At 35.4% G+C, this 57,671-nt stretch carries 57 protein-coding genes (2 of these 57 only partly in view); 33 read left to right on the top strand and 24 right to left on the bottom strand.

The window, feature by feature from the left end; all coding sequences use genetic code 11:
* The 18 genes from FT986_RS07765 to FT986_RS07680 form a co-directional block, all read right to left on the bottom strand.
* Nucleotides 1-600: the 5' portion of a universal stress protein gene (locus tag FT986_RS07765; protein ID WP_147864595.1), read on the bottom strand. Its footprint begins 231 nt before the window's first position; only the first 600 of its 831 coding nucleotides appear in the window; it begins with the start codon at nt 598-600; its stop codon lies off the left edge, out of view.
* 18 nt (nt 601-618) lie between these two features.
* Nucleotides 619-1,614, bottom strand: a complete 996-nt coding sequence (locus FT986_RS07760; RefSeq protein ID WP_147864594.1) for a 2-hydroxyacid dehydrogenase — start codon at nt 1,612-1,614, stop codon at nt 619-621.
* A gap of 3 nt (nt 1,615-1,617) precedes the next feature.
* Complete coding sequence (locus tag FT986_RS07755; RefSeq protein ID WP_085767724.1) at nt 1,618-2,589, bottom strand: ATP-dependent 6-phosphofructokinase; 972 nt, start codon at nt 2,587-2,589, stop codon at nt 1,618-1,620.
* 2 nt (nt 2,590-2,591) lie between these two features.
* The gene (locus tag FT986_RS07750; protein WP_085767725.1) at nt 2,592-3,932 is read right to left on the bottom strand and encodes a dicarboxylate/amino acid:cation symporter; all 1,341 of its coding nucleotides are present in this window, start codon (nt 3,930-3,932) and stop codon (nt 2,592-2,594) included.
* An 8-nt stretch (nt 3,933-3,940) separates the two neighbouring features.
* Nucleotides 3,941-5,002 carry a class I fructose-bisphosphate aldolase gene (locus tag FT986_RS07745; RefSeq protein ID WP_147864593.1) on the bottom strand — a complete coding sequence of 354 codons (1,062 nt, stop codon included), beginning with the start codon at nt 5,000-5,002 and terminating at the stop codon, nt 3,941-3,943.
* An 11-nt stretch (nt 5,003-5,013) separates the two neighbouring features.
* A complete protein-coding gene (locus tag FT986_RS07740; protein WP_008616413.1) occupies nt 5,014-6,027 on the bottom strand; it encodes a type II glyceraldehyde-3-phosphate dehydrogenase in 1,014 nt (337 codons plus the stop codon).
* A gap of 19 nt (nt 6,028-6,046) precedes the next feature.
* Nucleotides 6,047-7,393: an APC family permease gene (locus FT986_RS07735; RefSeq protein ID WP_008616415.1), complete on the bottom strand. Its 1,347-nt coding sequence runs from the start codon at nt 7,391-7,393 to the stop codon at nt 6,047-6,049.
* A 7-nt stretch (nt 7,394-7,400) separates the two neighbouring features.
* A complete protein-coding gene (locus FT986_RS07730; RefSeq protein WP_147864592.1) occupies nt 7,401-8,756 on the bottom strand; it encodes an NAD(P)/FAD-dependent oxidoreductase in 1,356 nt (451 codons plus the stop codon).
* Nucleotides 8,753-9,214 carry a universal stress protein gene (locus tag FT986_RS07725; RefSeq protein WP_147864591.1) on the bottom strand — a complete coding sequence of 154 codons (462 nt, stop codon included), beginning with the start codon at nt 9,212-9,214 and terminating at the stop codon, nt 8,753-8,755. Before FT986_RS07725 ends, FT986_RS07730 begins: the two co-directional genes overlap by 4 nt.
* Nucleotides 9,215-9,226: 12 nt before the next feature.
* The gene (locus tag FT986_RS07720; protein WP_255505933.1) at nt 9,227-9,850 is read right to left on the bottom strand and encodes a lycopene cyclase domain-containing protein; all 624 of its coding nucleotides are present in this window, start codon (nt 9,848-9,850) and stop codon (nt 9,227-9,229) included.
* Nucleotides 9,851-9,955: 105 nt separating this feature from the next.
* Nucleotides 9,956-10,234, bottom strand: coding sequence for a DUF5676 family membrane protein (locus FT986_RS07715; RefSeq protein WP_008616426.1), 279 nt, complete (start codon nt 10,232-10,234; stop codon nt 9,956-9,958).
* A gap of 17 nt (nt 10,235-10,251) precedes the next feature.
* Nucleotides 10,252-10,470, bottom strand: coding sequence for an SHOCT domain-containing protein (locus FT986_RS07710; RefSeq protein WP_008616427.1), 219 nt, complete (start codon nt 10,468-10,470; stop codon nt 10,252-10,254).
* Nucleotides 10,471-10,492: 22 nt separating this feature from the next.
* The gene (locus tag FT986_RS07705; RefSeq protein WP_008991346.1) at nt 10,493-10,708 is read right to left on the bottom strand and encodes a heavy-metal-associated domain-containing protein; all 216 of its coding nucleotides are present in this window, start codon (nt 10,706-10,708) and stop codon (nt 10,493-10,495) included.
* 10 nt (nt 10,709-10,718) lie between these two features.
* Nucleotides 10,719-10,988, bottom strand: coding sequence for a hypothetical protein (locus FT986_RS07700; protein ID WP_008616429.1), 270 nt, complete (start codon nt 10,986-10,988; stop codon nt 10,719-10,721).
* Nucleotides 10,989-11,012: 24 nt separating this feature from the next.
* Nucleotides 11,013-11,492, bottom strand: coding sequence for a hypothetical protein (locus FT986_RS07695; RefSeq protein ID WP_008616430.1), 480 nt, complete (start codon nt 11,490-11,492; stop codon nt 11,013-11,015).
* Nucleotides 11,493-11,657: 165 nt separating this feature from the next.
* Nucleotides 11,658-12,257 carry a WG repeat-containing protein gene (locus FT986_RS07690; protein ID WP_147864589.1) on the bottom strand — a complete coding sequence of 200 codons (600 nt, stop codon included), beginning with the start codon at nt 12,255-12,257 and terminating at the stop codon, nt 11,658-11,660.
* Nucleotides 12,258-12,326: 69 nt separating this feature from the next.
* On the bottom strand, nt 12,327-12,908 hold the full coding sequence (locus FT986_RS07685; protein ID WP_040880381.1) for an AraC family transcriptional regulator: 582 nt from the start codon (nt 12,906-12,908) through the stop codon (nt 12,327-12,329).
* 165 nt (nt 12,909-13,073) lie between these two features.
* Nucleotides 13,074-13,394 (bottom strand): hypothetical protein, encoded by a 321-nt coding sequence (locus FT986_RS07680; RefSeq protein ID WP_147864599.1) that lies wholly within the window; start codon nt 13,392-13,394, stop codon nt 13,074-13,076.
* A gap of 392 nt (nt 13,395-13,786) precedes the next feature.
* Between FT986_RS07680 and FT986_RS07675 the strand changes: the two genes are divergently transcribed.
* The 22 genes from FT986_RS07675 to FT986_RS07565 all read left to right on the top strand — a co-directional run bounded on the left by FT986_RS07675 (nt 13,787) and on the right by FT986_RS07565 (nt 35,909).
* Entirely contained in the window at nt 13,787-14,203 is a 417-nt protein-coding gene (locus FT986_RS07675) for a hypothetical protein (protein ID WP_147864588.1), read from the top strand.
* 134 nt (nt 14,204-14,337) lie between these two features.
* Entirely contained in the window at nt 14,338-18,078 is a 3,741-nt protein-coding gene (locus FT986_RS07670; RefSeq protein ID WP_147864587.1) for an efflux RND transporter permease subunit, read from the top strand.
* Entirely contained in the window at nt 18,075-19,292 is a 1,218-nt protein-coding gene (locus tag FT986_RS07665) for a TolC family protein (RefSeq protein ID WP_121666305.1), read from the top strand. Before FT986_RS07670 ends, FT986_RS07665 begins: the two co-directional genes overlap by 4 nt.
* Nucleotides 19,289-21,658 (top strand): multicopper oxidase domain-containing protein, encoded by a 2,370-nt coding sequence (locus tag FT986_RS07660; protein WP_070237423.1) that lies wholly within the window; start codon nt 19,289-19,291, stop codon nt 21,656-21,658. The genes FT986_RS07665 and FT986_RS07660 overlap by 4 nt, the downstream gene beginning before the upstream one ends.
* Nucleotides 21,659-21,679: 21 nt before the next feature.
* Complete coding sequence (locus FT986_RS07655; protein ID WP_008991354.1) at nt 21,680-22,066, top strand: DUF302 domain-containing protein; 387 nt, start codon at nt 21,680-21,682, stop codon at nt 22,064-22,066.
* A 57-nt stretch (nt 22,067-22,123) separates the two neighbouring features.
* Nucleotides 22,124-22,726 (top strand): DUF3347 domain-containing protein, encoded by a 603-nt coding sequence (locus tag FT986_RS07650; protein ID WP_072316388.1) that lies wholly within the window; start codon nt 22,124-22,126, stop codon nt 22,724-22,726.
* Nucleotides 22,727-23,179, top strand: a complete 453-nt coding sequence (locus FT986_RS07645; RefSeq protein ID WP_121666303.1) for a heme-binding domain-containing protein — start codon at nt 22,727-22,729, stop codon at nt 23,177-23,179.
* Nucleotides 23,180-23,202: 23 nt separating this feature from the next.
* Nucleotides 23,203-23,763 (top strand): DUF3347 domain-containing protein, encoded by a 561-nt coding sequence (locus FT986_RS07640; RefSeq protein ID WP_121666302.1) that lies wholly within the window; start codon nt 23,203-23,205, stop codon nt 23,761-23,763.
* 769 nt (nt 23,764-24,532) lie between these two features.
* A complete protein-coding gene (locus tag FT986_RS07630) occupies nt 24,533-25,243 on the top strand; it encodes a PepSY domain-containing protein (protein ID WP_008616453.1) in 711 nt (236 codons plus the stop codon).
* A 22-nt stretch (nt 25,244-25,265) separates the two neighbouring features.
* The gene (locus FT986_RS07625; protein WP_008992801.1) at nt 25,266-25,748 is read left to right on the top strand and encodes a DUF305 domain-containing protein; all 483 of its coding nucleotides are present in this window, start codon (nt 25,266-25,268) and stop codon (nt 25,746-25,748) included.
* Between the two features lie 11 nt (nt 25,749-25,759).
* On the top strand, nt 25,760-27,562 hold the full coding sequence (locus FT986_RS07620) for an efflux RND transporter periplasmic adaptor subunit (protein ID WP_008616461.1): 1,803 nt from the start codon (nt 25,760-25,762) through the stop codon (nt 27,560-27,562).
* A 263-nt stretch (nt 27,563-27,825) separates the two neighbouring features.
* Complete coding sequence (locus tag FT986_RS07615) at nt 27,826-28,392, top strand: AraC family transcriptional regulator (protein WP_147864586.1); 567 nt, start codon at nt 27,826-27,828, stop codon at nt 28,390-28,392.
* Between the two features lie 122 nt (nt 28,393-28,514).
* A complete protein-coding gene (locus tag FT986_RS07610; RefSeq protein WP_147864585.1) occupies nt 28,515-28,886 on the top strand; it encodes a metalloregulator ArsR/SmtB family transcription factor in 372 nt (123 codons plus the stop codon).
* 12 nt (nt 28,887-28,898) lie between these two features.
* Entirely contained in the window at nt 28,899-29,525 is a 627-nt protein-coding gene (merTP, locus tag FT986_RS07605) for a mercuric transport protein MerTP (RefSeq protein ID WP_147864584.1), read from the top strand.
* On the top strand, nt 29,522-30,868 hold the full coding sequence (locus FT986_RS07600; RefSeq protein WP_147864583.1) for an NAD(P)/FAD-dependent oxidoreductase: 1,347 nt from the start codon (nt 29,522-29,524) through the stop codon (nt 30,866-30,868). Before merTP (FT986_RS07605) ends, FT986_RS07600 begins: the two co-directional genes overlap by 4 nt.
* 9 nt (nt 30,869-30,877) lie before the next feature.
* Nucleotides 30,878-31,102 carry a GDCCVxC domain-containing (seleno)protein gene (locus tag FT986_RS16150; RefSeq protein ID WP_147864582.1) on the top strand — a complete coding sequence of 75 codons (225 nt, stop codon included), beginning with the start codon at nt 30,878-30,880 and terminating at the stop codon, nt 31,100-31,102.
* Between the two features lie 25 nt (nt 31,103-31,127).
* Nucleotides 31,128-31,508, top strand: a complete 381-nt coding sequence (locus tag FT986_RS07590) for a metal-sensing transcriptional repressor (RefSeq protein WP_255505932.1) — start codon at nt 31,128-31,130, stop codon at nt 31,506-31,508.
* Between the two features lie 68 nt (nt 31,509-31,576).
* Entirely contained in the window at nt 31,577-31,846 is a 270-nt protein-coding gene (locus tag FT986_RS07585; RefSeq protein WP_147864580.1) for a thioredoxin family protein, read from the top strand.
* Between the two features lie 2 nt (nt 31,847-31,848).
* Nucleotides 31,849-32,463, top strand: coding sequence for a mercuric transport protein MerTP (gene merTP / locus FT986_RS07580; RefSeq protein WP_147864579.1), 615 nt, complete (start codon nt 31,849-31,851; stop codon nt 32,461-32,463).
* A 154-nt stretch (nt 32,464-32,617) separates the two neighbouring features.
* Entirely contained in the window at nt 32,618-34,876 is a 2,259-nt protein-coding gene (locus FT986_RS07575) for a cation-translocating P-type ATPase (RefSeq protein WP_147864578.1), read from the top strand.
* Between the two features lie 20 nt (nt 34,877-34,896).
* A complete protein-coding gene (locus FT986_RS07570; RefSeq protein ID WP_147864577.1) occupies nt 34,897-35,109 on the top strand; it encodes a heavy-metal-associated domain-containing protein in 213 nt (70 codons plus the stop codon).
* A 14-nt stretch (nt 35,110-35,123) separates the two neighbouring features.
* Nucleotides 35,124-35,909 (top strand): zinc-dependent peptidase, encoded by a 786-nt coding sequence (locus FT986_RS07565; protein WP_147864576.1) that lies wholly within the window; start codon nt 35,124-35,126, stop codon nt 35,907-35,909.
* Between the two features lie 35 nt (nt 35,910-35,944).
* Here the strand turns inward: FT986_RS07565 and FT986_RS07560 are convergent, their stop codons facing one another.
* Complete coding sequence (locus FT986_RS07560) at nt 35,945-37,159, bottom strand: site-specific integrase (protein ID WP_147864575.1); 1,215 nt, start codon at nt 37,157-37,159, stop codon at nt 35,945-35,947.
* A gap of 709 nt (nt 37,160-37,868) precedes the next feature.
* Here FT986_RS07560 and FT986_RS07555 point away from each other — a divergent pair.
* The 6 genes from FT986_RS07555 to FT986_RS07530 all read left to right on the top strand — a co-directional run bounded on the left by FT986_RS07555 (nt 37,869) and on the right by FT986_RS07530 (nt 44,661).
* Entirely contained in the window at nt 37,869-38,600 is a 732-nt protein-coding gene (locus FT986_RS07555; protein ID WP_147864574.1) for an SDR family oxidoreductase, read from the top strand.
* 392 nt (nt 38,601-38,992) lie between these two features.
* Nucleotides 38,993-40,393: a rhodanese-like domain-containing protein gene (locus FT986_RS07550; protein ID WP_147864573.1), complete on the top strand. Its 1,401-nt coding sequence runs from the start codon at nt 38,993-38,995 to the stop codon at nt 40,391-40,393.
* Nucleotides 40,394-40,398: 5 nt separating this feature from the next.
* Nucleotides 40,399-40,845, top strand: coding sequence for a beta-lactamase hydrolase domain-containing protein (locus FT986_RS07545; RefSeq protein WP_147864572.1), 447 nt, complete (start codon nt 40,399-40,401; stop codon nt 40,843-40,845).
* Nucleotides 40,846-41,333: 488 nt separating this feature from the next.
* Nucleotides 41,334-42,674: a T9SS type A sorting domain-containing protein gene (locus FT986_RS07540; RefSeq protein WP_147864571.1), complete on the top strand. Its 1,341-nt coding sequence runs from the start codon at nt 41,334-41,336 to the stop codon at nt 42,672-42,674.
* 673 nt (nt 42,675-43,347) lie between these two features.
* Nucleotides 43,348-43,851: a DUF1648 domain-containing protein gene (locus FT986_RS07535; protein ID WP_187248586.1), complete on the top strand. Its 504-nt coding sequence runs from the start codon at nt 43,348-43,350 to the stop codon at nt 43,849-43,851.
* Between the two features lie 186 nt (nt 43,852-44,037).
* Complete coding sequence (locus FT986_RS07530) at nt 44,038-44,661, top strand: porin family protein (RefSeq protein ID WP_147864569.1); 624 nt, start codon at nt 44,038-44,040, stop codon at nt 44,659-44,661.
* Between the two features lie 112 nt (nt 44,662-44,773).
* Here the strand turns inward: FT986_RS07530 and FT986_RS07525 are convergent, their stop codons facing one another.
* The 3 genes from FT986_RS07525 to FT986_RS07515 form a co-directional block, all read right to left on the bottom strand.
* A complete protein-coding gene (locus tag FT986_RS07525) occupies nt 44,774-45,703 on the bottom strand; it encodes a leucine-rich repeat domain-containing protein (RefSeq protein ID WP_147864568.1) in 930 nt (309 codons plus the stop codon).
* Nucleotides 45,704-45,785: 82 nt separating this feature from the next.
* Nucleotides 45,786-48,776 (bottom strand): alkaline phosphatase PhoX, encoded by a 2,991-nt coding sequence (locus FT986_RS07520; protein WP_147864567.1) that lies wholly within the window; start codon nt 48,774-48,776, stop codon nt 45,786-45,788.
* 192 nt (nt 48,777-48,968) lie between these two features.
* On the bottom strand, nt 48,969-50,777 hold the full coding sequence (locus FT986_RS07515; RefSeq protein ID WP_255505931.1) for a cytochrome-c peroxidase: 1,809 nt from the start codon (nt 50,775-50,777) through the stop codon (nt 48,969-48,971).
* Between the two features lie 238 nt (nt 50,778-51,015).
* Between FT986_RS07515 and FT986_RS07510 the strand changes: the two genes are divergently transcribed.
* The 3 genes from FT986_RS07510 (at nt 51,016) to FT986_RS07500 (ending at nt 54,738) form a co-directional block, all read left to right on the top strand.
* Nucleotides 51,016-52,485 carry a T9SS type A sorting domain-containing protein gene (locus tag FT986_RS07510; RefSeq protein WP_147864565.1) on the top strand — a complete coding sequence of 490 codons (1,470 nt, stop codon included), beginning with the start codon at nt 51,016-51,018 and terminating at the stop codon, nt 52,483-52,485.
* Between the two features lie 79 nt (nt 52,486-52,564).
* The gene (locus FT986_RS07505; RefSeq protein WP_147864564.1) at nt 52,565-53,779 is read left to right on the top strand and encodes an NAD(P)/FAD-dependent oxidoreductase; all 1,215 of its coding nucleotides are present in this window, start codon (nt 52,565-52,567) and stop codon (nt 53,777-53,779) included.
* Complete coding sequence (locus FT986_RS07500; RefSeq protein ID WP_147864563.1) at nt 53,779-54,738, top strand: bile acid:sodium symporter family protein; 960 nt, start codon at nt 53,779-53,781, stop codon at nt 54,736-54,738. The genes FT986_RS07505 and FT986_RS07500 overlap by 1 nt, the downstream gene beginning before the upstream one ends.
* Before the next feature lie 14 nt (nt 54,739-54,752).
* On the opposite strand, the gene FT986_RS07495 is transcribed toward FT986_RS07500, so the two are convergent.
* Nucleotides 54,753-55,274: a DUF421 domain-containing protein gene (locus tag FT986_RS07495; protein ID WP_147864562.1), complete on the bottom strand. Its 522-nt coding sequence runs from the start codon at nt 55,272-55,274 to the stop codon at nt 54,753-54,755.
* 9 nt (nt 55,275-55,283) lie between these two features.
* On the bottom strand, nt 55,284-55,757 hold the full coding sequence (locus FT986_RS07490; RefSeq protein WP_147864561.1) for a TspO/MBR family protein: 474 nt from the start codon (nt 55,755-55,757) through the stop codon (nt 55,284-55,286).
* Nucleotides 55,758-55,856: 99 nt separating this feature from the next.
* On the opposite strand from FT986_RS07490, the gene FT986_RS07485 reads away from it, so the two are divergent.
* Both FT986_RS07485 and FT986_RS07480 read left to right on the top strand, forming a co-directional pair.
* Nucleotides 55,857-56,936 carry a diphosphomevalonate/mevalonate 3,5-bisphosphate decarboxylase family protein gene (locus tag FT986_RS07485; protein ID WP_147864560.1) on the top strand — a complete coding sequence of 360 codons (1,080 nt, stop codon included), beginning with the start codon at nt 55,857-55,859 and terminating at the stop codon, nt 56,934-56,936.
* A gap of 37 nt (nt 56,937-56,973) precedes the next feature.
* A protein-coding gene (locus tag FT986_RS07480; protein ID WP_147864559.1) for a mevalonate kinase crosses the window boundary here: on the top strand, nt 56,974-57,671 show its 5' portion. It continues 241 nt past the right edge of the window; the window shows 698 of its 939 coding nt (coding positions 1-698); the start codon lies at nt 56,974-56,976; its stop codon lies beyond the right edge, outside the window.

Genomic DNA, 57,671 nt, shown 5'->3' with positions numbered 1-57,671 from the left:
ATCCAACCCTTGTTCTATACTGTTAAAATCGGTCTGAGTATTGACCCTCAATAAATGGATATGTGCGCCGCATTTTTCAGCAATCGAAATAACTTGCTTAAATGCATCGCTTACATCTTGAAGAAAATCTGAAACAAAAACGATATCCTTAAAAGGAAAGGATACTTCTTCATCCTTGACTACAACAACTGGTACATCAGCTTTCCTAACAATTTTTTCTACGTTGCTTCCCATTAACTCACGTATACCGCCTCGGGTGCCACTACTTCCCGTAACTATAAAATCGTGATGAAAATGACCCGAATGTTTAAGGATATTTGCCTGACCACCATCAAATTTAAGAAAAGTCCTGCATTCAAGGCCTTGTCGTTCTGCTTTTTTCTCCAGTTCTCTCAGGTAGGCTTTTGCGATGCCTATTTGCTTTACTGTTTCTGGGTGCTGTTTTTCTTTTTGTTTATCCAACTTTACCCATTCTACCGGGGTTTTCATCAAATGGAAAAAATGGATTTCGGAATTGTAAAGCTTTGCCATTTCAATTCCGAGTTCTTCTGCTTTATTGCAATTTTTTGAAAAGTCTGTTGGTACGAGTATGTTTTTCATAATATTTGTTTTTAACTATTAATTAATGCTAATTTCATTTCCAGAAGGTTTTTGTTTTTCAAAACAATCCAGATTATATATGGTTGTTTCTGCAATATTGGTCAATGCGGTTTTGGTTAAAAAAGCTTGATGGCTTGTAATTAGTACATTGTTGAAAGTCATTAAGCGTGCAATCACATCGTCTTGCAAAATGTCATCGGAATGGTCTTCAAAGAACAATCCTTCTTCTTCCTCATAAACATCCAGTCCTAAATACCCTATTTTTTTAGTTTTCAATCCTTCGATAACTGCCTTGGTGTCCACCAACCCACCACGACTTGTATTGATGAGCATTACTCCAGATTTCATTAGTGCTATATGCTCTTTATTTATTAAATGTTTTGTTGAAGCTTTTAATGGCACGTGCAGGCTTATTATATCTGCGTGCTTACAGAGCGTCGCACAATCTGAATAGATTACGCCATATTTATCAATTAGGTCTTTGCTTTCTTCTATATCCTGGGCAAGAATATTGCAGCCGAATCCGTGAAGTATTTTTACGAGTACAGACCCTATTTTTCCTGTTCCAATCACGCCAACGGTTTTCCCATTTAGGTCAAAACCAGTGAGACCGTTTAATGAAAAGTTTTGTTCGCGCACTCTATTGTGGGCTTTAATCAGTCTTCGGTTTAATGCAAGTATCAAAGTCATTGTATGTTCTGCAATGGCATAAGGTGAATAGGCTGGGACACGGGCCACTTTTATATTCAATTCAGCTGCTTTTTCTAAATCGACGTGATTGAAACCTGCCGAACGTAATGCGATAAATTTTATGCCTAGTTTGTGTAAAATATCCAAAACTTCCGAAGAGGCATCGTCACTTGAGAAAAGTGCTATGGCCTTTGAACCTTCTGCCAATAAGGCGGTTTCCTTTGTTAGCCTAAATTCCAGAAAATTCAATTGATGTTTTCCTTTATTAGCGTTTTCAATGGAAGGCTTATCGAATTTATGTGTGCTGTATATTGTTGTTTTCATAATTTATGTTCCAAATAGTTCTAAAAGTTCGTGCAATTCTTTATTGACCTGATGTTGCTTGACCACCTCATTAAAAGGGGTTAAGTGCAATTGATTGTTTAAAATCCCGATCATTACATTCTTTTTACTTTGTAAAAGCGATTTTACGGCTTCCACCCCAAGCCTTATGCCCAACATTCTATCCAAAGCAGAAGGATTTCCACCTCGCTGTATGTGGCCAAGCTTTGTTATGCGTAAATCGACATTGGGATTGACTTCCTTTATTTTTGAAGAAACAAGTTCGGCACCAATTTCGTCACCTTCAGAAACTACGATTAGAAAAGCATCCTCGCTATCGTAATTTTTCACCTTACCCAAAAGGTTAATAAAGTCCGTACCGCTCTCCGGAATTAATATGGCGTCCGCACCAACCATCAATCCAGAATGAATACCGATGTAACCCGAATCCCTTCCCATTACTTCAACAATGAACACACGGTTATGGGATTCGGCAGTATCCCTTATTTTATCAATATTTTCAATGGCTGTGTTAACTGCAGAATCAAAACCAAGGGTGTAATCCGTACCCGAAATATCGTTATCAATAGTTCCGGGAATCCCTATGAATGGGATATCGCATATCTCTGAAAAAGCAAGTAATCCTTTAAATGTACCATCACCACCAATGGCAATTAAAGCGTCTATTTTGTTTACATTTAGAGTTTGCAAGGCTTTTTTTCGACCTTCCAGTTCGAGAAAACGTTTGCTTCGGGCTGTCTTAAGGATAGTGCCACCCTTTTGGGTCAGTTTTTGTAATTCGTGTGATTTTAATTGAACCAAGTCACCGTCTATCAATCCTTCATATCCTTTTCGAAAGCCGCTTACGTTTATACCATTTACTTCAGCCGTTTTTGTAATGGCGTACAAGGCTGCATTCATCCCTGGACTATCACCTCCAGAGGTAAATACACCTATATGTTTTATAGTACTATCCATAGTTATAAAGCTTCTTTTTTAAGAATTTCAATGTTTTTTATACCATACAACCTATTAAAAACCATACAAGCTGTAAGGTCACCCGTTACGTTTACAGCAGTCCTGAACATTCCCAACAATCTTTCTACACCAATAATAATGATGATGCCTTCGGCTGGGATACCAACACTTCCCAAAACAGAAGCGAGTATCACCACACCACCTCCGGGAATGGCAGGTGTGCCGATTGAAGCAGCAACGATAGTTACAATGACCACAATAATATTGAGTAAACTCATTTCCAGTCCATAGGCTTGGGCTATAAAAAGGGTTGTTATCGTTTGATAAAGTGCAGTACCATCCATATTGACGGTTGCGCCAATGGGAATGATAAAATTGCTAATGGTCTTGTCCACCTTTAATTTTTCTTCGGCTGTTTGAAGGGAAAGTGGCATCACGGCCGCAGAGCTTGTGGTTGAAAAGGCCAATAATTGAACGTCCCTTATTTTTTTTAAGAAATGCATAGGGTTTGCTTTTCCAAGAAGCACAATTAGCCCTAAATAGAAAATTACTAAGAATAACAGACCGAGCAAGACGACACCCACATAGTAGGTGAGGCCAGATAGAGAACTCAAACCAACACTAGAGGTAAGCTGTGCCATAAGTCCGAAAACAGCAATAGGGACTAATAACATAGACCATTTTACCACCGTCATACAGACTTCCTGAATGGCACTTAGAAGCAGCTTTACTGGGCGCAGTAAATCATTTTCAAGAGATAGCACAGCTACACCAATAATGATTGTGAAAATCACAATACTTAACATTTCACCACTTACCATAGATGCCAATGGATTTTCAGGAAGCAGGTTTGAGATGGCATCAGGAATCGTTTCAACTCCGAAGGAAAGCTCGGGTTCATCAGTTGAAACTGCCGTAATTTCATTATGCTCTTTTAGTGCTTGTTGATGAAGAAAACGACCCGGTCTAAAAATTTGGGATAGTATCGTACCAATGCTAACCGAAACTATTGTTGTGCCCAAAAAATATAGTAAAACACCACCACCTAATTTTTTTAAACTGTCCTTATCATTACTTGCGATTCCTGTGATGATGGAAGCCACAATCAACGGAATCATAATCATTTGAACCAGTTTCAGAAATAGTACACCGGGCAATGCCAGCCAATTCCCCGCGATATCTGCTGTTTCTTTAGAAATCCATCCATTTTGTGGACTCAATAACAGACCAAATCCAACACCTAACAACAAAGCAATGATTACTTTAAGCCATAGACGGCTTTCTACCAGTTTAAGGAGGTAGTGGTTAAGTGATTTTAATGATTTTATCTCTGTGTCAAACATTCTGTTGATTATGCTATACTAATTTTATCGTCCAAATAAACTTCCTGAACAGATTGTAATACTTTCACGCCTTCGCTAAAGGGCTTTTGAAATGCTTTTCTTCCCATTATCAGCCCAGAGCCACCAGCCCTTTTATTGATGACGGCAGTTGTTACAGCTTCGGACAAATCTGATTTGCCTTTGGAACCACCACCTGAATTAATCAGCCCTATTTTACCCATATAGCAATTGGCTACTTGCAACCTGCAAAGGTCAATAGGGTGGTCTGTGGTAAGGGTTTTATACATTTCATCATCATATTTTCCAAATCCTATCTCTTTGAAACCAAAATTATTGGTTGGTAATTTTTGTTTGATGATATCTGCCTGTATCGTTACTCCAATATGATTGGCTTGTCCGGTTACATCGGCCGATGCGTGATAATCTTCTTTATCGGTTTTAAAAGCTTCATTTCGTGTATAGCACCATAAAATGGTAGCCATACCAAGATTATGAGCTTCTTCAAAAGCCTCTGCTATTTCTTTGAGTTGTCTGTTACTTTCCGCTGAACCAAAATAAATCGTAGCTCCTACGGCAATTGCTCCCATATCCCAAGCGGTTTTTACCTTACCAAAGAGTGTTTGGTCATATTTGTTCGGGTAGGTAAGCAGTTCATTGTGGTTAATCTTAACGATAAAAGGGATTTTATGGGCATATTTTCGGGCATTCAAACCCAAAACCCCAAACGTGGAAGCCACCCCATTACAACCGGCCTCAAGGGCGAGTTTTATAATGTTCTCTGGGTCGAAATAATCTGGGTTTTTATAGAATGAAAAGGCCGCGCTATGCTCAATACCTTGGTCCACAGGAAGGATACTTAAATAGCCTGTACCTCCCAGATTTCCGTTGTTGTACAATTGTGAAAGACTTCGAAGCACCTGCGGATTTCTGTTGCTACTGCCAAATACTTTTTCTAAACTATTTTTGCTTGGCACTTGCAATTCATCCTTTGTTATTTTTTCACAAACGTGTTCTAAATAAAAGTCTGCTTTTTCTCCTAAAAGTTCTACTATATTCTTGTCTGTTTTCATTTTGATAGTATTTAATGGATTCCTAAACTTTCATTTGTTTTGGCTATGGATTTTGTACCATCTGTTTCAATTCCAGTTAAAGCCCTAATAGCATCAATTGTTTCCGGGATTACAATAGCTTGGTTATCGACCACGTAGGCATAAAAGAGTTCGTCTCCCTGTACCTTCAGCATATCTTCCCATAGTGCTACTTCGTACATATCGCCCCAAGGCCTTCCCATATCCAAGAACATTTCCTTAATGGTATTGTTAGAAACCAGACCTTGGTCATATTGAATCAATTTAATACGGCTGGACGTTTTGAAAGCATTTAGCACTTCTTGCTTTGTCGCCTGTTTTTTCAATTTCACATTCCAATAGTGCAGATGGCTTAAGGTTTGCGGTACTTTTACTGCTGCGGTGATGACATCCAGTTCTGGGTCAACACTTTTAGCATCCGGACCTTGATGGCTTGGGATATCTTTTTCGGGAACCATCGTATTCATAATACCACCCAAATGACTTTCCCAAGGGTCTGTAGCTCTTCTTAAAAGTGTACCTCTGGCATAATCCAATAAATCGGCTCTTTTTAAAGCGGTCAAGGTTCTTAAAATAGACGTAGTATTACAGGAAACTACTCTTGTCGCATTCAAGTTTAGAGCTGATTTGTAATTATTTTCTGCACTAAAGGAATGCCCTGTGGTTTCGTGTTTTTCGCCACCGTGTAGAATAAATTTGATGTTTTGCTCCTTGTAGATAACGACATTCTGAGCGGCAATTTTTTTGGGTGTACAGTCCACAACAAGATCTGATTTCTTTAAAAGTTCCTGCATATCGCCTTTTACCGAAATCCCTTCAGATTTCATTTTATCAGCAGCATCTTTAGTTGCTGCATAAATGTCGTATTCCTTTCTTACGGCATTTTGAATTCGCCAGTCGCTAATGATATCACATACTCCCGAAAGCTTCATATCGTTTTGTAAGTTGATGGCATCTGCCACCCTTTTTCCAATGACTCCGTATCCTATAACTGCTATATTTTTCATATAAATTGATTTTTATTAATTATGTTTTATTGTTCGTAGTTTCCATTCCCATTGGCATATTACCTTCATCGTCTGTGTGTGAAATCATAAAAAGGCGTTCTGCAACAAGTATTAGAACAATCCCAATCGCTGCTACGATAAGCACCAAAGGATCGTTCAGATATTTTATATAAAGAAAAGCTGCCAATACCGCAATGTCCAATACGATGGCTATTAATGGGATGATAGGCTGAAAAACCACTTTGTTTTTAAGGTGACGGAACAGCCCCCAATGGATAGCGATATCCATAATAAGGTAAAAAATAGCCCCAATGGATGCTATCCTTGTCAAATCGAAAAGCACGGTCAGTAAAATGGCGAGGGAAGACGTGAATATTAGTGCTGGATTTTTTAAGCTACCAAGTTTGGTTAAAGAAGGCACCTGTTTCATATTGCTGAGCATTGCCAACAAGCGTGAAGAGGAAAAGATACTGGCAATGACCCCAGAAACCGTGGCAATAATGGCAATGCCAATGGTAATCCAGGAACCCCATTCCCCAAAAACAGGTTTTGCGGCGGCTGCAAGGGCATAATCTTTAGCTTCGATTATTTCAGGAATGCTTAAACCTCCCGCAACAGCTAATGCCAAGGCTACATATATCAGTGTGCAGATAAGTATGGAAAACACGATAGACCTACCAAGATTTTTATGCGGGTTTTTAATATCGGCCCCTTGGTTCGTGATAGTGGTAAAGCCTTTATAAGCAAGGATAGATAACGCCAAAGCGGCCACAAATCCGAAGCCTTGTGGTAATGTCTCAGTATTTTTGGGAATATAGTTTCCCGTAATATCGGCAAAACCTGAAATTGCAAGGCCGGCAATAGCTAAAATTGCTATTCCCACTACCTTTATAATAGCGGTAAATGTCGCGGTGGCACCAATAACCTTATTGCCCAGGATGTTCACTATATAAGCAACAACAATTAGCCCAACACCCAGGGTAGAGGCATAACCTGCATAGGACTCGGGAAATAGTCTCAACGTATATGCTCCAAAAGTGCCCGCCACCAGACTTTCGGAAACTACCATTGATACGTACATCAGCAAAGAATAAAACCCTGTTGTTGTTCCAGGTCCATAGGATTTGTTAAGGAATTTAACCACACCTCCAGACGATGGAAAAGCATTTGAAAACTTGACATAGGAATATGAGCTAAAACCCACCACAACAGCACCTGCAATAAATGCAATGGGAAATAGATCACCCACCAACTCTGCTATTTGCCCCATAAGGACAAATATGCCAGCACCAATCATTACGCCTGTACCAAGAGATATGGAACCTAATAAGGAAAGCTTATTATTTTTATCTGTGGTGTTTTTCATTTCAAAATTATTTTTCCCTGTTTTTAATCGAAGATTTCGGTTTAAAGTTTCTAATAATCAGGCGGTTGCTCTTTTCATAAGTGAAATAACTTACCGCCCAATTAAAACCAACCATCAATCTATTTCTAAATCCACTTATGGACATCAAGTGAACAACGGACCACAGCAACCAGGCGAAATAGCCTGCAAATTTAAATTTGCCCAAATCGGCAACTGCCTTGCGTTTTCCTACAGTGGCCAAGGAGCCTTTGTCTTTATATTCGAAAGGTTGTGTGGGTTTATTATTTATGAGGTTTAATATAGAATTACCCAGATATTTTCCTTGTTGAATTGCTGCCTGCGCCACCTGTGGATGCCCTTTGGGTCTTTCTTCAGAAATAAGCGCAGCTATATCGCCTATGGCAAAAATGTTTTCGTAGCCTTCTACTTTTAAATTAGCATCGGTTTTAATCCGGTTGCCCCTGACTATGTGTTTTTCATCAATACCATTTGGGAATTGTCCTTTTACGCCAGCCGTCCAGATAAGATTTTTAGCCAAAATGGTCTTACCACTTTTGGTAGTGACTTCGTTGCCGTCATAATTGCTTACAGCTTCATTTAATAATACCTTTACATTCAAATCCTCTAAATATTTGAGGGTTTTCGATGATGCCTTGTCTGACATTGTGCCTAACAACTCATCAATGGCTTCTATTAGATAAATATTCATAATGGAAGAAGGGTACTCTGGGTAATCTTTGGGAAGGATGTATTTGCAAAACTCTGCCAAAGCTCCTGCCATTTCTACGCCTGCTGGACCACCACCTACTATTACAAAATTTGTCAGCGCGTCGCGTTCTTTATCATCACAAGTAATAGCTGCCTGTTCCAAATTTTGCAACATCATATGACGGATGTTGAGGGAATCGCGAATATCCTTCATCCCCAAACTATTTTCGGCCACAGAATCCATCCCAAAGAAATTGGTGGTCGTGCCAGTAGCCAACACTAAATAGTCATAAGAAACACTTCCCTTATTGGTCAATATAGTATTTGAATCAGGTTGAATTTCCTCAACTTCAGCCAAACGAAAGAAAACATTTTTATAGCCATTGATTTGTTTTCTGAATGGAAATACAATACTGTCAGGCTCCAGGGCACTCGTTGCCACTTGATATAATAAAGGCTGAAACTGATGGAAGTTATTTTTATCGAGTAAAACCACTTGAACTTCTTTGTGTTTCAGTTTCTCAACCAATGCCAAACCTGCAAATCCTCCACCAACGATAACCACACGAGGTAATTTAGTATCGGGAAGACATATCTCATCTGTTATCTTACAGGTGGATTCCAACGGAATGCTATGTGTTTGCTTTTCTTTCATTTTTTATTTCTATCTCTTGCAATGAGTACTGAACATTTGGCATTTGTGGTCAAATATTGGGATACAGAGCCCAATACTAAGCGTGAAAGTGCACCGTGACCCTGAGAGCCTACTACGATTAAATCTGCACCCCAATCTTCTGCTTTTTCATAAATAGTACTTTTGGGCAGGCCACTAACAACACTTGTGGTTATGGAAAGTGCCTTGTTTTCGGCCTTGATTTTATCGAAAGCTTCTGAAACGATTTTGTTTCCCAATTTTTGAGCGTTACTTCTAATTTCTTCTATGTAATTTCCTATCCTGCCGCCCATAGTATGCAATCCCAGGCCGGTTGTTTTCGGAACTTCATAAACATTTATAATATGAATTTCACTATTTGAGGATAAAGTCATTTTCTTAAGTTCGTGAATGGCTACTTTACTGAAATCTGAACCATCTATGGCCAATAATATTTTCATAATTTGAATGTTTTAGTTGGTTGACATTTCTTTCGATTTTATAAGTTTTCTCCAATACAAGTGTTCATATAATCCAGACCAATACATACCAAAGGTGAAAGCGAACAGTAACTCTTCAATTGGGATTCCCAAAACAAGAATATGGGTCAGGTTGTCCAGATTCCAGTACAGCTCCACATATTGCGGATAAAACGGAAGGATGCTTCCGAAATAAATGAAGTACAGTATGGTAAACAAGATTCCTCCAACCCATATCTTTCCTTTTAAATCTGGGCGACAGTACAATGTTGCCAAACCACCAAAAAACATTGCAATGATGCCACAATAGATGTGGTTAAGCGTGGTGAAAAGACTAAATATGACAAATACAATGGCTGGAACAAAAAGTAAATAAATATGTAGCTTATGTCTTTGGTGGCTCCGTTCGGTATGAGGCATATCTATATAGCCTTTTTTGAATATCAGATTATACAATACCGTCCCTATTCCGCCAATAGCAAAAGAGAAGATAAGGCTCTCAATATCAAAACCTGTTCTTTCCGCTAAATGGAATAGGGAAGGTGGAAACCAATATTCTGGAACAAACAAGGGTTCTGTTAGGCCAAAGGGCATAGTGATAAGGCTCATTTTGAGCATTTCTTTTCTATACCCCTTTTTTGACAAATAGATTATTGCCCAAAGAGCAAGAATTATAAGAGACCATATGAACCAGACATATTGCATAAATTTTATTTTACTCTCTTATTTTTTGACTTTTATTTGCGCATTATAAAAAGCCGCAATACAGGCACCTATTAGCCATCCTAAAATGAATATCTGTACTATTCCCAAACCAGCTTCCCATAGTGGCACATCCATCCTGATAATGCTTGTGGTATCTAAACCGTGCAATAGGCTGTTGAAAAAATCGATAGTGGCTTCTCGACCTGCTGTTGACATAACTATCATACAGCCTAAGTAAATTAGTGCCCCCGTAAGACCGAAAGCAAATCCGAGTTTTTTTACGTTTAATCGATACATAATTTTAAAGTTTTGAGTTAGTTGTCTGATTTTAATATCTTTTTTGATTCCTCAAATTCTTCCTTGGATATTTCGCCTTTTGCAAAGCGGTTTTTAAGAATATCCAGTGGGCTGTCCTTCTTTGTTTTTTGATAAGGGATATCTGCTGGGATAAAGAATATCCAAGCCAATAAAATAATCCATATAATCCACCATATTAGGTGCATACCTCCAAAATGTCCTTCGTAAAAATGCATAATTTTTGGTTTTAAGTTGTTGTTAATTTAATTCTGTAATTGTATAACCATTGAGCCCATCAAGTTGCTTTTGTAATTCGGCAACAGAAAGTGCTTCATTCATCGTGATAAGTGCAGCACCTTTTGGTGCCAAAAAGATCTCTGCTTTTTCTATATTGGGATGTTCTTCTAAAGTCTTTTTTACTCTTGATACACATCCACCGCAGCTGATTCCGCTTATTTGAAATTTTTGTTTCATCATTTAGTATTTAATGGTGATGATGCCCTTTGTGTTCATCTTTTGGTTCTGTTTTTGAAACATCTTTACCGTGTTCGTTTTCTCTTTGTCTATTCTGTGAATGATTGTGCCCACCGTGGCGATGTGAACCGTGAGGCATAAATAAGTGACAAGCAAACATAAAGAGGATGAAGATGAATAGAGACGAACTGCTTCCTATACCTAATGATGGTGCAAAAAAGATAAACAGTAATGGTAATCCACAACCGATGACCATCCATATCCAGTGATTATTTTTCATTGTTGTTTATTTTAAAAGTTAAAATTAATGATGCTCGGTATGCTCACCTTTGGTTGGACTATCCATATCGTCCATCTTGTCCATACCCTGCATATCCATTCCTTTTTCGCCCATCATCTTTGAGCAGGATTCCATACAGTCTTCGCTCATCATCCCTTTTTCGTGCATCATTTTCATCATAGTGCCCATCATTTTGCCGTCATTCATCATTCCGTCCATCATTGAGTGCATCATTGTACTGTCTTTCATCATCATTTGCATTCCTTCTCCTTGCATCATTGAGCTCATCATTTTTTTGTTGCCCTGCATCATTTGCATTGCGTGTTGGTTGTCGTGCATACTTTCCATAAATTCGGTCATATAGTCGTGATTTTTGGAAATGGCATTAAAAACTTCTGTGCGAGTTTCAGGGTTTTCCATTAGTGCCTGAGTGTTTGTTTCTTGTTTGCAACTGTTTAAGCTTAAAAGCCCAACTGCCGATAAAACAATTAGTAGTGTTTTCATAATTTATTTTTTGAGTTAAACATTTATTTTAATTTTTATAAACCCATTCCCAACAATCTAAATGTTTATAGTTGAGGGAATGGATTATCAACTATTAATTCGCAGATTTTAAAAAGGTTATAATCTTTTTGAATTTCTTATATGTTATGTGTATTTTCAATATTATTAGATTTTTTTTATACGCCACTTCTTATTATTACCTTTAACTGCCACCAAATTTTCCGAAATCAATTTTGATGTGATGGCAGGTGGATTTTTATCATTCTTATCTTTTGGCGAGACGTGAATGGCCAATTGCGTTAAATGGTCAATGGTATTACCATTCTCATCTATAACAAGCTCAAAATAATGGTAGTTTACCACGTCTTTTTTGAAAATGTCATTATAGCCAATGGTTTCTTTTTCAACTTTTAACACCAAGGCTTTGCCATATTGAAAGTTGTTGGCATTGAGGAATTGTGGAGTGATGACAGTTTTTCCAGTTTTATCGATATAGCCATAATAGAGCACGCCATCTTTTTGGTTTGCAATCAGGCATTTTCCGTTACTGAATATAGGGTAGCTTGCATTGTCTGTTTTGGTTGCCACCAAATCATTTCGAAAATCAACGATTAAATTTCCTTCTGGGTCAATAAAACCCCATTCGTACCCTTTTTTAATGGCAGCGACGCCATTGCTAAAAGGCGAGATGTAGTCTAAATTTTCAAAGGTTTGTGCAATTCCTATAAAGGGAATTAATACTAATGTGATAAGTAGTTTTTTCATTTTGTTTAATTTAATTTGATGAAATTAACCATTGCCTTAAGCTTTTGTCTGCATAACTTTCGTTGATATCTATATAATTTCATCATAGAAATTCCGTTTCCAATTTCCTGTGTTTTTGTAATCGGTCATACTCATTCCCACCACTTCCTTAAACTGTCTAGACAGGTGGTTGACACTACTGTAGTCCAATAAATATCCTATATCTGAAAAGGAATGTTGTTTAAGCTGAATGAGCTCTTTGACTTTTTCTATTTTTAATTTGATAAAGTACTTTTCAATGGTTGTCTGTTGATTTGCTGAAAACAATCTGCTCAATGTCTTGTAATCTTTATGAAGTCTTGAAGCCAATAGTTCAGATGTTTTTACCTTAATATGTAATGGTAACTCTTGCAATTGTTCTATTAGAATGACTTTCATTCTTTCTACGAGCATTTCTTCTTCTTTTTGTACAATTTCAAAATCATTAGCGTGAAGCACAGTTGTAACAGCTTCGACAATTTCATTGCTGGTTTTTTTTGGTGCTTCTACCAATAATCTTCCTAATTCTAATGAAAGCACAGTAACTCCCAATTCTTGTAGTTCTTGCTTAATAACTTTTAAGCAGCGGCTACAGACCATATTCTTAATCCAAAATTCTTTGGGTCCTTTCATAATAATCGATGTATTGCTATTAGGCATTTTGCCAAATAGTTTGAATTTTCTTAATAGTACAAGGTTAATAGTGTTGTTGAGAATTGGGTACAACAAATGTTAGCCAGAAGTGAAATATTGGCTATAGAGGCAATGCAGATTAATTTTAACCTGCGAAGTAGAAAATCAAATTAAAAAGGACTCGTTGAGGATTACAAGGTCTGTGGATAGCAAAAGTGGCCTATAAGCCTTAAAAGAAACTGTGTTTTTCTCTAAACCTTCAAAAAGGTTGATATAAGAATAGACGAAGTTGTTTAAGAAAACTAAAGTTTCAATCTCTGAAATTGTATTGGCCTTCTTGAAGGTGTCATCTCCTTCTTTCAAGATGGTCTTATTATCGCAACAGTCTTTCTCTTGTATTGTAGTACATTGCTTGGAATTATTATCTTTTTTCTGTGCAGTCTCCATACAAGATTCTGCTTTACTAAAAAAAGCCAAATCCACCATTTTATTACAGCAAAAGTGCATATTTACCGTAAAGGATGTGGTGGAAAACAGTATAAAAACTGCTAAAAAGAAGGACAGTATTTTAGTAAAAAAAGATTTCACACTATAAAATTAATAAATTTTGATTAACATTAAAGGATTTTGGAAAATAAAATTCAACTGTTCAATTATTTTATTATCAGTTTTTTACAAAAAAACAACAAAATTAATCAGTACAAATATAATTCTAAAAGTTCAACAGAACTATGATTTATATCATATAAAGGAAGCTGCAAAAGAATTTTATTTGCAAATAATATTTAAGCGGTTTCGTGCAAAATAAACATTGATAAATCAAAAAAAATTGTTAAATAAACAAATTGAGATAAATTTTTTATAAATTTGCAACATTAATGAAAAAAGTTTTTCATAAAATATCATCCGTTTGTTTGGCACTTATCGTGCTATTGTCAACAGTTTCTTTTACTATTGATAGTCATTACTGTGGCGATACTTTAGTGGATTCTTCTTTATTTGGGCACGTTGAAACTTGCGGAATGGATAAACAACTATCCAAAAATGATTGTCAAAGTGAAGTTCCGGATGATTCCTGCTGTTCAGATAAGCAATTAGTTGTTGAAGGTCAGGACGACCTGAAGATGTCTTTTAACACCTTAAATTTTGAGCAACAAGTCTTTGTTGTCTCTTTTGTACATTCTTATATCAATCTCTTTGAGACTCTTGATTCACACATTGTACCATTTAGAGATTATGCGGTTCCCTTTCTCATACGGGATATACAAAAACTGCACGAGACGTATTTAATTTGATTTTAAACAGTTTCCGATAAATATCGGAATAATTAGCCCTATGGTCAATACTATTTTGGGCTCAATTTCTTGTGTTTAATGTTTTGATTTTATCAAGATATTATTCGATGTATAACTGTTTAATAATCATTGTAATGCTGAATAAAAGCATCAAATTTTTAATCGAGAACAAGCTAGTAGCCGTTCTACTACTTGCACTTTTTATTGCTTGGGGAGTCGTAAACGCCCCGTTTGAATGGAATACAGGCTCACTTCCTCGAGACCCTGTTGCCGTAGATGCCATACCAGATATTGGCGAAAACCAACAAATTGTATTTACTAAATGGGATGGTCGTTCCCCTCAAGATATTGAGGATCAAATTACTTATCCTCTAACCACATCGCTTCTTGGTATTCCAGGGGTTAAAACAATACGTAGTTCATCTATGTTCGGGTTTTCGAGCATTTATATCATTTTCGAAGAAGATATTGAATTTTATTGGAGCAGAAGCCGAATACTTGAAAAATTAAACTCATTACCAGCCGGACTTCTACCAGAAGGCGTTAATCCAGCTCTAGGTCCCGATGCCACAGGATTAGGGCAAATATATTGGTACACCCTTGAGGGACGTGATAAAGATGGTAATGTTACAGGTGGATGGGATTTACAAGAATTAAGAAGCATTCAAGACTTCTACGTGAAATATGCGTTGTCATCTGCGAGTGGCGTTTCAGAAGTGGCTTCCATCGGCGGATATGTTTTGGAATATCAAGTGGATGTTAATCCCGAATTAATGCGGCAATACAACATAGGCTTGAGTGAGGTTGTAAAAGCAGTAAAACAAAGCAACAAAGATGTTGGTGCACAAACGCTTGAAATCAACCAAGCTGAATACCTTATAAGAGGATTGGGTTATATTAAGAAACTATCTGATTTAGAAAACGCGGTAGTTACTTCAAAAGATTTTACATCCATCCGTATAAAGGATATTGCGAAAGTAACACACGGTCCTGCTACAAGAAGAGGCTTATTGGACAAGGAAGGAGCCGAGGTTGTTGGTGGTGTTGTAGTGGCTCGTTATGGGGCCAATCCTATGGAAGTCATCAACAATGTTAAAGAAAAAATAAACGAGTTAAGTTCTGGGCTTCCATCAAAAACATTAAGCGATGGGAGGACTTCGCAATTAACCATCGTACCCTTTTATGACAGAACAGAACTAATCCAAGAAACCTTGGGCACACTTGATGAAGCGCTAACTTTAGAGATATTGATAACCATTTTTGTGATTATCATAATGGTCTTCAATTTAAGGGCTTCCGTATTGATTTCCGGATTATTGCCTGTTGCGGTTTTGATGGTCTTTATTTCTATGAAACTGTTCAATGTAGATGCAAATATTGTCGCCTTATCTGGTATTGCAATTGCTATTGGAACTATGGTCGATGTGGGCGTTATCCTTTCGGAAAATGTCTTGCGGCATATTGATGAAAATGAAGAAAAGCTACCTATGAATACGGTAGTTTATAATGCGACTGCCGAAGTTTCTGGCGCCATCTTAACGGCAGTAATGACCACTATTATTAGTTTCATTCCTGTATTTACTATGATTGGTGCAGAAGGGAAATTGTTTAGGCCATTGGCATTTACAAAAACGGCAGCACTCACCGCATCTCTTATTGTTGCCCTATTTTTAATTCCACCATTTGCGGCCTATTTATTTAAAAAGAGAAATTTAAAAACTTCTTTTAGTTATATGCTAAATGGAGCATTGATTGTTTTTGGCGTTTTATCTTTAATTTTAGGCTATCCGCTTGGATTAATATTAGTTGCATTTGGCGTTGTTGGCTTCCTTTCACTAAAGGAAAAGATTACGTCAAAACGCGCCAACATCATCAATATATTTGTTTCGGCTTTTGCTATCATATTCCTATTGGCGGAATATTGGAGACCACTGGGAGTAGATAGAAGTATCCTTATAAACTTAATCTTCGTTGGTCTTATCTGTTTTGGTCTTTTGGGTGTATTTACACTTTTTAGAAATTATTATGTTCGAATTTTAAATTGGGCATTGCGCAATAAGCTGTTATTTCTTTCGATACCAACTGCCATTGTAATTTTTGGAGTGATGATTATGCGTAATACTGGTAAAGAGTTTATGCCTTCACTCAATGAGGGTTCATTCCTGTTAATGCCCACTTCAATGCCACACGCAGGTGTGGAGGAAAATAAACGCGTCCTACAGCAACTCGATATGGCCGTTGCGAGCATTCCAGAAATTGAAACCGTAGTCGGTAAATCTGGGCGTACAGAATCAGCATTAGACCCTGCACCGTTATCGATGTATGAGAATGTTATTCAATATAAATCTGAATATATTTTAAATGAAAATCGCAAAAGACAACGCTTTAAGGTAAACGAAGACGGCTTATTTGTTTTAAAGGATGGCAGTTTAGTAACCAACCCTAATAGCGAAATTGAAGTAGAAGATGATGACTATAAAGCCTCAAAAATTACAGACCCATTCTCTGTGACAAGTTCACAGCTCATTCCAGATGACGATGGAGAGTACTTTAGAAATTGGCGACCTGAAATTGAATCGCCAGACGATATTTGGAAAGAAATCGTAAGGGTTACAAAGCTTCCAGGTGTTACTTCAGCACCAAAGCTACAACCCATAGAAACACGCTTGGTGATGCTACAGACTGGTATGCGAGCACCTATGGGCATTAAGGTGAAAGGACAGGATTTAAAAGAAATTGAGGCGTTTGGGGTACAATTGGAAGATATCTTAAAACAAGCAGAGGGTGTAAAGGATGAAGCAGTTTTTGCCGACCGTATTGTGGGGAAGCCATACCTACTTATAGATATTGACAGAGAACGACTTGCGCGCTATGGCATAACCATAGAGCAAGTACAGCAAGTTATACAGGTTTCTGTTGGTGGTATGGTGCTTTCACAAACAGTAGAAGGTAGGGAGCGCTATGGTATTCGTGTACGCTACCCAAGGGAATTACGCGCAAATCCAAACGATTTAAAAGATATTTATGTGCCTGTAGAAAAAGGAAGTCCGGTTCCGTTAAGTGAGTTGGTCACTATTAGATATGAGAAAGGGCCACAGGTTATAAAGAGTGAAGACACTTTTTTAGTAGGCTATGTCCTTTTTGATAAATTAGATGGTTTCGCCGAAGTAGATGTGGTGGAAAATGCCCAAGCCCTTATTCAAGAAAAAATTGACAATGGCGAATTGACCGTTCCAAAGGGTATCAATTATCAATTTACGGGAACGTATGAAAATCAGTTACGAGCAGAAAAAACATTGAGCGTGGTAGTACCTCTGGCTTTGGCTATTATTTTTCTAATCCTATATTTCCAGTTCCGTTCTGTTGGAACGTCATTAATGGTCTTTACTGGAATTGCTGTCGCCTTTGCGGGAGGTTTTTTAATGATATGGTTCTACGGCCAAGATTGGTTCTTAAACTTCAGCTTTTTCGGAGAAAATTTACGAGACCTCTTTCAAATGCACACCATTAATTTAAGTGTCGCTGTATGGGTTGGTTTTATTGCTCTATTCGGTATTGCTACCGATGATGGCGTAGTAATGGCTACCTACCTTACGCAAACCTTTGACAAAAACAAACCTAAAGATAGAAAAAGCATTAGGGCATCCGTAGTTGAGGCAGGAGAAAAACGTATCCGTCCGTGTTTAATGACAACGGCGACAACTATTCTTGCTTTGTTGCCTGTATTAACATCAACAGGTCGAGGGAGTGATATAATGATTCCAATGGCTATTCCTTCTTTTGGTGGGATGTTAATTGCACTTGTAACCCTATTTGTTGTGCCAGTTTTATTTAGCTGGAAAGAAGAATTTCAATTAAAACGAGCTACAAAATGAGATATATAATTTTAATAGCACTTGTTTTTTTCGCTTTCGCGGAAGTAAATGCACAAGATTTAGCATCCTATATTCAGGAAGCTGAAAAGAACAATCCAGAAATCCAAGCTTTTGAATTGCGCTACAACATAGCGGAAGAAAAGGTAAATGAAGCAGATTGGTTACCAAATACAGAGATTGGCGTAGGCTACTTTGTGAGCGAACCAGAAACCCGAACAGGGGCGCAACGTGCACGTTTTTCAGTAAAGCAAATGTTGCCTTGGTTTGGAACCATATCAGCAAGGGAAAACTATGCTTCATCAATGGCCGAAGCCCAATTTGTTGATATAGCGATTGCAAAAAGAAAACTTTCGTTATCAGTATCCCAATCCTATTATAAACTCTATGCCATAAGTGCAAAACAGGGTATTCTGGATGAGAATATAGAACTTCTGGAAACCTATGAACGCCTTGCATTAACCTCTGTAGAAGTGGGAAAGGCATCAGCGGTTGATGTACTTCGCCTTCAGATAAGACAGAACGAGTTGATTCAGCAGAAAGAAGTGCTGGAACAGGATTATTTGGCGGAGCAAGCGCTCTTTAATAATCTTTTGAATCGTGATGAAAATATTGCCGTAGAGGTCGTAAAGCAGATGATAATTCCCGAAGAAGATGTGTTTATTTTGACTGACAATCTACAGCTTAACCCAGAACTTATCAAATACGATAAATTATATGAATCTATCGAAGAAGCCGAATTATTAAACCAAAAAGAGAGTGCGCCCAATATCGGTTTTGGTTTGGACTATGTGCCTGTGTCAGAACGTCCAGATATGAATTTTTCCGATAATGGTAAAGACATTGTGATGCCTATGGTTTCTATTTCAATTCCCATTTTCAATAATAAATATAAGTCAGTGACAAAGCAAAATGAATTGAAACAATTGGAAATAAAATCACAGAAAGAAGAGAGGCTCAATAACCTTGAAACACGTCTTGCACAAGCTATTTATAATAGAAATACAATGAGAATTAAGTTTAATGTACAAACAGACAATTTAAAGCAGGCGAATGACGCCGAAGAAATTCTCATTAAGAATTACGAAACCGGAACTATAGATTTTAACGATGTGCTCGATGTACAAGAATTGCAGTTAAGGTTTCAAATCAATTTAATCGAATCTAATAGAGGGTATTATACAGAATATGCCATCATAAATTATTTGACAAAATGAAAACAATAAAAATTATTACGCTATTACTTTTCACAACTTCAATTTTTGCCCAAGTAGGCACAAACGGAAATGATAGAAAGGAAGATGGGCGACCTGTTAAGGAGTATAACCTTACCATTGAGGAAAACGAAATGACACTTGGAGGTGTTACTGCCAATGCAATGACCATCAATGGAGGTATCCCTGGGCCTGTTTTGGAATTTAATGAAGGAGACCTTGCTATAATCAACGTAACCAATAAAATGGATGAAGAAACTTCAGTGCATTGGCACGGATTGATACTTCCCAATTTTTACGACGGGGTTCCATATTTAACTACCCCACCGATTGAGCCAGGAACAACCTTCCAATACAGGATTCCAATCAACCAATCGGGAACATATTGGTACCATTCCCACACAATGCTACAAGAACAAAAAGGTGTTTATGGGTCTATTATCATTCATCCAAAAGAGAAAACCTTGGAATATGATAAAGATTTAGTCGTGGTATTATCAGATTGGACCAATGAAAAACCAATGAATGTATTACGAAACCTTAAAAGAGGTAACGAGTGGTATCAAGTTAAAAAAGGCACAGCAGTGCCATTAAGTAGGGTCATTTCAGAAGGTGCCTTTGGTGCTCAACTTAAATTTTGGAGAGACCGTATGGAAGGGGCTGATATTGCAGACATTTATTATCCCGCATTTTTGTCCAACGGTAAAAAACTGGCAGAGTATCCAGAATTTACGGCTGGCGAAAAAGTAAGGCTTCGCTTCATTAACGCATCGGCTTCTACCTATTATTGGATGGACTTTGGCGGAGGTAACCCAATGTTGGTTTCCAGTGATGGTGTTGACGTGCAACCCGTTTCCAAAAGCAGATTTCTCTTTGGCATAGCCGAAACGTATGATGTAATTGTAACTATTCCAGAAGGAACTATTGAAATTACCGCAACCGCTCAAGATGGTTCAGGTCATACCTCTATACAGTTAGGTAATGGCACTCTTTACCCAGCCAAAAGAATTGATAGACCTGATAAGGTAGCGATGATGAAGCAAATGGCTAAAATGGATATGAAAATGGGAGCACCTGCAATGGTTGGAAACAAGAAGAAGAATACACCCGAAGTTTTAATGCAGAAGTACGGAATGAAGATGAATATGAAGGACGGCGAGATGAAAATGGGGAACGATAAGATGTCGATGAAAGATGGCAAAATGAATGACCAAATGGATATGAAGATGGATGATACAATGGGAATGAAAAAAGACTCGATGTCAATGAGCCATAATGGAGCATCAAATAAAATGGAAGGTCATATGCACAATATGCCAATGATGCAGAAGGATTCTACTTCTTTTGATTATGAGGAGCGAAAGACATACTTCAACTATGATTTTTTAGAGGCAAAAGAAAAAACTGAATTTAAGGCAGATTTACCAGTAAATGAAGTGTTGCTTAACCTAACAGGTAATATGAATCGCTATGTATGGAGTATGAATGGGGTTCCATTATCAGAAACCGATAAGATAAATATAAAAGGAGGCGAGGTAACCAGAATTACATTAAATAACCTGACTATGATGCACCATCCAATGCACTTGCACGGTCATTACTTCAGGGTCATTAATGAAAAAGGAGAACGTTCCCCATTAAAGCATACCGTGAACGTACCTCCAATGCAGAAAGTTATTATTGAATTTTATAACGAAGAGTATGGCGATTGGTTCTTTCATTGTCACGTATTGTACCATATGATGGGTGGTATGGCAAGAGTGTTTAGTTACGATACCCCAAGGGATGATAGAATGAAAGATTATCCAGTTCAGAAACTTATCGATGAGACAGACCATTATTATTCGTGGGGATTGGCTCGTGCAGGTTCAAATTTTAATGAACTCTTTTTAACGTCGAGCAATATCCGAAATGAATTTGGTTTGAGAACAGAGTTCGATTACGACCAAAATCTTGAAGCCGAAATAAGTTATAATAGGTATCTGAACGATTGGGTACGTGTTTATGCAGGAGTAAATACCGAAACGTCAACACCAGATTCTTACGATACATTTAATACCGTAGGATTGGTTGGTGTAAAGTATTTTACGCCTTATAGATTTAATGTAGATGTGAGTATGGACCATCAGCTACGCCCAAGAATACGTTTGGACAGAGAATTATTGATTTTTCCAAGAATTTTTTTGGAAGGCGAATACGAATACAGAGCAGATTTTGGATGGGTCAATGATTTAGAGAATAATAAATCATTTGAAAGCGAAACACAATGGTTGGTAGGGGTTGCATACATTCTTTCGCGCAATTTTTCAATCCAAGCTAACTACAATAACCGATATGGATTGGGTGGTGGACTATTAGCAAGATTTTAAACAACTAAAAATTAAAAAAAGATGAACTATTATTTTAATAAAACAATCAATGGAACCTTCGAAGAGGTCATAGAGAAAGTGACACAAGGATTAAAGGAAGAAGGTTTTGGAATCCTTACAGAAATTGATGTAACAGAAACACTAAAGAAAAAACTGGATATAGACTTTAAAAAGTATAGGATACTCGGAGCTTGTAATCCGCCCTATGCACATAAAGCTTTGCAAGCAGAAGATAAAATTGGAACGATGTTGCCCTGCAATGTCATAGTACAGGAAATCGAAGCAGGTATCATTGAAGTTGCGGCCGTAAACCCAATGGCTTCAATGCAAGCTGTAAAAAATGAAAAATTGAATGAGGTAGCCAGCGAAATAACTGCAATGTTGGAAAACGTCATTGAAAAATTATAAGACACTATAAAAAGGCAGTAATAATAATTAATAAACACAAACTTAAATTAAAACAAAATGAGCAAATTAAAATCAACATTAGGTATAGTTGCGATAGCATTCATAACCTTAACAGTAATGTCTTGTAAAGACAACAGCAAAGAACAAAATAGCACGGATGGAGACCATTCAGAAATGAACCACGATAACAGTGATGGTCATCACGACGGCGAAAAGAGGGAAATGGCAATGGGTGGAGATAGTAATACACAAGCGGTATTAAATGACTATTTCAACTTAAAGAATGCCTTGGTGGGAGATGATAATGGCAAAGCCAAAGAACTTGGGGCAACCCTAGCAACATCCTTAGGAAATTTTGACGCCTCACAATATAACGATACCCAGCAATCGGAATTAAAGGATATTGTAGAGGATGCAGTTGAACACGCAGAACACATTTCAGAAAGTGATATAGCACACCAGCGCGAACATTTTAAAGTTTTAAGTAAAGATGTTATAGATATGGTTGCTATAACAGGAGCAGAGATGAAGCTTTACGAGCAGTTTTGCCCTATGTATGATGGCGGTACAGCTTGGCTAAGTACTAAAGAGGAAGTGCGCAATCCATACTATGGTAGTCAAATGTTAAAATGCGGCAAAGTACAACGTGAAATTAACTAAATGAAAATTGTAAAGATTATAACAATAGTACTACTGGTAGCGTTCGTGGGAATTCAATTTATTCCGACTACACGCAATCAAAGTGATACTGTACCGTCAACTGATTTTATGCTGGTCAATAATGTACCAGAAACTATTCAAAAAAAGTTACAGGTATCCTGCTATGATTGCCACAGCAATAATACTCAATACCCTTGGTATAATAAGATTCAACCTGTTGCTTGGTTTTTGGAAGACCATATTAAAGAAGGAAAAGCTGAACTTAATTTCAACGAATGGGATTCATTATCCAGCCGAAGAAAAGCAAGTAAGTTAAGGTCTATTATCAAGCAGATTGAAAATGGCGAAATGCCTTTGGATTCTTACACTTTGATACATAGTGAGGCAACATTTACAGAAGCTGAAGCAGAAGAGTTAATCAATTTTATCACACAATTAAAAGATAGTTTATAAACAATAATTTAAAAGTAATTAAAATGAAAAATTTAAAAATGAGTATTGCAGCAATGCTATTGTTAGCAGTTTCTTTTACCAATGCACAGGAAAAAGAAAAAATGAACCACGATCACGAAGATATGAAAATGGATCATAGTAAAATGACAACTATGAAAAGTGATGCAAAAACAGAAACAATTTTAAGTGATTACTTTAATTTAAAAAATGCTTTGGTTGCAGATGACACCAAAAAAGCAGCCCAAGCTGGGTCTAAATTGGTAGTTTCTCTTAAAGCTTTTGATACGGACAGTTATTCAAAAGAAAATCAAGAAGAATTAGAAGATATTATAGAAGATGCCGTAGAGCACGCCGAGCATATTTCTGAAAGTGCCATAGACCACCAGCGCGAACATTTTAAGACCTTAAGTAAGGACATAACAGATTTGGTAGCTATTACGGGAACAAAAAACACGCTTTACCAACAATTTTGCCCAATGTACGATAAAGGTAGTGCGTGGTTGAGTACCAGCAAAGAAGTAAAAAACCCATATTACGGTAGCAGAATGCTTAAATGTGGAAAAGTGCAAAAAACTATTCAATAAATAATCCCCTGCCTTTAATACTCTTTTAAATATACTGGTTTATTAGTTAACAGTAGCTTAGGAGATGGCAGGGTTACCTGAATAGTTGTAAAGTCCTGTCGTGGGAAGGAAAACAATGTTGATGATTAGTGTTAGTTCCTTCCCAAGTCAGGCACAATGAACTTTTGAAAAAGAGAAGTTGATTTGGTTAATAGCAGCCTGAACTGGGAGAGAGATTAAATCCCTAAATATAGCGTCTCTCTTCCTAGGTCGGGCAAATTAAAATTTCGCAGAAAAGAAGTTTAGTGAAGATGCTTGATTTTGAGGGGTAAAAATTTGGTTGGTTCATTAAAGTTTACCTCTCATCTTCAAGTATTATTTATATGGTTTTGCAAATAACAATAAAGAAAAGAATTTATAACAATGAAAGAATGTTGCAAGAACGGTTGCCAACAAATAATAGGTAAATCTGTGGTTAAAAAATGGCTCAATTATATAGTATATACAATCCTAATATTAATAGTTGGTGGTGCATTGGCACTTCAATTATTTAGTTAAGAGCTTAAATTAAAATGGTTAATGACAACAAGAAAAAAATCTGAAAACACAGGGTTTTACAAACAACTATTTAGGGTTCTTTAAAAATAAGGGTGTTGAAAGTACGATGAGCGGGATGGCACCTAAAAGCCCATTGCTTGAAAAGATTTTAAAGTATGTTGCCTATATCTGTTACGTCTGGTTGGTAGGTGGAATAATTGTCAAATATTTTGTGAATTAAATTATAGAAAGTATGGTCAACAGAAAGACAGCAAAATGGATTCGAAAAGCGCACCGATACTTGGGTATATTCCTCGGCATTCAGTTCTTGATGTGGACTATCAGCGGAATGTATTTTAGCTGGACGGACATTGATGAAATACACGGCGACCAGTTCAAAAAAGAAAAGCCACGGCAAACTGCTTTTTCCAACCTATTGGGGACTGAGCAATTAGCGAGTGAAGAACCAATCCAAACACTAAAATTATTGGAAATAGCCAATGAGCCGTACTATTGGATTAACGAAGCTAATTTATTTAGTGCTAAAACGGGAAATGAAAAAAATGGTATTACTAAAGCTGAAGCAAAACAGGTAGCCAATAGATATATGCTGCCCGATTTGGAAATAAGGGGTATAAAACGAATTGAGAAAGTAGATGCACATCACGAATACCGTGGTCGTCCATTACCAGCCTATGAGATTTCATATAAAACCCCACAAAACTTGAAGGCTTATGTCGCCATAGAAAATGGTGCATTTCAGACCGTTCGTCATAGAAACTGGCGCTGGTTCGATTTTTTGTGGATGAACCACACTATGGACTATCAAGGCAGGGACAACTTTAATACCATAATCCTGCGGGCGTTTTCATTGTTAGGGTTAATTACAGTATTAAGTGGGTTCTTACTTTGGTACATATCGTCGCCCACAATTAGAAAATTGGTTAAAAAGAAACGAAAATAAGTAACACTAAAACCAACATAAAATGGAAAATTCAAATCAAAATTCAAAGAAAAACAACTACACAAAATTTGTAGGTATGCTCGTGGCATCCTTCATAGCAATGTACGTTACAATGTACTTAAACTCTTATGAAATTGACCACGTCTATTTTAGTCTTACCCGATTTTATATGAGCTGTTTGGGTATTGCCGCTATGGCCATTATTATGTTTGTAACAATGCGTAATATGTACCAAAACAAAAAGAAAAATATAGCAATTGTTCTTGGAAGTATTGTTCTATTTGGTGGCGCGTTAGGCCTTGTGAGGGCACAGGCCCCAATTATTGGCGATGTGCTCTATATGAAAGCTATGATTCCGCATCACTCTATCGCCATTTTAACCAGTAAGCGAGCGGATATACAAGACCCGGAAGTGAAGAAATTAGCAGATGATATAATTAAAGCACAAGAAAAGGAAATTGCAGAAATGAAAGCAATGATTAAACGATTAGAAAATAACAAATAAAAACAAAGACAATGAAAAAAAACATCATTTATATAGGTATTGCCTTGATTGTTGGCCTTCTAGGTGGCTTTCTACTGTTCGGTGGAGATTCTACTGATAAGGCAACAAATAGTGCTAAAGACAATCACGAACATTCAGAAGAAATTGCTACTAATCAAATGTGGACCTGTTCTATGCACCCACAGATTATGCAACCAGAACCTGGCGACTGCCCAATATGTGGAATGGATTTAATTCCAGCTGAATCGGGTGCCGATGGCCTCAATGCCAATGAAATCAAAATGACCGATAACGCAATGGCTCTAGCCAATATTCAAACGTCACTTGTGGGACAAGGACAAATAGGAAATAATTCCCTAAAATTATCTGGAAAGATAAAAGCAAATGAAGAGTCAAATGCCGTACAGGTCACATATTTTGGAGGAAGAATTGAAAAACTATACGTTAATTCAACAGGAGAACGTGTTGGCGCAGGACAACGCTTGGCAACTATTTATTCGCCAGAATTAGTTGCGGCACAACAAGAACTGCTTACCGCTTCATCATTGAAAGAATCGCAACCAGAATTATATAAAGCTGTTAGAAACAAGCTCAAACTTTGGAAACTTTCAGAAAAGCAAATCAACGCCATAGAAAACTCTGGGAAAGTACAAGAAAACTTTCCTGTGTACGCAACCGTATCAGGAACGGTAACACAGAAAATGGTAGAAGAAGGTGACTATGTAAAACAAGGACAACCCTTATACAAAATTGCCAATCTCAATACAGTATGGGCAGAATTTGATGCTTACGAAAACCAAATTGCGTCCTTAAAAGAAGGACAAACCATTAAAGTAACCACCAATGCCTATAGAAATGAAGTGTTTGACGCCAAGGTCTCGTTTATTGCCCCCTTATTAAACTCTGCTACAAGAACGGTGGTTGTGAGAGCTGTTTTACAAAATAAAAAAGACCTCTTTAAGCCGGGAATGTTTGTGGAAGGAAAAATCGAGGGTGCTCGAACGAGCACAGAGAACACCGTTTCTGTACCGTCAACGGCTGTTATGTGGACGGGCGAACGTTCTGTGGTCTATGTCAAAACAGACCCTAATAAAGCTGTTTTTGAGATGAAAGAAGTTTTATTGGGCAATGCCACTGGCGATAGTTATACCGTTCTTGAAGGTTTAAAAAATGGAGATGAAGTGGTAACTAACGGCACGTTTACAGTAGATGCCGCGGCACAGCTTCAGGGTAAAAAATCAATGATGAATCAAGAAGGAGGTAAAACTATGACAGGACACGAAGGACATTTGGGAATGCAAGAAGATGGTTCTGGAGAAAATATGGATGTAACCAATCATTCTCAAATGAAGGAAAGAATTAGGGTTTCAAACAAATTTCAGAATCAGTTAGAACAGGTTTTTGATGATTATATTCTTTTAAAGGATGCATTGGTAAACGATGATACCAAGGGTGCTCAACAAGCAGGAGAACAAATCAACCAGTCCTTGAAAAAAGTGGATATGAAGTTATTATCTGATAAAAAGGCGCATAACCATTGGATGACCATTCAAAAGGAACTAAAATCATCTGCAAATGCTATTGAGAACAGTTCAGACATAGCAGCACAAAGAGGGCATTTCAAGCATCTTTCGGCACATATGATAAGTGGTGTACAGCTTTTTGGGGTCAACCAAAATGTATATATCCAGTTTTGCCCAATGGCCAATAACAATAAAGGTGCCTATTGGATAAGTTTGGAAGAAGAAGTGCGAAATCCATATTATGGAGAGGCTATGTTAACCTGTGGAGAGGTAAAAGCAACTTTAAAATAAAACGAATTACGGATTAATCAAGTAATCTACATAAGGCCAAAAAATAATCTTGGTTTTATAATGGCGAACGATAATGAGTGAAAGCAGAAGAAATAGACGAAAAAATGAAAGGAAGAAGCATCAACCTAAAAGTAATATCACAAAAAAAGATAAAATTATAGCTTTTGTTGTGATAGTATTGATTTTTGTAATTGCTGCGATAGCTGCTGTTTACTATTCTCTACACAAATCTGGGTTAACCTTGTTTTAAAGACAAGTATTATATGAGAGAGATTATCTATATTAAAAATATGGTCTGCCCAAGATGTATCTCGGCGGTATCTAATATTTTGGAACAACTTGAAATACAGTATGTTTCTATAAAATTGGGGGAGGTTAAATTAGTTTCTTCATTAAGTGTTCAGACCAAAAATGGTCTTTCCAAAGCGCTTCAAAATTCAGGTTTTAGTTTGATTGATGACCGTAAAAGTCAACTTATCGAACAGATGAAAACATTGGTTGTAGATAAAATCCATCATTCTTCCGAGGAGCTCGATTTCAAATGGGCAGATATTGTTACAGGCGAACTTATCTTGGATTATAAATATTTAAGTTCCCTATTCTCGTCAGTAGAAAGTATCACGTTTGAGCAATACATTATCAACCAGAAGATTGAACGTGTTAAAGAACTTATAGTTTACGATGAATTAACCTTGAGTGAGATAGCTTTTCAATTACATTATAGTAGCGTTGCGTACTTAAGCAATCAATTCAAAAAAGTAACGGGAATGACACCCACGCAGTTCAAGAAATCTGTGACAAAAAACCGAAAATCCTTGGATGAGATTTAATTAAAGAACATTAAAAAACAAAGGTTGTTTAAAAGTTCAAAGTTACTTGTTACGTTATTATTTAAGTATTTGCTTAAATAATATAATAATGATATATTTGTGACCACTTTAAATCAAAAAAGATGAGCTTGGAAATAACTTGTACACGGAACGAAGCAGACAAGAAGCAAATATCGAGATGCAAGGAAACCATAGAGAATTCTTCGGACAGCCTTAATGCAATAAGCAAGATTCTGTCGCTCGCGGGAAGCGAGGTAAGACTAAAAGTCCTATTCCTTTTGAACATAGAGAATGAACTGTGCCCTTGCGATATTGCTGACATTCTTGAAATGAGTGTTCCTGCCGTATCCCAACATATCCGCAAAATGAAGGATGCAGGAATTATCACATCGAGACGTGAAGGGCAAACATTATATTATTCGCTGGTAAAGAGTGAGGACAATGTTTTGAATGGAATTTTCAATTCAATTTCGACAAAAAAGAAAACAGCTTAGAAAGTTTATAATATGACACCGAATAAAACCTCAAACACCGCGGCCTATACTGGCATTTTTACCGCAGTTGCAGCATCAATATGTTGTATAACCCCTGTCTTGGCACTAATTGCCGGAACAAGTGGAATCGCATCGACATTTTCTTGGATTGAACCATTTAGACCCTATCTTATTGGACTGACCATTATTATATTGGTCTTTGCCTGGTATCAGAAACTGCGGCCGAAAACACAGGAAGAAATAGATTGCGCCTGTGAGGATGATGCGAAATCATCGTTTTGGCAATCCAAACGGTTCTTATTGATAGTAACGCTATTCGCCGCATTGATGCTGGCCTTCCCGTACTATTCCAACCTATTTTATGCACAGCCCACCAAGGATATCGTCTATGTCTCTCAATCCAATATCAAAAAGCAGACTTTTGAAGTCGCTGGAATGACCTGTGCAGGTTGTGAGGCACGCGTAGAAAGCGAAGTCAATAAATTGGACGGAATTATTTCGGTCAAAGCCAGCTACGAAAATGCCATCACTATAGTGGAATTTGATAAGACCAAGACCGATTTGCCCGCAATCCGAAAAGCCATAGAGAAAACAGGATACAAAGTAGTCGAGAATACCATCAAAGAAAATAATAGATGAAAAAATATGATGTTTTCATAATCGGCTCGGGTATGGCCGGTATGACAATCGCCAATAAATGTGCCTCAAAAGGTCTTTCGGTCGGTATAACCGATGAACTACCTTATGGTGGCACCTGCGCCCTGCGAGGCTGTGACCCCAAAAAAGTAATTATCGGCGCTACGGAAGTGCGCGACTTTGCCAAAAGGCTTAAAGGGAAAGGCATTGATACCATTCCGGATATTAACTGGAAGGATATAATGGCGTTCAAACAGACTTTTGTCGATGAAATGCCGAGGAAAATAGAAAAGGGGTATAAGAAGAACGGCATCGATACCTTCCACAGTTCCGCTACGTTTATAAATGAAAATACCCTAAGAATAGGTAAAGATACCATCCAAGCTGATAAAGTTGTAATTGCGTCAGGTTCAAAACCAAAAATTTTAGACTTTGAAGGCGAACAGCTTGCCCAAACGAGTACGGATTTTCTAAACCTTAAGGAATTACCCCAATCCCTGCTTTTCATCGGTGGTGGATATATCGCCTTTGAATTCGCCCATATTGCCGCACGTTCCGATGCCAAGGTAACAATAGTACATCGAGGCAAACGTCCATTGGAAAACTTTGACAAGGATATTGTAAAACATTTGGTCGATGCCACACGTAATTTAGGGATTAAGATTGTTCTGGAAACGGAAGTTTCTAAAATTGAAAGTAAAGATGGCCACTACATAACCACAGGAATTTCAAACGGAAACGAAACTACCTACAAAGCGGCAGCGGTATTTAATTCCGCTGGTCGTCCCCCAGCCATTTTTGATTTAGAATTGGAAAAAGCAGGTATATCCTTCTCAAAAAAGGGCATAGAGGTCAACGAATACCTTCAGAGCACAACGAACGCGAACATATATGCAGCAGGCGATGCAGCGGACTCAAGAGGATTGCCCCTAACACCCGTAGCTGTTTTGGAAGGACACGTCGTAGCTTCAAATATCATTAAAGGAAATAAGAAAAAAGTCAGTTATCCCCCAATGCCTTCCGTAGTTTTCACTTTGCCCACTATGGCAACCGTTGGCCTATTGGAAGATGAGGCTAAAGAAAAAGGATATGATATAAATGTCAATTTTGAAAAAGTGGATAATTGGTTCAATGCGAGACGCCTGAATGTGGATGAATATGCTTATAAAACAATCATCGATAAAAATAATAATACCATTTTGGGCGCGCATCTGATCGGGCCTCATTGTGAGGAAACCATCAATCTTTTCGCAATGGCGATAAAGACCAAGATGACCATAAGCGATTTGCGAACAATGATATTTTCATATCCTACAATGGCATCTGACCTAACCTATATGCTCTAACTATTATTTATGGAAACTACAATATTAAAATCTACGATCACCTGCCCTGAATGCGGCCACAAAACAGAAGAAGAAATGCCGACGAACGCTTGTCAATTCTTTTACGAATGCGAGAATTGCAAAGAAGTATTAAGACCAAACGAGGGAGATTGTTGTGTATTCTGTTCTTACGGTACTGTGGCCTGCCCACCAATTCAAGAAAATAAAAGATGTAATAATTCAAGTTGTTGCTAAACATTATAATGGACAAATTATGAATATGGAACAGCACAAATTACCCACTGATTTAATCTTGGATATAAAAACAAGATTAAAAACTTTGAGTGGTCAATTAAGCGGCATTGTTAAAATGCTTGATGAAGGAAAGGACCCCGAACAAATAAACATACAGTTCAAATCCATCGATAAGGGGATTCAAAAAGCACATTACTTACTGCTGGATGAAGTCTATCGAAAAGCGCTTGCTATTGGAATTGTAAAGGCCGTGGACTCTTGCCCAGGAAATTGTGGCAATGAAGATAAAATTGAATATTTAAAAAGTGAATTCCCTAACTTGGAATTATCTGATTTGACCAATCGCTTAAAAGAAATCCAAATCATTGAAACCAGATTAAAAAACTACAACGAAAAAAATGTCTAAAAAATTTTGGTGACCCCCTACCTCACGTTCTCATCTTTGTTCCATTATTAATTTAAACTTTAAATAAGATGAAACGACAAATCGAGATTTTTACAGCAGGTTGCCCAGTATGCGAGCCTGTGGTGCAATTAGTAAAAGAGACAGCAGGAAAGGACTGCGAAATCACATTTCATAATCTGTCTGAGCAATGCGAAAGTAAAATATGTGTTTCAAAAATGAAGGAATATGGGGTTACAAGAGTTCCTGCCATTGCTGTTAACGGAAGACTGCTGAATTGCTGCACCAAAATCGAAATCACAAAAGATGATTTGGTAAAGGCTGGAATAGGAAGTTGTTAGGTATGGCAATTACTAAATGGAACAAAAAAGCATCTATGGGGACTGCTGTATTTTTAGCAGTTTCCCTTAAACTATGCTGCTGGGGTCCTTTGCTACTTACAAGTGTAGCTGGTATTAGTGGAAGTTCTGTCTATTTTTCTTGGCTTATTGCCTTGAAACCTTATCTGTTGGTTATAGCATTTTTGTCATTGGGACTGGCCTTTTATCAGGTTTATAAAAAAAAGAAGGTGGACGATTGTGGTAACTGTGATATGGCTAAGCCATCATTTTTTAAGTCGAAATTATATTTGTGGTTGGTTACAGTGTTTGTTGTTGTAATGACATTGGTTTCTTATTATCCACAAGTATTTCATTCAACGGAGAAAGTAGGAATTGTTGCATCAAACAATACCGATATTCAAACTGTAAAGTTGAATATTGAAGGGATGGTATGCTCGGGTTGTGAAGAAAACATCAACCATTCGGTAAACAAAATTGACGGGGTTGCAAATGTATCTACGTCTTTTGAAGAAGGGACTTCAATTATAGAATTTGATACCACTAAAACGAATATCGATGAGATAAAAAAGGTCATCCAATCAAAAGGGTATTTGATTACAAATACTAAAGACCGATAGACACGTCCCCATTATGATTATAAGAGACATAAATTATTCCAATTGGGTAGTAATAATTCGTGAAGAGTAAATTCTACAAATCATTCAGCATATAACGTAACACATTACAGTCTTTTAATCCTGAAATTTGTAACATACAAATAAGAACGGATTTATGGAGACAATCAACATATTTGAAACCAAAGAAAAGAATACTAAAAAAGGAATAAAGGAATCATTCCCTGTTACGGGAATGACTTGTGCCTCTTGTGCAGCGAGTGTTGAATCTGTATTAAAACACACAGAAGGTGTGTTTGATGCAAGTGTTAATTTTGCCAATAGTTCCGTTCTTGTGGAATATGACAAGGAGTTGAGTCCAAATCAACTTCAAAACGCGCTTCGTGAGGTCGGTTACGATATTATAATTGATGCCGCAGACCCTTCGGAAGTACAGCAAGAACTTCAGCAAAAGCATTATCAGGACATAAAAAACCGAACCATCTGGTCGGCGATACTTACGCTACCCATTTTTGTGTTGGGAATGTTCTATATGCAATGGGAACCAGGCAAATGGATTTCATTGGTATTGGCCTTTCCAATTCTTTTTTGGTTTGGGCGCAGTTTTTTCATCAATGCCTTCAAGCAGGCCAAACACGGTAAAGCAAATATGGATACCTTGGTGGCGTTGAGTACCGGAATCGCCTTCCTCTTTAGTGTATTCAATACCTTTTTTCCTGAATTTTGGTTAAGTCGTGGCATCGAGCCTCACGTATATTACGAAGCGGCTACCGTGATTATCACCTTTATTTCCTTGGGGAAACTATTGGAAGAAAAGGCAAAATCAAATACATCTTCAGCCATTAAAAAACTAATGGGGCTTCAGCCTAAAACCCTTAAAATTATTGAGAATGGGGAAGAGAGGGAAATCCCTATTTCATCCGTACAGGTGGGTCAGACCATTTTGGTGCGTCCCGGAGAAAAGATTCCGGTGGATGGCGAAGTTTCCAAGGGAAGCTCGTATGTAGATGAAAGTATGATTACGGGAGAACCTGTTCCAGTTCAGAAATCCCAAGGGGAAAAGGTATTCGCCGGTACCGTTAATCAAAAAGGAAGCTTTCAGTTTACCGCTGAAAAAGTAGGCGGGGAAACCCTGCTTTCCCAAATTATTAAAATGGTTCAGCAAGCACAAGGGAGTAAGGCACCCGTTCAAAAACTGGTCGATAAGATTGCTGGTATTTTTGTTCCTGTGGTACTCGGTATTTCCATTGTCACCTTCATCGTCTGGATGTCAGTAGGAGGCGATAATGCCTTTTCACAAGCCTTATTAACTTCTGTGGCCGTACTGGTTATCGCTTGTCCCTGTGCCTTGGGCTTGGCAACGCCTACTGCCATAATGGTGGGTATCGGCAAGGGCGCTGAAAACAATATTTTGATAAAGGATGCCGAAAGTTTAGAACTCGGCCATAAAGTGAATGCAGTAATCCTGGATAAAACAGGTACCATTACAGAAGGAAAACCATTGGTAACCGATATACTCTGGAACGATAAGCTTGAAAATCAAAATGAATACAAGGAAATTCTCTTGGCTATCGAAGGGCAATCAGAACATCCTTTGGCAGAAGCAGTCGTTAATCATTTGAAAGAGGAAAATATTGAACAAGCAGAAATTACTTCCTTCGAAAGCATTACCGGAAAAGGTGTAAAGGCGCAACAGCAGAATGGTTCAAAATATTATGTGGGCAACCATAAACTAATGGTCGAAAAGAATATTCAAATCGACACTACTTTAATGCAAACAGCAGAAAGTCTCGAAGAAAAAGCAAAAACAGTCATATTCTTTGGTAACGAAAATCAAGTGCTTGCGATACTGGCCATTGCAGACAAGATTAAAGAAACTTCAAAAAAAGCTATAGCTATGCTTCAAGAAAGAGGCATTGAGGTCTATATGCTCACGGGAGATAACAGTAAAACCGCATTAGCTGTTGCAAATCAGGTAGGAATAACAAATTACCAAGGCGAAGTAATGCCTTCGGACAAAGCGGCTTTTGTCGAGAAATTACAGGCGGATGGAAAGATAGTAGCTATGGTTGGCGATGGGATTAATGATTCCCACGCTTTGGCACAGGCGAATGTAAGCATTGCAATGGGTAAAGGATCCGATATAGCAATGGATGTAGCAAAAATGACCTTGATAACGTCAGATTTACAATCCATCCCCAAAGCACTGGAACTATCAAAAAGAACCGTGTTGGGCATTCGTCAGAATTTGTTCTGGGCATTCATTTACAATATCATCGGTATTCCAATTGCAGCAGGAGTTTTGTATCCCGTAAACGGTTTTTTATTGGATCCGATGATAGCAGGTGCTGCAATGGCATTCAGTAGTGTGTCTGTAGTTGCAAATAGCTTAAGACTTAAACGAGTAAAACTTTAATAACAAATAAATTCAATACAATGAAAACTTTAAAATTTAAAACAAATATCAATTGTGGTGGGTGTGTATCGAAAGTCACCCCTTTTTTAAACAAACAAGAAGGTGTAGAAAGTTGGGAAGTAGATACTGCCAATCCTAATAAAATCTTAACCATTGAAAGCGATGGTGCAACTAAAGAAGACGTAACATCTACTTTGCAAAAAGTAGGATTTAAAGCGGAACCTGTAGATTAATACGTTTTTTTAATATGGCTTATATCTTAATTTCGGTTGTGATTGTTCTTTTTGCTGTTCATTTTTACAGAAAAGCAAAACGTCATAGTGTAAAGCCATTTCCAGAACATTGGCATAAATTATTGACGGATAATGTGCTGTTTTATAGAAATCTATCAAAAGACGCACAGCTAATTTTTCAGCAAAAAATGATGCTATTTTTAAGTGAGGTCTATATCGATGCTGTACAGTTTGAACTGGAAGAGTTGGATAAGGTTTTAATTGCAGCAAGTGCCGTCATTCCAGTTTTTGGCTTCAAGGAATGGCACTACACAAATTTAAGTGGTATCCTTTTATATCCTGATAATTTTAATGAGGATATGCAATTTAGCAGTAAGGATAACTCACGGAATATTGGTGGAATAGTTGGAAATGGAAGGTTCGAGAAACAGATGATACTTTCCAAGAAAGTATTGTACCACGGCTTTAAAAATACAACCGATAAAAGCAATACTGGCATACACGAATTTGTGCACCTTATAGATAAGTTGGACGATAGAACAGACGGTGTGCCAGAGCGATTATTGGAACATCAATATGCCATACCTTGGTTAAACTTAATCCATAAAGAAATGGAAGCGATAAATGATAACCATCCTGATATCCGAAAATATGGTGGCACCAATCAAGCTGAATTCTTTGCCGTTGCTTCAGAGTATTTTTTTGAACGTCCAGACTTGCTTAAAAAGAAACATCCCGAATTATACAAGATGTTGGTTAAATGTTTTAATCAGAAACTTATAGGTTCAATTGAAGTATAGTACACCTTAAGAGGTACAGTTTGCTGTAGGACAATTCAAAAGTTAACAACGCTATCTAAAGCATCATCTGCTTCTTTATGGATAAAATTTGCCTGATAATTCAGTGTAGTTTTCAAGTCACTATGCCTATATAGTTTTTGTAACATTAAAGGATGAATAGAATCACCGGCAATATTGCCAAAAGTATGTCTGGCAATGTGCATTGTAATCTTCTTGTCTATTTTTGCTTTTTTGGCAATGGATTTTAAGTTATCGTTAAATTTTTTGGTTGCCGTTTTTCTTTTATTATAAATGTCTTTTGCATCATCCAGATTGGCCTTTTTCAATTCAGGAAAAACAAAATCGGTAGCGTGTTTTTTATCATCTCTGTAGAAATCTAAAATACTTAGAACCTTATCTGGAATTTTTAAGGACAGTAGTTTTGAGTTTTTATTCATTCTATAATGAAGCCTATTGTCGTATATGTCTGACCACTTTGTCCAGAGTACATCTGTAACCCGCATTCCTGCAAAATAGAAACTGAAAAGCCAAACATTCCTTGTATGGATTTCATTACAGGTTAGATTATCTAAAGCTTCAATAGCTCTTACCTCAATAATATTCAACCCTATTTTTGTAGTCTCAGGAAACTTAATTTTAATCTTGTCACCACCAAAAGGATATAATTCCCTACTAACTATTTTGAGCTTAATAGCTCTGTTGAACAACAACCTAATGAGGACTAAGATGTTCATTACTGATGTTTCTGAAAGTTCGTGTTTGGCTTTCAAATATATCATCAGCTTTTTTAGGAAGCGTTCGTTAATTTCCTGAAAAGCCAACTGTTTTGATTTATTAAACTTTATGATATAGCTAACCAAAGCACTATCCGTAGATAAGCGGTTTAATTTTTCGGCGATTTCCAATTCGTCCAGATGCTCTTGTGCTAGTTCAAAAAAGGTAGCAGAGTTTCCCGAGGCATATATCTCTTTTTTGATTTGGTTGGCAGATGCATCTTTATGCTCGGATTGTAAGTCAATAAGTGCTTTATTGGCGTTCGAGAGTTCCTGTGATAGCAACTTGTTTAAACTATCAGCATTTGAATTAGACTTTCTTACTCGAATATTTTTTTCGTCCCAATCCTCTATGTCAATATAATGACCTATATATTGATATGTTGAACGACGATTTTTTGTAATTCGAACAGCTAATGGGTAAAGCCCTTTACTGTTTGGTTTTTTACGTAGAACTATCTTTGCGTTTGATGACATAATTGACCTGTTTTGAGTACGAAAGTCAAATCAGGTACAACATAGGTACAACATTCCATTTTGAATGTATTCCTTTACCTAAGTACACCATAAAGATACGAAATTATTGTTCTTTTCAGGTACAACATAGGTACAACAAATGTTGAAATCAATTGATATTAGATGATATTAAAGAAAATGTAGAATCGTATAATCAATTGAAAATGAATGACTTTGTTTCAATTTGGTGCAATATACGCTAGACTTAGGATCTAGTGCCGCGAGGTGTGAGAGTTCGAGTCTCTCCGCCCGTACAAAAAAACCTTCTCAATTTGAGAAGGTTTTTTTTATTATTATACTCTCAAGCTTTTTCTCAAAAAAATCCCACCTTTATATTTCTTCTAGATATAATTATTTTAGAAAAAAAAGAATTGATATATCAAAATTACCCCTTTAGTGTTCAATTGTTTGAATGAAAATTTCAATTGGAATTTCAGTATTTACGAAGTATCTATTAAACGCTAAGTGTTTTATTGGGATTAATACATCCTATCTCCCTTATTAAAAAAAAGTCATTTATTTATATATTTGAGTAATTGCATTTAAACTCAATACTAATCTTTTCAAGAATTTTCTATTAATTTTTTTATTTTTTAAATTAGTTGCTAAAACATGTAATTAATCATAATGAAATAATAGTGTATTTTAAAAATTAATTTAAACATTTTATATGAAAATCAATGATAAAGTTATCGTAATTACAGGAGCAAATGGAGGAATCGGAAGTGCAATAGCTCGTAAACTTGATAGAGAAGGTTGTTTTTTAGTATTGACTGCTAGAAGAAAGGAGTCTTTAACAGAATTAAAAGAAGACCTGAAAAATAATCACCTCGAAGTTGAAATGGATGTGACTAATAACAAAAGCGTTTTAGATGCTTTTACTACAATTTTAAATAATGTCGAGACCATAGATGTTTTAGTGAATGTGGCTGGAGTAATGCCTCTCACGTACTTAAAAAATCTTCACTTAGATGAGTGGCTAAATACAATAGAAGTAAATGTGAAAGGTATCTTAAGAACTCTACACGGAGCACTTCCTATCATGAAAAAGCAAAAAAAGGGACATATTGTAAATATTGCCTCTGTTGACGGAAAAGAACTTTATAAAGGCGGTGCTGTCTATGGAGCTTCAAAAGCCGCTATCATAGCTCTTTCTCGAGCAATGAGAATGGAACTTTCTCCAGATTTTAATATTAAAGTAACTTCCATTGAGCCTGGAACCGTAGATACAGGCCTGAGAGAGGACATTACAGATACTGAACTTTTAAGTGATAAAGACTATGGCGGAGATGAGCCTATGTTAGATCCCGAAGATATAGCTAGAGCCGTTCTATATGTTATTTCCGAACCTCATCAATCCAATATTAATCAACTCACCATAAAGCCTACTGGCAAATCATAAAATGAAATAGTACCATTGATATAAATACAAAATAGTTTCCTGATTGTTTAGCACATTTTAAGTTTAGTTTTAAACACCACACTACTTTATCTACTATAGCTATTTAACTATAATGACAAATCCTATAACTGAATTTACTATTTTTTCTCATTGTCATAATATCTTGATAAAAAATAAGGCTCCTTATCACTGAATATTGATTCAGAATCAAGTTATTTTAAAACAATGATTTATAGCAACATTTCATAATTCTCGATTTTCAGAAAACATTCACATATTATGAAAGAGGGTGTTAACTTCTTGTTATATTTATATACTTTTCGATATCATTAACTTTCTCTATCTCGGAAAACTATTATTTTAGATAGTATAATCTTTTATATCAAAATTTTATAGCTTTAAGATTCGAACCTATATTAGCAGAGGGAATTGCCCAAGTTTCCTATTTTTTATGTGACGAAAGCACAGGTTATGCAGCTGTTATCGACCCTCGTCCTGATGTCGAAATTTACTTGGAAAAGGCTAGGTTATACAGAGTAAGCATTACACATATTTTTGAAACTCATATCCATGCAGATTTCATGAGTGGCGCATGCGAATTGGAAAGTCGTTGTAAAGGAAGTGCTAAGATCTTTGTAAGTGCCGAGGGTGATGCCACCTATCATTTTCCTCATGAACCTGTTAAAGATGGAGATACATTTGAGTTTGGTAAGATTAAACTAAAAGCTAAACATACACCTGGTCATACTCCAGAACATCTTTCTTATTTCTTATTCAATTCCCAAGGAGAAAAGCCTTGGGGTATTATAACTGGAGATTCACTTTTCGTAGACTCCCTAGGGCGACCAGATTTATTAGGTGATGAAAAAACAGACGAATTAACCCAAGCTCTATATAAAACCATGCGAGAAGTGTTTTGTAAGCTAGGAGATGAAGTAATCGTTTATCCTTGCCATGCAGCTGGTTCAGCTTGCGGTCCCGATATAGGTGATCGTATGCATACCACTATTGGATACGAGAAGAAACATAATCCATTTATGCAGATTACGTCTTATGAGGATTTTGAAAAGGCCATCCAGGATAATGCTCCTCCTGTCCCAACCCATTACCCCAAAATGAAAAAAATAAACGCTAAAGGCCCCCAAACTTATGGTCATACGCCTCTATTAAGGTCTTTAAGTGTACAAGCGTTTGAAAAAGAAATTAAAGCGGATACGATTATTATAGATACCCGAGATATGTTAGCATTTGGAGGCGGACATATAAAAGGCGCTCTTAATATTGGGCTACGTCCTATCTTATCGGTATGGGCTGGTTGGTTAGTGGACACTAGGACACCTATATTACTAATTCTGCCCGAAGATAAGGAACTAGTACGAGTCGTGAATCTTCTGTGGCGCACTGGACATACCAATTTTAAAGGCTATTTAGCAGGAGGTATGCGCTCTTGGCAAGAAGCAGGTAAACCTATTGAAAAATTGCCTCAACTGAGTGTGCTTGAACTCAGTCAACAGAAAAATCAATATCATCCACTAGATGTTCGTAAGCATAAGGAGTGGCAAAACGGTCGTATTCCTAATTCCACACATATTTTTCTTGGAGAATTATCTGATAAAATCAATAAGTTGGATAAAGAAAAGAATTTTGCGGTATACTGTGCTAGTGGCTATAGAGCAAGTATTGCTGCCAGCCTTTTAAAGAAAAATGGCTTTCAACAAGTAAATAGTATTCCAGGTAGTTTTATGGCTTGGAATGCGGCAGATTTACCCATCGAAAATCAATCAAAAAATTAAAAATTATGGAAATGAATATAAAAAAAATAAACGATAACATATCAGTTGCTACATTTGACCCAAATGAAAACAGCTTTAAAACTTTTGCTGATAAAGGTTTTAAGTCTGTTATTAATTTACAGACTGAAGACGAAGAACAAAATGTTTCTTCAAAAAAAGAAGAAACTTTAGCTAATGATAATAACCTGAATTACAAACACTTTGGCGTTTCTAAGGATAACCTTTCACAATCTATGGTAGATAATTTTCGACAAGAACTTGAAAGCCTTCCCACCCCAATAGTGGTTCATTGTAAATCTGGAAAACGCTCTGGAGCTTTCGTGATGATGCATATTGAATGTCAAAAGAATATGTCTGGTGAAGAAGTGATTGAACAAGCTGAAAATATGGGTTTTGAATGCGATGTACCAGAATTGGAGCTATTCCTTAAGAAATACGTTAATGAGCATTAAAAATGCTATTAGATCTCTAAATATTTGCCTTTGTATAAGTAAGCTTAAGTTGATAATAATAAAGTTAGTTATTATCTTTAAAAGCTAAATTTATTATTCTGTAAAATTTTTGATTGCTAATAAATAACTTTTATTATTTGCTCTTGTTAATGTACCCCTATTAAAAATAGAAATTATAGTTCTATAAAAAATATTGACAACATTACACATATAAGATTCTTACTGAATAATTGATGACATCTTGACTCGCAGCTATTGCTGAAAAGGGGTCAAGGAAGAAGTAGACTTTTTAAAAGATTAATTCTCGTATGGGACATCATAAATACTAAAAACATAAAGTAAAAAATATACATACAAACCAAATAATTAAGTGGCACAAATAAAAATTTAGAAGAAATTAACCGAAGTAGAAAGAATCCACAAAAATACTTTTATAAAAGAATTAAGATATTAATGTGTAGATTTGAAAGACATATAAAACTGAAAGAATGAATGCATCAAAAATTTCAGCTTATCTAGTTGTGAGTATTACTTTACTACTTCCATCCACTATATACTCCCAATTTGCACCTCCTTTTCTGATTAAATCAAATACAGGTTCGATAACTAATATTATTACAGCCGATCTTAACAATGATAATTTAAACGACCTTATAATCACTAAAAAGTTTTCTGCCACTAGCCTCATTTCTTATTATTTAAATCAAGGAGGGCTCAATTTTGGTCCAGAAGTTACAATTACAACAGGCAATAGCCAAATTACTAATATTTCAGTAGGAGATTTCGATAATAATAGCTGGTTGGATATAGTAAGTATTGGTGATGCTACAAATTCTGTAACTCTATATATGAATACTGCATTATCATTTTCTACTCAAGTACTCGATACATTTAATTTTTTTGAAAGTGATATTGGGGTAACTGATATAGATAATGATAACGATCTTGATATTGTTGCTATTGGAGGTACAACTTTTAAAGTATACTACAATAATGGAATGGCCAGTTTTTCTTCTCAAACTATACCAGGACCGATAGAAGATTTTTTTGATATTACTATTAATGATATTGACGCCGATGGTTTTAATGATGTGATTACAGGTGGAAGTAATATCTCTGTATATAAAAACAATAACGGGATATTGAGTTATGATATGGTACGAAGTAATCAAATACCCAGTACTTTTAATTTACTCGTACGATTAGTAGATATTGACAGTGATGGCGATAAAGATTTATTTAGTGAGAATAACAACTCATCAGGTATAAGATGGATGCAAAACGATGGAAATGGTAATTTTACAAATCTTCAGATTATAGATCCTACAGCTATAAACATAAGATCAAGTACTTTTGAAGATTTTGATAATGATAACGACTTAGATTTTATTATCATTAAAAATTTTAATCTTTATTTATATACTAATGATGGTTTTGGTAATTTTAGTTCGCCTATTCTTTTTCAAGATCCTTCTACTATTATTAGTGTAATCGAATCTAACGATATGAATAATGATGGGTTAGCCGATATCATTTGGTCAGCAGACCTGTCCATACAGGAAAATAATACTACATTGTCTAATAAAGAAAATTTAGTGGATAATGAATTGATAAAAATTTATCCAAATCCATCAACTGAAGATTTATTTATAGAAAGCCCTCAAAAAGGAATTCTAACGGTATTTAATACACAAGGGCAAATGATTTTTAAGAATTTACCAGTAAATAAAGGAGTCAATCATATAAAAATCAAATTGGAACCCCAAGTATACTTTTTCCATATATATTTAGATACAGATACAATAATAAAGAGAGTTTTAATTAAATAAATACTCATAGCTTTATAACAACAAGCTATAAGTACTCGTTTCTCCACTTAATTCTATAAAATTTTGAAAATTTTAATTCTGTTATATCTACTTAATTTGGTCACTCCTAAACTAACACTTTTCATAACCTAGACCGTTGTAAATTAATTAACTTATCAACCTCTGTGTTGTAAACTAAACAAAATTATTTAAAAAAAATCTATTTTTAACTGTTTAATTATTCCTAATTAGTTACAATTTTAACAATTCGTATAATAGAAATTAATTACAATGTAGTTTAACTTTAAGTTTATACTTTCTTTAGGAATTATAACAATATTACTATTTATAATTAGTGGATTTTTAAAATAAATTAACTTTATTGATGATTATGCAAAATTTCGCTTATTTCTATTAACTTTCATTAGGTTATTAAATACTATATTATTTACTACCACTTACATATTTATAAAAAAATGATTACAAAGTTGATAAAGGAATTGTTTATAGTGGCTTAGCTCGCATGTATTATGAGTATGGTTTTATAAAACAAGCTAAATCAATTGTAGAAATAGCTAAAAAACTCATCCAAAATGATAAGTACCTTTTAAGAAAATTTCTAAGTTTAGAAAATAATATAAATAACTATTAGATTAGGTGATTATTCTGAAGCAAATTAATTCTAGAAAAAAAATTGACAACAAATAGACCTAAAGCAAATTTAAAATTAACTTTAATTGATTGGGTGCTTGAAGCTATCTGCTTACTCTCTATTGTCGGGATTTGGTTATTGACCCTAGTCTCCTACTGGGAACTTCCAGAAATCATCCCGATACACTATAATATAACGGGAGATGTAGACAGTTTTGGCCGTAAAATTAATATTTTGAGCTTACCTGTTATCTCAACTATCATATATATAGCTCTAACAATTTTAAATAAATATCCTCACACTTTTAATTATTCACACAATTTAACAGAAGAGAATGCTTCTGCCAAATACAGAATCACTACCCAAATAATTAGAATTATAAAGCTAATAAGTATATTTACTTTTACTTGGTTAGTTTGGGAGACTATTCAATATGTAAATGAAAATACGGAGCGAGTTAAATTTTGGTATAATTTTATACCACTTGTTTTTTTCCTTATTCCGATTATTTATATTCTACTTCTCATTACAAATAAAACAAAGTGAGTCTCTCTAAACACAAAGATTAAATTCATAAATTTTTACTTGCTTGCTAAATAGATATCAATCATATTTGTCTGGTTTAATTTTTAAGAAAATAATTATCTAGATTGTTTTAGCACTTCGTAGTCTACATCGACCCAATTTTGAGAATCTATAAAATAAATACTAACTTTTTTATCCAAATCAATTATGAAAAAACAATTACTAATTATTACTACTTGCTTATTTACATTATTCAGTATAAATGCACAAGATAAGGGAGATTTTGAATTCGGGGGACATTTAGGATTAAACCTAGCTAATGTTTCTACCATTTATGGACAAGATAATTTAAAATCCAGAGTAGCTTTTAATGTTGGAGCTTTAGGGGAATATTATTTTTCTGATAGATGGGGAGTAAAAATGAAAATTATATACGATAGTAAAGGATGGGCTGACGGTTTTATTACTAATGAAGATACTGATGTAACTGTTATTACAGACTTTAAACTTAATTATATTACTGTTCCTGTGATGGCCAATTGGCATTTTGGGTCAAGAAGAAATTGGTATTTAAATTTTGGACCTTACGCAGGTTTTTTAATTAATGCTGAAGACTCTGAATTAGAAATAGACGTTAAAGAAGCTTTTAATACAACTGAATTTGGTCTAGCTTATGGTATTGGTTACAAATTTAGCTTAAATGAAAAGAGTAAGCTTTTTGTAGAATATGATGGACAATCTGGATTAACTGATATATTCGAAGAGAATGGTGGAGATTCAGTGATAAGTAATAGAAGTAGTTTCAACCTTGGAATATTATTTATTTTATAAACAAAACAGGTTTAATTAAACCTTTCTTGAATACTGTATGTGAAAGTATAGGTATTCTTAAAAAAGGGCTAGGTTTTTATTTTATTCAAATAAAAACCTAGTCCTTTAAATATTAAAAATAAATTTTACACTCTGGTAACATCCCTTTAACTCTTGCTTTTTCACTATCACTAAAAGAATTTCCCACGGCTATTAATGTTTGAAGATTTTTTAAACCGCTAAGTTTTTCTGGAAATTTCGCTAAATCATTGTTAGAAATTATAAGCATTTCTAACGATTTTAATTCTGAAAAGCCCTTTGGTAATACGGTTAATTCATTATTATTTAAAATAAGAGTTTTTAGATGACGTAATTGCTTAATCTCTTCTGGTAATTTTTTTAATTTATTATGTTCTAAGCTAAGTTCCTGTAAAGACTTAAGCTCTGCCCATTCTCTATCAAATTCATGAAACTGATTAAAACCAAGTTTTAAGGTTTTCAAGTTTTTTAATCCCTGTATGTTTTGCGGCAAATAACTAAGTTGATTGTGTGCCAATTCTAGCACCTCTAAACTTTTACAATCACCTATTTCTTCTGGCAACGCCGTTAATGAATTTGAAGACAAATGTAAAAATTGTAATTTCTTTAGTTTTCCTATAGATCTCGATATTAGTGTAAGAGAATTGTCTGCTATATCTAGTGATTTTAAATTATCTAGTTCGCTTATTTCTTGAGGCAAGTACTGGAAGGAATTTAATTTTAAGTTAAGTGTTTCGAGTTTCTTTAGTACGAAAAGAGATGACTCCCAATGTGATAAATGATTTCGCATTAAATTTAAAAACGTTAATTCTTGAAATTCTATTAAATCTACTGGAATAAAAAACAATTGTTGGTCTCTTAAATTAAGACTCTTCACATCATTTTTTTCCGCTACAGCGACATCTAATTTATCATAAACTTTATCTTTTAACAGATTTGCACTCTGTGAGTAAATAGAATGTGAGCACAAACTAAATCCCCAAGAGAACAAACAAATTATCAAAGTATTTTTAAAGTATTTCATACATATAATCTTTAAATGAAAAAAAGGACCGATGCTTTGCCCTCGCACCGATCCTTACCATAAACATGGTTGAAAAAAATTTTTAGTTAGATTTTAATACTTTATATCTAGCTGTTTTATTTCCAATTTTTACCTCAACGATATACAATTGATCCGAGCTAGAAAACTCAGTAAAATCAAGTCTTATCTCTTGCTTGCTTCCTGTAGTTTGCATTCCGTTGACTTCGGTTACTTTTCTTCCTAAAAGATCAAATACCTGAATTTCTATATCCTGACCTGAAACATCATTTATTCCTACAAATACATTTCCTTGTGTTGGGTTAGGATAAATACTTACGATATCTTTCAAATGATTTACTGCAGTTAGTTCATCTTCTACAACGATATAATCAGTTTTAATCACTTCATTATTTCCTGCAACATTAGTTGTCTTTAATGTTACCGAGTAAATCCCTTCTGTATCATATGTAATCATTGGGTTTTCATCTGTAGAAGTTGCTGGAGTACCACCCTCAAAAGTCCATTCCCAAGCCGTTGGATTGTTAGAAGTAAGATCTGTAAAAGTAACTACATCACCTTCTTCAACTAGAACTTCATCTGCCATAAAATCACTTACGGGTGTTTGGGCTCCTAAATTTTCATTTAAAGCAAATACAACTGTTGCTGAAGCATTAAATGTTACATTACTAAAAGTAGCATCTTGTTGAGCACTATTAGATCCACTTGGGTGTTGTACAGAAAAGAATCCATATTTAAAATCTGGAGTAAAAGTTAATCCTGTTGGCTCAGAACCTGCAGGCATAGAAGCAAACAACTCTACATTGGGTGTCGTTTGTGTATGATCTGGACGCACTACCCAAATGTAATTATTACCACCATCTTGTAATACCCAAAGGTTTCCTTTATCATCAAAAGTAAGGTTATCATTTCCTCCTCCCCAAGGCTCTGTATAACTTCCTTGTGTAGATGAAATTTCATAACTCATTCCTCCTACAAAAGTTTCAAAATCTGCAACTGTAGATCCGTTGTCTGTAAACCTATAGGTTCTACTTTTTCCTTTAGCAGTGAAGTAAACTTTTCCGTCAAGCGGACTTATTTCACAATCTTCAACTCCGTTAAAATTGGTTCCGCCAAGAGCAGCTGCAGCCGTGGTTACATTATTTCTTTCTGCAGTGGTTGTGTTTGGTACTTGAATCCACTGTGCGGTTGTAGAGGTTGGGTCATTATTTACAAGCGGTGCATCTAAAACTAATACATATAAAGTACCTGCAGATAGGTCTCCAGGAGTGTCCATAACATATTTGTACACACAATCTGTACCACCATCTTCACCATAATATGCTGTTGTAGAATCGTCGCTTACTACCACATTCTCATGCTTCATTCTTCCCATAGCCCAAAGCTTTTCTTGACCATTTCCATAGTCTACCACCTCTGCAGTTGCAGGATTTATTTCAACTAACCAGCCTACATCTTCATAACCATCATTATTAACATCTCCTGTATTCGTAGATTCTTCAGCGGTAACTACAGTTCCCCAAGGAGTCACACCTCCAGAACAATTTCTTACGGTAGTTACAACATTGCTGCTACTAAAATCTACAGCTTGGGTATTGCTTACTTCCCATAATAAAGTTTGATCGTTAAAGTTAACATCCAATATAGAAACCCCTCCTGGCGTGGTTTCATGATTTACGGCTACATAACCTAATTCACTACTCCCATTAATAGGCACATACCCTGTAAAGTCATTATTTCCAGGTACATTATTACCACTACCATCCATATAAGCATCACCTTGTTTAAAGATCATTTGAAAACGGTGTTCTTGTGGAATTATCATGTGACTTTGTTGAGCGGTAGGAACTATAGAAGTAAAACACCCTATATGCGGATTGCTACAATCAAAATTTGAAACAAATTCGTTTTGAATAAACATATCAAAAGCTAAATCTGAACTAAATCCGTCACGGTTATGTAATTCTATCGCAATTCTATTTACTCCATTTTGAAATGCAGTCTTAGGTACATTATGTACAAAGTAGGTGTTTTCATCTCCACCACTAACAATACTAGACGAGTGTGTTTGGTAATCTATAGTTCCTTGAGGCATATTGTCTCTTATCACTTCTACACCATTCACATAAACTACTGCACCATCATCTCTTTTTAAACCAAACTCTACGATATTTTCTAAATCTGCAAGATCTATGTTAATATCTCTTGTAAAATAGGTCGTGATAAATTTATCACTAGCATCGGGACCAAAAGAGATTTCAGTATCTACAACATCTCCATATCCTAAAGTAGCATAACCTCTAGACCAGTTATCATAATTGTAAGGAAAATTATTCCATCCTGTATTGTCTAAGCTTGTTCCTTCATCAAAATAATTCCAAATGGCACCTTTGGCTAAAGGAAAACTTGCAGGAGATAATGGTGGAATTTCAAAATTTAATTCCATATCAAAAATAAGGTCAGAGCTACTTGCATCTGCTTGATGAAGTTCTACAGCTAATACATTAGTTCCATTTTGTAAAGTATTACTGATGGTTACTGGAGTAAAAGAAGTTTCATTTGACCCTCCAACAGTAGAACTAGCATAAGTACTGTAAGTAATAGGTCCTGTTGGCATATTTAACCTTGAAACTTCAACTCCGTTAAGATAAACTACTACCCCATCATCTTTCATGATGTTTAAAATTAAGTCTCCGTAAATAGAAGCATCTACAATCTGAAATTCGTGACGTAAATAATACGTAGAATACTTGTTATTAGAGTCTGTACCAAAATCTAAAGTGGTAGCTATGATACCATCATTATAACCAAAAGCAGCATTTCCTGTTGCCCAAGCAGATGCATCATAACTTGTATCTTTCCAAGTCGAACCTAAATCTACACCAGTATCATTATAAGACCATACGCTACCCGTGGTAACGATAGAATTATTTGCTAGTGCAAAAGAATTGTTACACTCCTCATCATCTATATGAGGATTGTTAATGTTGTTTGCGTGTAAGCTCAAGCAAACTGCAAAAAGCATACAATACATTAAAAAGGAATTTTTTTTCATGGTAGAAATTTTGAGGTTTTTTATTTCGAGATAAAAATAGAAGTTGAAATTCTACTAGGATCAAATTCCGCTTTAAGCTTATTTTATATAAAAGTTAGCTAGGTTAAGTTAGCCTTAGATTAAAGTTATGAATGTAAAATCCCTGTTAAGCAGTTCTCTATAAAAAACTTAAGAACAGATGTTTGCACAAAATCACTGATTTAACTTTACTGCTTCTTTCCCATTCAAAGATTTTATAAATGCTATTAAATCTTGTTTTTCTTTATCTGAAAGATTTAAAGGATCTGGAGATAAGGTTTGATTAATCACTTTTAAGCCTTTCCCTTCTCCTCCACCATCATTATAAAAATCAATAACTTCCTCTAAAGTAGTATAGGCTCCATTATGAAAATATGGCGCTGTTAGTCCAGTGTTTCGCACGGTTGTGGTTTTAAATGATTTTTCATAGATCCACGCTTTTTCGTTAGAGATGCTATTTTGCCACCTTCCTTCGTCTGTATCTAGCAAAATTTCTTTTTCTTTCGGATTTTTTAAAACTCCCAAAATTTCACTTTCAGAATCGCTATAAAAAGGAGGTACGAGACCCGAAAAAGTAGGTGGAAAATGACAGGTAGCGCAATTGGCTTTTCCCATAAATAAATTAAAACCATTTTTTATATCTTTTGATAATGTAGCATTTTCATTATTTATAAATTCGTCAAATTCACTATCAAAACTGGTTAGTGAAAGCACATAAGAAGATAGAGCTTTAGAAAAGTTTTCTCTATTAATTTGATCTTTACCAAAAACCTTTTCAAAACTACTAGCATATGCTCCATTATTTGTCAATTTTTTTAAAATAGCATCATAAGCAGTATTAAATTCTTCTGGATTAAAAATAACATGCTCTGCTTGCTGTTCTAACGAAAAAGCTCTTAGGTCATAGAAAAACCGTTCGGCATAAACTGCATTAAGTAAAGTGGGAGAATTTCTTAACACCGTGTTCCCTTCTATATTACTTAAAGATTTAGGCTGTCCATCGGTAAACGCTAGCTTAGGATTATGGCAAGAAGCACAACTTATTTGTCGATTCTCGCTTAATGCGGAATCATAAAAAAGTTTCTCTCCTAGACTATTTAAGGCTTTAAAGTCTTCTTCTTTTTTTAATTCCGTAAAGAAATAAGGGTTGAGAAAATCTTCTGAAAATATAGATTCACTCTTAGGATTCCACGCAGAAACATAAGAGAGAAAGTCGGGAACTTCTTTGTCATCTAATTCTCCTAATTTTTGATATAAAGGATTAATATAGGCTTTTAAAAACACCAGTCTATCAAAATCTTCAAAAGAAATAGGTTGTTTTAAGTAGTGAATAGATTTAGAAAAAAGATTGATTACATCTTTCAATTCTTTTGACGGGGTATGCTGGTAAAAATCTTTTAAAAAGGCATTCATAGCTTCCATTGAAACTCTTGCTTCTTCTATAACGTTGAGTGAACCTGGAGTATCAAAACCCGTAACTCCCAATGTAAAAATTCTAACCAACCCCAATCGCATAGCAGCAATTTCGTTCTCGGGTTCAATCGTTTTTGTTTTTAAACCTTTATATAATAGTTGATAAGCATTGAAAAGTTTCCTACTGTTAGTAGCGATTAGATTAGCGTTTAAATCTTTCTCATCTTCGTGAACTAATTCATCTAATACCTGTAAGCCTTCCGGCTGAATAACATCAGGCAGCATACCCGATTTTTTTATATGTAATAAAGGAGCTCCATTAATATGTTCGTTTACATATTCCTGATGGTAAAAAGCAAAGAAGAACTCAATCTTTTTATAAGAAAATCGAGCCAATTTAACTGCCGCCCTTACATTTTCAATTTCTGTTTTATTTAATTTATAAGCATTAGCAGTCGTATCTAAATGTACCAAAGACGCTTTTAGCTCATCTGCATAAACCCAAAACCTATTGCTTTTATACTGATAATCAGTTTTTTCAGAAAAAGAAGAAAAGACAAAAAATAGCATAACAAGCAAGCAAGACAAAAAAAAACTAAGTGTTTTAAAAGAAAGTCGCATAAATGAAAAAGGTTATGCGGTAAACTTAATAGAGTAATTTTAGGCGTAGATTATCTAAAGATTATCAAAAAATTAAATTGCTTACTTAATTGAATAGAAACCACTTCTCTTTTCTACTTCTTGAGTCAATCTCATTCCTTTTTTTGTTATGCAGAGAAAATCGTAATTTTATCATTAAAACTATACTATGAAAAAAATTACAACACTATTTCTCTTTTTAGCTTGTACGTTGATAGTTTCAGCTCAAAGCTATACTACTCCAAATAATGGAGGAAATTACGATTTGAACGATATCTTAAATCTGAGTCCGAGTACATTGAGCTACAACGGAACGGAGTATACCTTAACTGAAGATTTAATTATAGCTTCTACCGATACTTTTACAATTAGTACTCCCGAGACATTAAATATCGCTGCTGATATTTTAATTACCATTGAAGGTACTTTTACTTGCGATGCAGGAAATGATCAAATTGTCATCAAAGCAGTCGATAATAATGCTCCTTACGAGGGTTTTCGATTTGAACAAAATGCCGATATTCTTATTAATAATACCTCTATTACCTATGGTGGAGGTCTAAGAGTTCTTACTCCTAACTTTACCTTAACTGAAAGTTTTTTCTCATACAATGTATCTGGTGTAGCTACCGGTGCTGTGGTTTCCTTATCTTACGGATCTCCACTTATAGAAAACAATAATTTTATTTTTAATGACCTGCCTGCGATTTCATCGGGAGCTAATCAAACAGTATCTGCAACTATTAAAGGAAATTATTTAGAAGGAAATAATCAATCTAATCAAAATAGACCACAAATAAATATGGGGGCTACCGGATTAGATACCCTAAGAATAACTAACAATACCATATTAGGCGATGCTTCTTTAGATCAAGTTGGAGGAATTGCAGTAGCCAATCTTTTGGGTGGAGAATTAAGAGCTATACTTGATGATAATACTATTACCGATAACCGTTACGGAATAACCATCGCTGGAGGAAATTCTTTTGCTTACATAAGAAACAATATTATTAAAAATAACAACACTCAAAACATTCCTTTTTCTGGCGGTAGTGGTATTTCTTTAAATTCAAGTGCAGAGACTCAAACAGTTGTTGCTAGAAATAATGAAATTAGAAACAACCTTTGGGGAATCACCCTAATAGGAGAAGCTTCTATCGATTTAGGAACTCTCAATGATCCTGGAAATAATATTTTTTCTGAAAACGGTAATAATGGAGTTGTTTACGCGCTTTATAATAATACCGATAATACCATACAGGCTGTCTACAACTGCTGGGAAGAAGATATTACCTTGAGTGATGCTAATGCAGTTGAACCATATATTTTTCATCAAACAGATGACCCATCTCTAGGAGAAGTAATTTTTACGCCTTTTAATTGTGCCGATTTTAGTGCTTCTTCTAACGAGACTTTACAAATTAATGTTTACCCCAATCCTTCTTTTGGAAACTTTTCTATAGAAAACACACAGAACTTTCAACAATTAACGATCTATAACCTTAACGGAAAAAAGATAAAAACATTTTCATTGACAAACAACATTAATGAGATTAACACAGATTTATCTTCTGGGCTTTACCTATTAGAATTTAAGAATAGTAAGAAAAAAGCTTTTACAAAATTGATCATTCAATAAGAGGTAAAATTTAAACTGTCTACAAAAAGAAAAGTGAAAACTTTTCTTTTTGTTTTTAATAGCATTCTATCTTTGTCGTATGCGAAATGTATTTGATGTTATTATTGTGGGTGGTGGTGCAGCTGGCTTTTTTACCGCCATTCAAATTGCCGAACATAACCCAAACAAAAATATTCTAATTCTAGAACGTGGGAAGGAGGTGCTTACCAAAGTAAAAATTTCTGGCGGAGGGCGTTGTAATGTAACTCATGCAGAGTTTATTCCGCAAGAATTGGTAAAAAACTACCCTAGAGGAGAACGTGAATTATTAGGTCCCTTTCATCAATTTATGACAGGAGATACGATTGAATGGTTCAAAAGACAAGGTGTAGAACTTAAAATTGAAGAAGATGGAAGAATGTTCCCTGTATCTGATTCTTCCCAAACCATCATCGATTGTTTCTTGCAAAGAACCCAAGATTTAAACATCAAAATAAAAACATTAGAACCCGTAAAAGATTTTGTAAAAGAAGGCGAATTATGGAAAATAACTTGTAAATCTAGCCATTACCAAGCCCTACAACTGGTTATTGCTACAGGTAGCAATCCAAAAATATGGAATCAACTCCAGCATTTAAATCATCAAATTATAAGTCCTGTCCCTTCCTTATTTACTTTTAACACCAGAGATTCTCGTGTAGAAGGTTTAGCAGGAATTAGCACTTTTGCTTCCGTTAAGGTGGTTGGAGAAAAATTAGAAAGCGAGGGTCCTTTACTTATTACGCATTGGGGGTTTAGCGGACCTGGAATTTTAAAACTTTCGGCATGGGGAGCTCAAAGGCTTTTTGAGAAAAACTATCAGTTTCAGTTAGAAATTAACTGGCTTGGCTACGCTTCCGCGGAAGCGACATTAGAGCAACTTTTAAAATTAAAAAAGCAAAATCCTAAACAACAAATGGCTACCTACGCCCAATTTGATCTACCTAAACGTTTATGGCAAAAATTAGTAGTGGCCAGTATTCCCGAAAATAGAATTTGGGCAGAAGTAAGCCATAAAGAATTACAAGCTTTAGTAAAAGAACTAACACAAGGTGTTTATCATATTCAAGGAAAAAGCACTTTTAAAGAAGAATTTGTAACTGCTGGAGGTGTAGAATTGAAAGAAATTAACTTTAAAACCATGGAAAGCAAATTACACGAAAACCTATTTTTTGCTGGCGAAGTAACCAATATAGATGCCATAACAGGCGGATTTAATTTTCAAAACGCTTGGACAAGCAGTTTTATAGCCGCTCGAGAAATAAGCAATAGGTAATGAAAAAACACCTGTTTATTCTAGCTTTATTTATCGCCATATTTTTAGGCTATGTTTTTCCTCAACTTTCTGAAGTTTTACCGCTAGCAATTATAACCGATGTGGGAATTGGTTTTATTTTTTTCTTCTACGGATTGAAATTATCTACTGCCGAACTTAAAACTGGTATGCGCAATTATAAACTCCACATCTTAATTCAAGTGGCTACTTTTGTGATTTTCCCCTTACTGGTATTAACTTTCTATCCTTTAGTTACAGAAGGAGAAAACCAAACCTATTGGTTAGCTTTTTTATTTTTAGCAGCATTACCTTCTACAGTATCATCTTCTGTCGTGATGGTTTCATTGGCTAAAGGAAATATTCCTGCAGCTATTTTTAATGCTAGTTTATCGGGAATTATTGGTGTGGTGATAACTCCGCTATGGCTAAGTTTTTTTATGGAAGATGCTCAGGGAAGTATTTCTTTTTACGATGTAATCGCAAAGCTTAGCATACAAATTTTACTTCCTCTTTTCTTAGGATTCGCATTGCATAAATTCACCAAAGCTTTAATAAATAAATACAAAAGTAAAATTACAATCTTTGATAAAAGTGTTATTGTACTTATTGTATATAACAGTTTTAGTCATTCCTTTAAAGCTAATATTTTTAACGGATTAACTGTTTGGGATTTCTTGGCGATACTAACTGGAGTAGCTATTCTCTTTTTTACAGTATATTATTTAGTAAATTATATCTCTAAGAGATTACATTTTTCTAGAGAAGATCAAATTACAGCCAAGTTTTGTGGCTCTAAAAAATCTTTAGTGCACGGGAGTGTTATGCTAAAAATTCTATTTGGCAATTCGCCTAATGCTGGTATTTTTCTAATACCTATTATGCTTTATCATATTTTACAATTAATTGTCATTGCTATTTTTGCCAATAAATTAGAACAAAGAAACATAACAAATTATTGATTTCTTCAGCAATATTAACGCTTGACATCTTCTAGAATAAAACCCTCTATCTGTTGATTTTCATCTTTCGTATGAAGGACTGCAATATCGCCTGTAGCTTCAAATATCACCGCTCTAACCTGATTTAGTTCTAATACATTTGCTTCGCGAAGTTTCGATTTTAAATCGTCTAAGGTAACGTGAGATTTTTTTAAATTCTCATGTAAAATTTCTTGTCCGTCCATTAACAATACAGGCTTATTATCAACTAATTTTTGGAATTGCTTATTTCTTCTTAATAAAGCGACAAATAGTTGTAACACATATACCGAAGCCAATCCTACAGCACCTTGCAATAATGAAGTAGATTTTGATAATATGGTTGTTGCTAAAATAGAACCGATGGCTACCGTCATAGCAAAATCAAAACTAGACATTTTTGAAAAGCTACGTTTACCCGCTAAGCGAGTATAGACAATCGTACAAATATAAATTCCGATTGCTGTCAAAATTATCACATACAACGATGTAGCCGAAGCCGTAAACCATTCTTTCATAATATTCTTTTAATTGAGTCTCCAAATTTCATAGTTAAGCAATGTAATAAATGCTAACCAAATTAAATAGGGAATTAACAAATAGGCTGCAAATGGAGAAACTACTTTAAACCATTTAATAGTAAAAATTACCAGTATTAATAGGGAAACAATAATAAGTAAACTTAGTATAGGCAATTTAAAACCAAAGAAAACAATAGACCAAGCTGTGTTGAGTAAAAGTAGAAAACCAAAATGATACAAAGCAGTTTTAACCCAAGCGTGATGCAAGCCTTTATTCCATACCAACCCCAATGCTATTCCCATTAAGATATATAATACGGTCCAAACGGGACCAAATATCCAGCTTGGAGGTTTAAACGTAGGTCGTTGAATATTTAAATACCAATTATCAAACCCAGATTGAGTTACAATAGCTCCTATAAATCCTATTAACAAACAGACTAATATAGATATCGAAATATGTTTTAGCTTACTACTCATATCACCTAAAGGATTAGACAAGTGTAATTTATAAATTTATTTTTACAATCTCATTAAAAATGCACTTATGAAGATTATATTTGCACAAAAAATGCGGTTATGCAAGAGCAGCAATTTATTCCATCTAAAAGTTATCAACTTCCAGAAAAAGGAGAAGTAAAATGGGAATCTCCTAGTAATATTGCTTTGGTAAAATATTGGGGAAAATACGGCGAACAATTACCTAAAAATAGTTCGATTAGTTTTACGCTTTCTAATTGTAAAACCACCACACATCTAAGTTACCAAAAGAAAAATAGTTCTAAAAAATTTTCTTTTGAAGTATACCTTGACGGAAATAGAACCAAAAGTTTTGAACCTAAAATTGAGAAATTTTTTGAACGTATAGAAAAATACCTTCCATTTCTCAAAGATTATCACTTTAAAATTGAAACCCAAAATTCTTTTCCGCATAGTAGTGGAATAGCTTCTTCTGCCAGCGGAATGAGCGCTTTAGCTTTATGTTTATTAGCATTAGAACGACAAGCAAATTCCGCTATGACGGATGATTTTTTTAATCAAAAAGCTTCATTTTTAGCTCGTCTAGGTTCTGGGAGTGCCGCAAGAAGTATTAAAGGAAACTTAGTAGTTTGGGGAGAACATACCGCAGTAAATGAAAGTTCTAATTTATACGGGGTAGAATTTTCTGATAAGGTTCATGAAGTTTTTAAAAACTATCAAGACACCATTTTATTGGTAGATCGCGGAGAAAAACAAGTAAGCAGTACGGTTGGACATAATTTAATGCACAATCATCCATTTGCTGAACAGCGATTTTTACAAGCCAACAATAATTTAGAGAAAATATTACCCGTTTTGCAATTTGGAAACTTAGATGAATTTATATTTATAGTAGAGCAAGAAGCTTTGTCTTTGCACGCTATGATGATGAGTAGCTCTCCTTACTTTATACTCATGAAACCCAATACGCTAGAGATTATTAATAAAATTTGGGAATACAGAAAAACACATAAAAGTAAAATCTCTTTTACTTTAGATGCTGGCGCAAATGTGCATGTTTTATACCCAGAGAATGAAAAAGCTAAAGTTTTAGATTTCATTAAGAATCAGTTAGTTGGTTATTGTCAAAAAGGAATGTATATTTGTGATGAGGTAGGCTTCGGAGCAAAACCATTATAATTAAAAGAATTTTGCTTTAAAGCATTAAATCGATACTATGAAAGGACCACTATTTTATTCAAAGATTTTATTATTTGGTGAATACGGTATTATAAAAGATTCAAAAGGTTTATCAATTCCTTATAATTTTTATAACGGAGCTTTAAAAACTAGTGATTCCCTTAGCGGACAGCATTTAAAATCCAATCAAAATTTAAATCGATTTGCAGCATACCTAAAAGATTTAGCTATAGAAAAACCTAACTTGGTTACTTTTGATTTTGGAGCTTTAGAAAAAGATATCGAAGAAGGAATGTATTTTGACAGTAGTATCCCTCAAGGTTATGGTGTGGGGAGTAGTGGCGCATTAGTTGCTGCGATCTATGAAAAATACGCAAAAGAAAAAATTACGGTTTTAGAAAGTTTAACCCGCGAAAAACTTTTAAGCTTAAAAACTATTTTCGGAGAAATGGAATCATTTTTTCACGGTAAATCTTCTGGATTAGATCCTTTAAATAGTTACTTAAGTTTACCTATTCTTATTAATTCTAAAGATCATATTGAAGCTGCTGGTATTCCTTCCCAAGCAACAAACGGTAAAGGTGCTGTATTTCTATTGGACAGTGGTATTGTAGGAGAAACTGCTCCTATGGTAAATATCTTTATGGAAAATATGAAGCAAGAAGGCTTTAGGCAAATGCTCAAAAATAAATTTGTAAAACATACCGATGCTTGTGTAGACGATTTCTTAAAAGG

The sequence above is a fragment of the Mesonia sp. K4-1 genome (genome assembly GCF_008017825.1).
Lineage (GTDB): Bacteria > Bacteroidota > Bacteroidia > Flavobacteriales > Flavobacteriaceae > Mesonia.
This window is presented reverse-complemented; position numbering and strand designations above follow the sequence as displayed.

Coding starts and splice junctions, on each gene's coding strand:
- FT986_RS07760 (WP_147864594.1), bottom strand. CDS start 1,614: ATGAAAACAACAATATACAGCACACATAAATTCGATAAGCCTTCCATT.
- FT986_RS07755 (WP_085767724.1), bottom strand. CDS start 2,589: ATGGATAGTACTATAAAACATATAGGTGTATTTACCTCTGGAGGTGAT.
- FT986_RS07750 (WP_085767725.1), bottom strand. CDS start 3,932: ATGTTTGACACAGAGATAAAATCATTAAAATCACTTAACCACTACCTC.
- FT986_RS07745 (WP_147864593.1), bottom strand. CDS start 5,002: ATGAAAACAGACAAGAATATAGTAGAACTTTTAGGAGAAAAAGCAGAC.
- FT986_RS07740 (WP_008616413.1), bottom strand. CDS start 6,027: ATGAAAAATATAGCAGTTATAGGATACGGAGTCATTGGAAAAAGGGTG.
- FT986_RS07735 (WP_008616415.1), bottom strand. CDS start 7,393: ATGAAAAACACCACAGATAAAAATAATAAGCTTTCCTTATTAGGTTCC.
- FT986_RS07730 (WP_147864592.1), bottom strand. CDS start 8,756: ATGAAAGAAAAGCAAACACATAGCATTCCGTTGGAATCCACCTGTAAG.
- FT986_RS07725 (WP_147864591.1), bottom strand. CDS start 9,214: ATGAAAATATTATTGGCCATAGATGGTTCAGATTTCAGTAAAGTAGCC.
- FT986_RS07720 (WP_255505933.1), bottom strand. CDS start 9,850: ATGCTCAAAATGAGCCTTATCACTATGCCCTTTGGCCTAACAGAACCC.
- FT986_RS07715 (WP_008616426.1), bottom strand. CDS start 10,234: ATGTATCGATTAAACGTAAAAAAACTCGGATTTGCTTTCGGTCTTACG.
- FT986_RS07710 (WP_008616427.1), bottom strand. CDS start 10,470: ATGCATTTTTACGAAGGACATTTTGGAGGTATGCACCTAATATGGTGG.
- FT986_RS07705 (WP_008991346.1), bottom strand. CDS start 10,708: ATGAAACAAAAATTTCAAATAAGCGGAATCAGCTGCGGTGGATGTGTA.
- FT986_RS07700 (WP_008616429.1), bottom strand. CDS start 10,988: ATGAAAAATAATCACTGGATATGGATGGTCATCGGTTGTGGATTACCA.
- FT986_RS07695 (WP_008616430.1), bottom strand. CDS start 11,492: ATGAAAACACTACTAATTGTTTTATCGGCAGTTGGGCTTTTAAGCTTA.
- FT986_RS07690 (WP_147864589.1), bottom strand. CDS start 12,257: ATGAAAAAACTACTTATCACATTAGTATTAATTCCCTTTATAGGAATT.
- FT986_RS07685 (WP_040880381.1), bottom strand. CDS start 12,908: ATGAAAGGACCCAAAGAATTTTGGATTAAGAATATGGTCTGTAGCCGC.
- FT986_RS07680 (WP_147864599.1), bottom strand. CDS start 13,394: ATGGTGGATTTGGCTTTTTTTAGTAAAGCAGAATCTTGTATGGAGACT.
- FT986_RS07675 (WP_147864588.1), top strand. CDS start 13,787: ATGAAAAAAGTTTTTCATAAAATATCATCCGTTTGTTTGGCACTTATC.
- FT986_RS07670 (WP_147864587.1), top strand. CDS start 14,338: ATGCTGAATAAAAGCATCAAATTTTTAATCGAGAACAAGCTAGTAGCC.
- FT986_RS07665 (WP_121666305.1), top strand. CDS start 18,075: ATGAGATATATAATTTTAATAGCACTTGTTTTTTTCGCTTTCGCGGAA.
- FT986_RS07660 (WP_070237423.1), top strand. CDS start 19,289: ATGAAAACAATAAAAATTATTACGCTATTACTTTTCACAACTTCAATT.
- FT986_RS07655 (WP_008991354.1), top strand. CDS start 21,680: ATGAACTATTATTTTAATAAAACAATCAATGGAACCTTCGAAGAGGTC.
- FT986_RS07650 (WP_072316388.1), top strand. CDS start 22,124: ATGAGCAAATTAAAATCAACATTAGGTATAGTTGCGATAGCATTCATA.
- FT986_RS07645 (WP_121666303.1), top strand. CDS start 22,727: ATGAAAATTGTAAAGATTATAACAATAGTACTACTGGTAGCGTTCGTG.
- FT986_RS07640 (WP_121666302.1), top strand. CDS start 23,203: ATGAAAAATTTAAAAATGAGTATTGCAGCAATGCTATTGTTAGCAGTT.
- FT986_RS07630 (WP_008616453.1), top strand. CDS start 24,533: ATGGTCAACAGAAAGACAGCAAAATGGATTCGAAAAGCGCACCGATAC.
- FT986_RS07625 (WP_008992801.1), top strand. CDS start 25,266: ATGGAAAATTCAAATCAAAATTCAAAGAAAAACAACTACACAAAATTT.
- FT986_RS07620 (WP_008616461.1), top strand. CDS start 25,760: ATGAAAAAAAACATCATTTATATAGGTATTGCCTTGATTGTTGGCCTT.
- FT986_RS07615 (WP_147864586.1), top strand. CDS start 27,826: ATGAGAGAGATTATCTATATTAAAAATATGGTCTGCCCAAGATGTATC.
- FT986_RS07610 (WP_147864585.1), top strand. CDS start 28,515: ATGAGCTTGGAAATAACTTGTACACGGAACGAAGCAGACAAGAAGCAA.
- merTP (WP_147864584.1), top strand. CDS start 28,899: ATGACACCGAATAAAACCTCAAACACCGCGGCCTATACTGGCATTTTT.
- FT986_RS07600 (WP_147864583.1), top strand. CDS start 29,522: ATGAAAAAATATGATGTTTTCATAATCGGCTCGGGTATGGCCGGTATG.
- FT986_RS16150 (WP_147864582.1), top strand. CDS start 30,878: ATGGAAACTACAATATTAAAATCTACGATCACCTGCCCTGAATGCGGC.
- FT986_RS07590 (WP_255505932.1), top strand. CDS start 31,128: ATGGAACAGCACAAATTACCCACTGATTTAATCTTGGATATAAAAACA.
- FT986_RS07585 (WP_147864580.1), top strand. CDS start 31,577: ATGAAACGACAAATCGAGATTTTTACAGCAGGTTGCCCAGTATGCGAG.
- merTP (WP_147864579.1), top strand. CDS start 31,849: ATGGCAATTACTAAATGGAACAAAAAAGCATCTATGGGGACTGCTGTA.
- FT986_RS07575 (WP_147864578.1), top strand. CDS start 32,618: ATGGAGACAATCAACATATTTGAAACCAAAGAAAAGAATACTAAAAAA.
- FT986_RS07570 (WP_147864577.1), top strand. CDS start 34,897: ATGAAAACTTTAAAATTTAAAACAAATATCAATTGTGGTGGGTGTGTA.
- FT986_RS07565 (WP_147864576.1), top strand. CDS start 35,124: ATGGCTTATATCTTAATTTCGGTTGTGATTGTTCTTTTTGCTGTTCAT.
- FT986_RS07560 (WP_147864575.1), bottom strand. CDS start 37,159: ATGTCATCAAACGCAAAGATAGTTCTACGTAAAAAACCAAACAGTAAA.
- FT986_RS07555 (WP_147864574.1), top strand. CDS start 37,869: ATGAAAATCAATGATAAAGTTATCGTAATTACAGGAGCAAATGGAGGA.
- FT986_RS07545 (WP_147864572.1), top strand. CDS start 40,399: ATGGAAATGAATATAAAAAAAATAAACGATAACATATCAGTTGCTACA.
- FT986_RS07540 (WP_147864571.1), top strand. CDS start 41,334: ATGAATGCATCAAAAATTTCAGCTTATCTAGTTGTGAGTATTACTTTA.
- FT986_RS07530 (WP_147864569.1), top strand. CDS start 44,038: ATGAAAAAACAATTACTAATTATTACTACTTGCTTATTTACATTATTC.
- FT986_RS07525 (WP_147864568.1), bottom strand. CDS start 45,703: ATGAAATACTTTAAAAATACTTTGATAATTTGTTTGTTCTCTTGGGGA.
- FT986_RS07520 (WP_147864567.1), bottom strand. CDS start 48,776: ATGAAAAAAAATTCCTTTTTAATGTATTGTATGCTTTTTGCAGTTTGC.
- FT986_RS07515 (WP_255505931.1), bottom strand. CDS start 50,777: ATGCTATTTTTTGTCTTTTCTTCTTTTTCTGAAAAAACTGATTATCAG.
- FT986_RS07510 (WP_147864565.1), top strand. CDS start 51,016: ATGAAAAAAATTACAACACTATTTCTCTTTTTAGCTTGTACGTTGATA.
- FT986_RS07505 (WP_147864564.1), top strand. CDS start 52,565: ATGCGAAATGTATTTGATGTTATTATTGTGGGTGGTGGTGCAGCTGGC.
- FT986_RS07500 (WP_147864563.1), top strand. CDS start 53,779: ATGAAAAAACACCTGTTTATTCTAGCTTTATTTATCGCCATATTTTTA.
- FT986_RS07495 (WP_147864562.1), bottom strand. CDS start 55,274: ATGAAAGAATGGTTTACGGCTTCGGCTACATCGTTGTATGTGATAATT.
- FT986_RS07490 (WP_147864561.1), bottom strand. CDS start 55,757: ATGAGTAGTAAGCTAAAACATATTTCGATATCTATATTAGTCTGTTTG.
- FT986_RS07485 (WP_147864560.1), top strand. CDS start 55,857: ATGCAAGAGCAGCAATTTATTCCATCTAAAAGTTATCAACTTCCAGAA.